The following is a 40,430-nucleotide window of genomic DNA, read 5'->3' on the forward strand; positions in this document are numbered from 1 at the left end:
GGCGGCAACAGGCGGCGGAAAGCCAGCGCCTCGGCCACGGCCACGATCGCTTGCAACGCGAGCAGCGCCACGAGGGGATCGGCGAAGCGGCCCGCGTGCAGCGCGCCGACGATTGCCGCCACCTGCAGTGCCGTTGCGGCGACGAGCGCGGCCGCCGTGATCGCCGTGGAGCGGACGTCACGCATGAGCATCCGCCCGATGCACGAGCCCGGCGAGGTTCGCGCCGGTCGAGGTGCCGCTGACGTGCAAGGTATGCACCGCGATGCCGGCACGTTCGAAATCGATGTCGAATTGACTTTGCAGGTTCGTCTCGATTCGCGTGACGTAGCCGTCGATACCGGCGGAATCGGTGAGCGGCATCAAGTTGATCAACACCGATCGGCGCTCGGTTTGCAGCGGCCAGGCGAGATCGAGCGAGCGGCCGCGCCGCAGGACGTGTTCGAACAGCGAATCGTGCGCTTCGTCGCGCGGGAACGATAGCGCGACGACCGACGAATCGATGCCGCTGGTCCGTTGCAGTCGCGCGAGCCGCGCGTATTCGAGCGCGAATTCGAGCGGGCAGCCGGGCACGGCATCGAGCACGTCGCTCACGACGCGCGAATGTTCGACCCCATCGCCGTAATAGCCGAGCAGCACGAGCATCATCTGCAGGTTGTCGTAGTTCAGCGACAAGAACGGCATCCGTTCGACGACCAAGAGCGCGAGCAGCGTGTCGTCGGCCGAGAGCAACGGCGCGCACACCAAATACCGGCTTTCCTGCTCGCCCGGATGCTCGGATTTCAAGTGCGCGAGCTTGCCGCTTTCGAGTGCAAGCCGCACGAGCGGATCGCTCGGGACGAGCGCCGAGGCAGCGCCCACGGTCGCGAGCGGCGTGCGGCCCGGCTTGCTGGCGCGCGCGGGGTACAGCGCGGCAACTTCGATCTGACACACGCGGGCGACATACTCGAGCAGCCTCGCCGCGCCGGGCAGCGCGGTACGGTCGGCGCTCGCGCGCGCGAGCGAGAGTTGACGCAGTTCCGTGATCGAGTCGCGTAACGTGGTGGGCCGCGTCAGCAGATCTTTCTCGAGCCGCTCGTGCGACAACCGCAGCAGGTAGTGATTGTTCGTCAGCGCGGTGAGCCGGTCGTTCAGATAGTGATTGGTCGAATTGGCACGCGTCGCGCGCGCGGCCCACGTATCGCCGAAATGACCGGTGACGATGACCTGTATCAGCCCGCCCGCAAAGTAGGCGCCCGGCCACGCGGCGCCGGCCGGATAGAGCAGCAGCCAGGCGCCGGCCAGCACAAGCCCCGAAGCGGCGCCAAGGAACACGCCGTAGCGCAGCGCAATGATCGTGGGCACGAGCCATAGCCACGGAAAATTGCCGTGCAGCAACAGCGGGTCCGCATGATCGAGCGCCCAAGCGAACGCCAGCACCGCGACGGTGAAGGCCGCGCTTTCGAGGATCGCGAACGGACGCTGCGCCGCGGGTGCGAGCAAGCGCCGCAGCCGGCCGAGATTGCCGTACGGCTCGGAGCGGCGCAGGCTGCGCGCGGCTGCCGCCGACTGGCCGGCGCCGGAGGGTTGCGCGGGGGCGGTTGCTGCGCCGCGTGGCTGGGCAGCCGGAGTCTTCGCGTCCATGATGGTTCCGATGATGCGCTGCTTACCGGCGAGCCGCCAGCGGGGCAAGCAGCTTGCCGATCAAGCTTTGTGCCACGCCGCCGAGCGAGGAGCGGCTCCAGCCGCTGCGGCTGCCGGTGCTGCTCCAGACGATTTTGCCCGAGGCGACATCGCGCAACTCGAAGGTCATGCCCACCGCCGGCTCGCCGTCCACGCCCACCTTATAGCGCCATTCTTCGACGGCGCCGGACAGCGAATAGCGGGCGTGGTGTGCGCGAGCCCAGGCCAACGCCTTGTCCCGATCCGGATGGCTCGTGGCATCGAACTGATCGTCGCTTGCGTTGGCCGGTACGGTTTCGACCGTGGCCAGGCCCAGGTGACGCAGCGCGTTGGCCGCCATCGCCTGTGCCGCGTCGCCGGCATCGGGCGTCTCGGTGTAGTTCGCGATCGGCAGCACGGCGACCGTATCGGCGGCATGAAGGGTCGGCGCCGGCGTCGTGTCGATCGACGAGCAGGCGCTCGCCGCCAGCACGACGGCCACGGCCATCGCCGATCCAGCAGCCTTACGGATAGCGTCGAAAGGTTTCATGTCGTTTTCCTGTTGGGTGGTCATTCGATAGTTCAAAGCGGTGAGCGCGAGCGGCCGATCGTGCCAGGCTCAATAGAGCCAGCGGTAACGCACGCCGATCAAGGTTAAGGAGGTGCCGGCCGCGGCGACCCGCTCGTGTTGGAAGTACACCGCCGCGTGGTCCCCGCCGAATACAGAGCCCGCGATCCCCACGTCGGTCTCGACCCCCCAGCCCTGGTTCGTGTCGTGCACCATGCCGACATCCAGATAGGGGCGCCATGCGTGCGTGTAGCGATCGGCCAGATCGTTGCCGAAGCCGATGAACGCGCCGAACTGCGTGAAGCTGTTCGGCATGAAGTTGGCGGCGCTGAACGGTCCGAGCGCGGCTGGCACCAGATGCTCGAGCAGCGCGTCGGGCTGGCCGCTGTTGTTGTAAGCACCGTGCTCGCCCGTGAACCGCAATGTGTAGTCCGGGTACTCGGTCCTGATCTTGTAGTCGAGTTCGGCTTGCTGCAGCACGCCGCTGCCGACGAACGTGCGCGCTTGGCTGTAGAAGCGATCGGCTTCGATGCTGGCGCTGAACGACCAGCGCGGCGTCGGCTGCCAGGTCACGCCGCCGCTGACGTCGTCCTTGACGCCGCCCACCGTCAGCGTCTGCTGCTCGGTCACTTCGCCGCTGCGCTGAACGGAGGCGGTGAACGAGAGGGGGGAGTTGCGTCCGAACGTGGCGTCGGCGCGGGCCGTATAAAACGCATCGGCGGCGTAACGCCGGCCGACGTCGAGCGTGATTTGCGTATCGTGCGTGAGACGGCGCGCGTAGAGATCGGCCGAGCGGTCGACCGACGGCAGGTTCACGAGCTGTGTCGTGTCGGCCGTGCGTTGCATGCGTTGCTGCGTGTGCAGCCCGAGCATGTAGTGATCGGACAGCTTCACGTTCGCGGCGAGCGTTTGCTGGACGTAGTCGAGCGGATGTTCGACGTAGTCTTCCACCGAGGCATAGACGGACTGATTCCAGAACGTCGTGGCATCGACGAGCCGGGTGTGCAATTCCGTATCGTCCGGGGCGCCGTCCAAGCCGTCGAACGCCCGCGCCTGCGCCTCGCCTTGGCGGTCCACGCGCATCGATGCGTCGATACGGTTATAAAGCGGCAGCGCCGCGGTGCGCTCGTCCAGCAGGCGTTGGATCGTTTGAACGTCGTCGTCGGCCAGCGCGATGGCCAAGCGTTCGTCTTGCGTCCCGAGCAACCGGTGCGCATAGCGGCGCGCCAGCCAGCGCTTGGCCACGCTGTAACGCTCGTCGGAGATCGCCCACGCCACGGCGACATCGCGCGCGACCGCTTCGCGCACGCGCTGGTGTTCGGCGCGGCCCGCCTCGGCGCTCGGCAAGGGCGACAACCCGCGCGTGTTGCCGAGCAAGCTGTGTTGCGACTCGTCGGAAGCATCGGAAGCATCGGACGCTCCGGACGCATCGGCGCCGGAGGTGAGCGAATCGAGCAGGCGTAGCGCCGCGTCGCCGTTGGCCAGCGTCTGGGCCAGCGCGGCACGCCGCCCCTGCAGTTGGGAGACCGATTCCCAATCGCCGCGAGCCGGCAGTTCCAACGGGGCCGCGGCCTTCGCCGCGTCGGCGGTCTCGCCGGCTGTCGTCTTCGCGGCGGTCGTCGCGCTCGCGCGGCGCTCGGTGGCGAGCAGCCCGAGCCAAACGCGCCGCCGCACCGCGCTAGCAATGCCCGGATGCCCGGCCATCTCCTGCGCATCCGCGTAGGTGAGCAGCCATAGCGGGTCGCGTTGCTTCGACACGCTCTGCAAGCGCAAGTAGCGTAGCGCGGCAACCGGCCGGTTCAAACGCATCTCGCCGGCCGCGAACGGCCCCCAGAGCGATTCGTCGGCCAGCGAGCGCGCCCGCCAGTGATCCAGCGCCGCTCGCACTTCGTCCGCGCTGCCGGCGTCCACCAACATCCAAAGATAGGCGGCGCGCGTGTCGCCGCCGACGCCGGGCAGCGCGACCGCACGCCGAAGATCGGCCAGCGCGGCATCGAGTTCGCCGCGCTGGCGTTCGAATTCCGCGCGCGTGGTCAAGAATGCGGGATCGCGCTCGGCGTCTTGCCGCTGCGTGGGCGTTAAGCGCCGCAGGAGCGCGCCCGCGCGGGCGAGCGAATGGGCCGACAGATAGGCGTCGATCGCCTCGCGCAACGCGGCCACGTCATGACCCTTGTCGTATTGCAGCTCGGCGACGCGCGCGGCATCCAGCGGCTGACGTTCGTAGAAGAACGTCATGCCCGACAGATCCTCGGGCGTCGCTTCGCCGCCGGCGAGCAGGTGGCGAAAGGCCAGGTTGCTGTCCGCGTCGTTTTGCAGCAAGCGCGCGAGCTGCCCGTATGTGCGCCAATACAGCGTGTCTCGATCCGTCGCGTGCGCGCGTACAGCCTTGAGCGCGTCCAGCGCACCGCGGTAGTCGCCTGTGCGGTACAGCAGGTTTGCGCTGTGCACGGCGTACTCGACCTTCTCCGGGTGCGCGTGCTGTAGCGTCTGCCAGGTGTCGAGCGCCTGGCGCATATATCCGGCGCGTTCCGACAACAGCGCGTAGCGGCTCGCCATCGGCTCTTGCTGCGCGCCGTGCATGCGGGCTTTGAGGAAGGCGAGGGCGTCGTCGGGTCGGCCGAGCCGCTCGTCGGCGGCAATGACACCATCGACGAGCTGCAGGTTGTCGGGCGCGGCGTCGGCCGCGTGGGTCAGGGCTTGGACGTACGACGCATCGTCGTCGAGCATCGGTGCGATCCGCTGCACGTTCGACCAGCCGGCGGGATCGTCGGTCTGGCGAGCGTAGGCGAGCCATGCCTGCAGCGCCGCGGCCGGCTGATTGCGCCATTCGTCGACTTGCGCGAGTCGCTTGCGCCATTCGGGCCGGTCGGGATGGCGGGCGACTTGATCGCCGGCAATTTTCGCGGCGTTCTCGAGATCGTTCGATTCGAGGAACGATTGATAGAGCGTCGTTGCGAGGTCGGCCGGCGCGGACGCCGGCGCCTTCGCAGCCGATGCCGATGCCGATGCCGATGCGGGCGAGCGTGCGGCGGCAACCTCGCTGGCGCGTGCGCTGGCGGCGGCCTGCACTTCGGCCTTCGCGCCCGCGGCCTGGCTGGCCGCGATTGCAGCCGCCGCGCGGGTATCGCTCCATGCGCCCACGGGCACCTTCTCCGCAATACGCAGCAGGCCTACGCTGCGCGAGCCGTTCCAAACCGCGGGCATGGCGTGTTCGTGCGAGCCGATGCGCGGCGTGCCGGCGAAGCGTTCGGCCGGCCTGCCGTCTTGCGGCATCGCGAGCGTCAGCCAGACGCCGCCGGGCGGCGTGCCGGCGAGGGCGGCGAGGCGCAAGCGTTCGGCATGCGAGCGCTCGTTCGTGCGCGAATCGACGAACTTCATGAGGGCGCGCGCATAGCGATCGACGAGATCGGGGCGTTGCGCGGCGCGGGCCAACTGCAGCAGCACTTCCAGGGTGCGCCGATCGTCGGCAAGACCGTCTACGTGCGCCTGAGCCTGCGCCAGCGCTTCGTCGAGCAAATTGCCCGCTTGCAGGGCCCGCACGCCCGCGATGAAGGCGTCGCGCGCTTCGTCGATATTAGCGGCGCTCGCTTGCGCCGCGAAATACGCTGCTGCGGCGCGACGGTACTCGCCGCTGGCGAGCCATTGATGCGCCGCTTGGCGCTGCCAGTACACGCGGCGGCCCGAATCGGTCTGCGCGAGCCGCTGCTGGTAACGCGCGGCGACGGTTGGCGCGCCCACCGACAATGCCTGCTTGCTGAGCGATTCGAGTTGAGGAACGTCCCAATCCAGTTGGGCCGCGGCGTCCAGACGCGCGATGACGCGTGCCAACAACGCGGCGCGGCGCGGCGAATCGGCCGGGGCGGCGAAGGCGCGCTGCTCGTCGCAGCGCAGTTCGATCTGGATCGCTTGGCGGCGGGACTGCTGCACGCCAAGGGCGGACAGACGGCTCGCCGTCGCTTGTGCCTGGTCGCAGCGGCCGAGCGCGAGATACTGATTCGCGAGCGCGGAGAGGTAGTCCGGGTCGGTCGGCGCGCCCCGCAGCCAGGCCTCGAGATAGGCCACGGTCAACTCGCTCGGGGCCGAGTCGTGCACGATGCGCGTGCGCAGTCCGCCCGCCACATAGGTGGCGGCGAGCGCGCAAACGACGGCGCAAGCGGCGCCGGCGAGCATGAAAGGGGCAGCGATGCGCGGACGGTCAACCGCCACAGTCGACCTCGATCGGCTGATAAACGACATGCTGTCCGGCGACGCCCGGGATCCGCACGCGTAGCGTGTTGCCGTCGCGCTGCGCCTCGAGCGGTTTGCCGGCGCTCGACGCCCGGCACTGCGCCGCGTTGGCGACATCGAAAAACGGCTTGTAGTAGCCGCCGAACTCGAAACGCAGCCCGTGGCCCACGCGTTCGAAGTGCCGTACGAAACCGCTCGCCTGTGCGAGGTAGGGCAGGGCGTTGCGCGTGCCGGCCGGTGCGAGCGCGAAGCGCGCGCTGCCTCCGTCGAAGTGGATGTACGTGCCGTCGGGACCGGCGAAGTAGCCGGTTACGCCGTTCGCATCGTCCAGTCGGGGCACGTCGGCGCCGCTCCAGTGCAGCTCGCGCACGGCACCGTCACCGCGGACGAGCCATCCGTCTGCCTCGCGCGCCACCGCGAACGTACGCCAGTCGAGTACCTTGCGGATGTAGTCGGATACATGCACGGGCAGCACCGGCTGCGCGAGCACGCTCTGGTAAATCTGGTCGAGCGCGCGCAGCGAGGCCATCTTCGTGCCGCTATACATGTGGTAGTAGATGTCGATCGGCTTGAACCGCAGCGGCCGGTCGGTCATGTCGAACGTCTGCAGCACTTGCGTGAAGCCGTAGAAGGGCCCCTGCCAGTCGTTCGTATAGACGTTTTCGTCCTGGTTCGGCGCGAACACCTGGTAGGCGTTCGGCCCCTTGTCGATCCCGATCGGCGCAATGTTCAGCCAGCTGTTGTCGGCCTTCGTGATCGTCGTGTCGCCGCCGTTGAAGTTATAGACGCCGGCTTCGCTGACTGCTCGCACGGCGACAGCGGGCGGCATGCAGTCGCCCGACCATTGCAGGACGACGACATGCTTGTCCGCGGGTGCGAGCCTGCTGTCGATATAGCGGATCGAGCCCGAAATTTCGCGGTCGAGATTGAACGTGTAGCCGGGGATATTGAGCGAGAACGCCGCGTCGCTGCCGCCGCGGTCCGTGTGCGCGCCCGTCTTCGCATCGACGTTCTCCCACGTGAACGGGTGTGAGTACGTATGCGTGCCGATTTCGACGTACGGCAACGCAAACATCTGTCGCGCGATCTGCTCGAGGCGGGGCGAGACCTTCGGATAGAGCCCGTCGGGGCCAACCTCGCCTTCGATCACCGACAACGTCGTCGGGATCGGATATCGGGTCCAGATCTGGTCGTAGAGCGCTTGTCCCGCATAATCGGGGCCCGGGAACTCGGCGCGCGAAGCGAAACCGTCGCCGTCGACGTGTGCCATCAGCAGACGCCTGCCGTTTTCCGTCGTGACGTTCGGCGCGGGCAACGCGGGCAAGCGCAGCGCGGCGCGCAGAAACGAGATCGGCTGAATGGCCCAGCGTTGCTGCTCGATGCTGTCGAGCGACACCACGTTGTACTGGTTCAGCGCGAAACCGCCCCACGGCATGATGCCGGCCGCATCCACGCGCGTTCCGGCGGCGTCGATGCCGAGCAGCGACTGGCCGCCGCCGACGATACGGATCGCCGGAAGATCGCGCGGATCGGGCGTGGGCATCGTTTCGAAACCGATCATCGGCGCTTTCTCGACGATCTTCAAAGGCCCGTGCAGCGTGGCGGCGATGGGTTGCAGGCCAAGCGCGCCGCCTTGCCCGCCAACGGCGAATCCCAAGTGGCCGAAGAACGCGACCGGCACATGCGCGTCGATCGCGCGCTGGACCCACGCCCGCCACTTGTTCGGGTTCGGCGCGCTATCGTGCGCGATCCAGGCGACGACACCGGCGTAGCGGTCGGGTGTGACGTCGGACGGAAGCGGGGCGCCGAGCTGCGCGTATTGAACGTCGTAACCCAGATAGTTGAGCGGGGTCGCCACCGCGGTGACGCCGGGGCTCAGATCGAGCTGTTGATCGGGCTGAAGGTCTTGCACGACCAGCACCTTGCGCGGCATGACCTCGATGCGGCCGATGCCCACCACGTCGTGTGCCGGATCGGTCACGTAGCTGTCGAGCCCCGCGGCGAGCGCTTGTTGCGCCGTGCGTCGCGCGCACGAACGATCGGCCCCATCGCAATAGTCGACGGCGACCACCGGCGTACCCGTTGTGCGTTCGACATCCTGAGCGGCGGCTAGTGTGGCAGCACGCGCGTCGGCGGCGACCGGCATCGTGTCGCCCGCATCCGAAGACGCGCGAAACAACCCCTCGACGAGCACCGCGTAAATTTTTCCCGGATGCGCGCGAGCGACGTCCAGCGCGCGCGCGCCGCCGACGACGATCTTCGCGTCCGGGTGCGCGGTACGAATCGCGTCGATGGCGGCGTAGCCGGCCGGCGTGTCGAGCAGCACGCCGCGATAGCCGCGTTGCCACAGCGGCTCGAGCTCTTGCGCGACGAAGGCGTCGACGCTTGCGTCGGACGACGCGCCGATATGGGCAATATAAGCCGTGTGCGCAAGCGGATGCGTACTAGGATCGAACGATGATGCCGGGTCGAGAATCAATGCATCGAAGGCTTGCAGCAGCGCGATCGGCGGATTTTCGCCCTCGTAAAGCGCAATATTGACGTGATGCATCGGCGCGGGGAGCGTCTGCGCGATCGCTGGCCGGCACGTACCGAGTGCAAGGCCGATCGACGCCATTGCAATGGATGCCAGGCCGAGCGCAATGCCCGGCAGGGTTCGACGGTGCGAACCGTGCTGTCTAGAAAAGCGGATTTTCAACGTGCTCCCCGGTATGGGCGGTATGCCGACCCATTTATGTACGTATGCGCTTCTACGGCCGTTCGGTAGGCCCTGACGTGTTCGTCTGCCGAATAGACCTAGATGCCGGCTGTTTTCGCCGATTCCTGCGCCGCGCAAAAATACCATAACTCGTAGGGTTATTAAAAGTCATAAGTAGGGGCTGCGTTCGAAGCGGAATGAGGGCCGGTGCGGCTTTTCGATCGTTTTGATGCGCCGCAAACGTTTGAATGTCTCGCGCGGTCGTTTGCGCGAGCGTGGCTGACCGAATCTAAACTTTTATGGCCGGATAGGCGCGAGCGCATGCGGATGCCGCCGCAGCAGAAAATGTGCCCGCCAACGCGTTCGATGTCGATCTCGATTTCGGCGAGCGCGCGTTCGTGGTCGAACTCGCAGGTACAGGTGCGTCCGTGTACGGAAGATCAACCGCCGTCGTGAGCCAGGACGAATTGCACGATCGCATCGTCCAGCATCTCGCCCGCATCCCGATGAGGCGAATGCCCACCGAAGGGTAGCTTGCACAGGTGTGCATGTTCGACCGCTTGTCCGATCGCATCGAGTTGCGCCATTGTCCCGTAATGATCATCGTGCGCTTGCACGGCCAGCAACGGGCGTTCTATCGTCGCCAATGGCTCGACGATATTCCACGCGCGGAACGCGGGGGCGAGCCATATGTCGCTCCAGCCATAAAAGGCCGAGTCGACGTCGGCGTGATAACGGCTCAGCTTCTCGCGCAGATCGGTTTGCTCGTAGGCCCGCTTCGTCTCTTCGATTCCCTGCACCGAGACGTCCTCGACGAACACGTGGGGAGCGACCACGACGGCACCGGCGAGTTGCCCTGGAAAGGCCGCCGCATACAAGAGCGCGATCGAGGCGCCGTCGCTGTGCCCGATCAGCCACATCCGTTGCCGCTGCGTTTCGTCGATGCCGAGGGCGTCGAGCAGGGCGGGTAGCACATCGCGCGCTTGCCGCGAAAGATAATCGACCGGCCACTTCTCCTCGTGCGCGCGCGGCGTCGACCGTCCATAACCGGGGCGCGAATAAACAAGCCCGCGCATGCCGAGCCGATCGCAAAGCTGCCGTGGCCAGCGGCGCCACATCGCGATCGAGCCGAGCCCTTCATGGAGGAACAGCGCAACGGGCGCCTCGGTACGGTCGGGATGAATCCATTGGCACTCGATCGACAAAGGTCCTCGGTCTCCACACGCGGGGAGACCGACGAAGCGGATATCGCCGGGCGCGGGTGCGGCGGGAGTCGTATTCATGTCATCGGTTGAGCGTCTTGGTGCGTCCGTTCGTGCCGGCGCACAAAGCGCGAGGCTGGAAACGAAAAGTGCAACGTGCGACAGGTTGGCTTGGTTCGACACGCATTGTCCACTAACCTTGTGCATGGCGTGGCGGCGCAGCGCGCGCGAGCGCGCCGGCGACGGCCGCGATATAGGCCGCCCATGAGCCGTGTGCGCGATATACATGCCTCGAAATAGTCTTACTCTGTAGGGCTTTCAATTTTCAGACGATATCGGCCCGCATGCCGAGGGCACGGTTCCTTACGGTAGTCTTGCTGTGTTTTACACGCGCTGTTTCGAAACAAGCGGAAATGCGTTTCATGCGGATGAACCTTCTGTCGACGAAGGCTTCAAATAGTCCGACTAGTTAAGGGTATCTATGGATTAAGGTCGCCAAGCCGGTGAGCTAGCATGGCATGCGTTTATGCATTGGCCACCGCGCAGCTCGTTATCTCGCGAGCGAGCGGGGCACGCCGGGGGCGAAGTGCGGCGCAGGCAGAGCAAGGCTTGCGCCGTTTCGCAAGAAGCATTCAGCCAACGAAAACGAAGGAGGATGTGATGACGAGCGAGCGAGACGATGCGCAGGATCAGTTGCAAGCGGCGGCCGATGAAGGTATGAACCGGACGCGGCGAGGGTTGTTGCAGGGCGCCGGCCTAGGCGCGGCACTGGCGATGATGGGCGGCATGATCTCGCCCGCTCAGGCGGCCGAGGCGCCGTTTCCGTCGCACAAGCGCTGGAAGATCGTTTTCGTCAATCACGTCACCACGAACCCCTTCTTCGTTCCGACGCAATACGGCATCCAAGATGCCTGTGCGATTCTGAACATGGATTACCAGTGGACCGGCTCGGCCAATGCGGACGTCGGCGAAATGGTCAACGCGATGAATGCCGCGATCGCCGCGAAGGCCGATGCGATCGCCGTGCCGATCGTCGATCCGAAAGCGTTCAACGCGCCGATTCAGAAGGCGCTCGACGCCGGTATTCCCGTGTTCTCGTATAACGCCGACGCGCCGCGCGGCAGCTCGAACCCGCGCCTCGCCTATATCGGCCAGGACCTGTACCAGTCGGGCTATCAGATGGGCGAGCGCATCGTGAATCTCGTCGATAGCGGGCTGGTGGCGCTGTTCATCGCCACGCCGGGGCAGCTCAACATTCAGCCGCGGCTCGACGGCGCCTCCGATGCGATCAAGAAGTCCGGCAAGAAGATCGAGATTCAAACGATCGCGACGGGTGCGACAGTCAACGAGGAACTGTCGAAGATCAAGTCGTTCTACCTCGGTCACCAAGATCTGAAGGGCATGTTCGCGGTGGACGCGGGCAGCACGCAAGGCGTCGCGCAAGTCATGAAGGAATCGAACTTGCCGGCCAAGGGCGTGCACGGCGGCGGGTTCGACCTCTTGCCGACCACAGTCCAATTGATTCACGACGGCTTCCTCGATTTCACCATCGACCAACAACCCTACGTGCAAGGGTTCTATACAGTCGTCGAAGCCTTCACCTACTTGGCTTCGGGCGGGCTCGTGGGGCCGGCGGACGTCAATAGCGGTTTGAAGTTCGTGACGAAGTCGACCGTCGATCCGTACCTGAACACGTCCACCCGCTACGAAGGCAAGAGCACGAAGGCGCAGATCGTACCGCGCTCGGGCGCGATCAAGTCATAGAGATGAGCGAACGATCGAATGAGCGATAGTGTGAACGAAGCGCATGGACGTTCCGCCGCCTCGCGCCCCCGCGCGAGGTTCGGCGGCTTCGCGTGGTCGGCCGAGCTGCGGATTTTGCTCGTGGCCGTGGCGGTGGGCGCGTATTTCGAAACCGCCAACCACGATTTCCTGCTGACGAGCGCGAGCCTGCAAAATCTCTCGCAGTTCGTCGCGCCGGCCGCGATCATCGCATTCGGCGAGATCATGTTGATGATCGGCGGGGAAATCGATCTATCGGCGGGCATGGTGTTCGCGTTCGCGCCGTTCATCATGGCGTTCGCGCAAGATGCCGGCGCGCCGATGTGGCTCGCCGTGGCAGCCGGGTTGGCCGCGGCGGGGCTGGTGGGATTCGTCAACGGCGCGGTTACCGTCTTTCTCCGTTTGCCTTCGTTCGTCACCACGCTCGGCACGCTGTTCTTGATCAACGGCGTCACGCTGACGATCTCGCGCGGCACGCCCGTCTCGACGCCTGGGGGGCCGGTGTTCACGGCCGTCATGGGCGGCTGGGGCTACAGCGAGATTTGCTGGGCTGTCGTCATCGCGCTCATGATGCACGCGATGCTCAAGCACACGCGTTGGGGGCTGCATACGGTCGCGAGCGGCGCCAATCCGCTGGGCGCGTCGGAGGCCGGCATTCACGTGAACCGGCTCAAGCTCGGCAATTTCATCTTGGCGGCGGTACTCGCGGGGCTCACGGGCATTCTCGAGGGCGTGCGGATCACGTCGATCGACCCGCAGGCCGGCGGCAATCAGATCATGTTCCTCGCGGTCGCGGCAGCCGTCATCGGCGGCACGCCGCTCACGGGCGGCTCGGGCACGATCATCGGCGGGCTGATCGGCGCCGCCGTGCTCGGCATGTTGAACGACGGCTTTACGCTGATCGGCATCAACGCCTTCACGTTCAACATTATTCTCGGCGCCGCGATTCTCGCCGCGATGATCTTCAATATTCACGTGTCGCGGCTCGGCCGGCGCGGGAGGTCGTAATGGCCACGAACGAAGCGCCGCTCGCGTTGCAGGCGCAAAACATCGTCAAACGTTTCGGTGCGGTCACGGCGCTCGACGGCGTCTCGCTGCACCTCGCCGAAGGCGAAATTCTCGGGATTCTCGGCGACAACGGTGCCGGCAAATCGACGTTGATCAAGATCCTGACAGGTTTTCATCAGCAGACCGAAGGCGAGCTGTTTATCCACGGCGAGCAGACGTTGTTGCGCTCGGTCGATCATGCGCGCGCGCTCGGCATCGAATGCGTCTATCAAGACCTTGCGCTCGCCAATTCGCTGAGCATCTACCACAACATGTTCTTGAACCGGGAGATCGTCTACCCGGGGCCGATCCGCTTTCTGAACCACCGCGCGATGCGCGAGCGCGCGGCGCAGTGCTTGGAAGATATCGGCGTGCATGTGCCGTCGGTGACGATGCCCGTCGAGCGTTTGTCGGGCGGACAACGGCAGGCCATCGCGGTGGCGCGCGCGGTCAATTCCAACGCGCGCATCTTGCTGCTCGACGAGCCGCTGGCGGCGATGGGCGCGCGCGAAGCGGGGCTCATCATCGATTTGATTCTTCGGCTCAAAGACAAGGGCGGACTGTCGATCGTCATGATCATGCACAACTACGCCCAAACGCTCGATATCGCCGATCGCATCATGCTCATGCAGCGCGGCCGCGTGACGTACGAGCAGCACAGCGCGAAGACCTCGGTGCCCGAACTCATGGAAATTGTGCGGCGCGAGTATCGCGCGATGCGCGAGGCCACGAACGGCGCGCGCGCCTAACTAAAAGCCAAGCCTGACGATCCGATCCGCCGCCCGGGTGCGGGCGGCGGATCGCCTGTTCGTCAGTCCGTCTTCGCGGCCGCGGCCAGCTTGTCGGCCGCTTCCTGCGCGGTTTCGTCCTTGCTGACCCAGTAGTTGCCGAGCACGTCGTAAAACGCGCCTTCCACGGCGGGGGAAACGAGCATGTCGTGCGCCCAGGAGGGCACGAGGCCTCCCGTTGTCCCCGCGGCCTTGAAATCGGCGGACGATTGCTTGGCGCAATCGTCGAACTTCGCGAGGCTCAGATCCTGGCGCACGGGAATCGAGCCCTTGTTCAGGTTGAAGGCTTCTTGGAACGCTGGGCTCATGAGCAGGCCCGCCATATCCTTTTGTCCCTTCTCGACGCCGGGCGTCTTGACCTTGAAGAAGACGAAGCTATCGACGTTGAACGTGAAGTCCTTCTGCGATCCGGGTGCCGCCACGCACAGGTAGTCCTTGCCGGGCACCTTGCCCGCTACCGTGAACTCGCCCTTTGCCCAATCGCCCATGAATTGCATGGCGGCACGGCCGTTGATCACCATGGCGGTGGCCATGTTCCAGTCGCGCCCGACTTGGCCTTCGTCCGTATAGGCCTTGATCCGTTTGAATGTTTCCAACGCTTTGACCATCGTCGGGCCTTTCAGCGTGGCCTGATCGAGCTGGACGAATGCCTTCTTGTAGAAATCGGCACCGCCGACGCCGAGCGCGACGGATTCGAATGTTTCCGCTTCCTGCCAGGGCTGTCCGCCGATCGCCACCGGGGTGATGCCGGCTTTCTTCAGGGCATCGGCCACTTTGAAGAACGCGTCCCATGTCGCCGGCGGTTGCGCGCCGACTTTCTTGAGCGCTTGCGCGTTGATCCAGAGCCAGTTCACGCGATGCACGTTCACAGGGGCGCCCACATATTGGCCCTTGTATTTCATGATGCTTGCGATCTCGGGGGGCAACAGGCGATCCCAATTGCCGGCACGGGCCACATCGTCGATCGGTAAGAGCACGCCCTGATCGGCCCATTCCTGAATTGCGGGACCCTTGATCTGGGCGGCCGCGGGCGGATTGCCCGCCACGACGCGCGTTTTTAGCGCGGTCATCGCGTTGCCGCCGCCGCCGCCCGCCACCGCGAAGTCGACCCAGGTATCGCCCTTTTGCTCGAGCATCTGCTTGAGCAATTGCGCCGATTTCGCTTCGCCGCCCGACGTCCAATAGTGCAATACCTCGACCGAGGCGGCCTGTGCCGGGCTTGCGGCGAATGCGTAGGCCCATGCGGCCGCCGCACAGGCGGTCAGACTGACGAAGGAACGGCGCGCTCGTGCGCGCGCTTGCTGAGTCGATCGCATTGAGGATTCTCCGATTGCCGGCCGAAGTCGGACAGGGGTTGGCGAATGGTCTGGCGAATGATGGTAGCGCTATCTTGAGGTTGTCTTCACTAGGAGGAACCCTGTCGAATCGGGGGGGCGGCGTTTCAACGCGGCGAATGTAAGCGTCGCTGCAAGAGGTCCTTGCTCGCTTTGACGAGGGGCCCCTTGCGCACTTCCTCGACAACGTATTCGACGAACGCGGCCACGCGCGGCGGCAAATGCTTTCGCGCGGCGTAATAGATGCAAATCGGGCTGCGCTGCGCCGCGTATTGGGGCAGTACGAGACGCAGTGTGCCGGCGGCGATTGCCGGGGCGGCGTGGTGGGCACCGAGCAAAGCGATACCGCACCCGGCCACGGCCAGCTCCGTCACCGCTTCCGCATCGGTGACGGCCAGCTGCTCGCTCGGCTCGAACACGATTTCCTTGTTTCGCATCCGTAGCTTCCAACTCGCGACGCGTCCCGTGCGCGGCGAGCGAAAGACGACATGCCGATGGCGCGCGAGATCGTCGATCGATTCGGGCGTGCCCGCGCGCGCGAGGTACTGGGGCGCTGCGCACAGCACGAGCGTCAACGGCAACAGCGTGCGCGCGACCAGGCTCGAATCGCCGTCGTGCATTTGCCCGATGGCGCAGTCGTAACCCTCCGAGATCAGATCCACGGCGCGGTTTTCGAAGCGCAGATCGAGGGCGATGCGCGGATAGCGCTCGGCGAAGCCTTGGAGAGTCGGCAGAATCGCCGCGCGGCTGAATGCCATCGGCAGCGACACTTTGACGGTGCCCGCCAGTTGCGTTTCATCGGAGGACAGCGCTGCGATTGCATCGTCGATCTGCCGCGCGGGCTCGCGCACCATCGCGTACAAACGCCGCCCTTCGTCGGTGACGGACAGGCGGCGCGTGGTGCGCTGAAACAGCCGGCAGCCGAGAAACGATTCGAGCATGCCGATCTGCTTGCTGACGGCGCCGGGCGTCACGCCCAATTCGCGGCCCGCCGTCGAAAAGTTCGTCGATTCGACCGTTTGCGCGAACGTGCGCAGCGCCTTGAGCAGATCGATGGAGCTATTGCCGTCCGGTTTCATTTATTACTCGTGCTCATAACTGTTTTTCTACCGACGATTATAGACCGGCGGCTATGCCATACCCAGAATGGCTGACATCGCTGATACTTGAGAAGGAGACGAACGTGAGGATCGGAATCATAGGCGCGGGCAACGTCGGCATCGGCATCGCGAAGCGGCTGATCGCCAAAGGGCATTGCGCGATGCTCAGCTTTAGCTTGGACATGCAACGGCTATCGACGACAGCGGCCAGCCTGCGTGCGCGGGTGGGTACGGTGTCGGAGGCGGTGGAGTTCGGCGACGTCATCGTGCTTGCCGTGCCTTGGAGCGTGGTGGACGAGGCGCTGTCTCAAGCCGGCAGTGCTCCGCCGCAGCGCATCCTGTGGGACTGTACGAACGCGCTGAAGCCCGACCTGAGCGGGCTGGCGATCGGTACCGACACGTCGGGCGGCGAAGAGGTGGCGCGGCTGGCGCCCTGGGCGACGGTGGTCAAGGCGATTCCGCCGTTTGCGCAGATGTTGCATTCGTCCAGCATGCGGATCGGCGATCAGCGAACCGATGTGTTCGTCTGCGGCGACGACGACCCTGCGCGCGCCGTGGTCTGCCGGCTCGTGCGGGAGATCGATGCGCAGCCGGTCGATGCGGGGCCGCTATCGTTGGCGCGCTATGCGGAACCGGCTGCGATGCTGCTCGTGCAACTGGCCTATAGCCGCCACTGGGGGCCGAGAATCGGTATGTCCGTGCTCCGAGGCGATCCGGCAGAAGGACCGCGACACGGCGTCTGAACGGACGGCTCGACGGCGCGGGGCTGGCAACGCACGATCTTGACGTGCATCGAGTCAAGATCCCTGTTGCCGGCAGCGGTGCCGATCGCGCGCGAATGTCGGTGTATGCGGCGCGCGAGCGGCGACGCTGATACTATTGTCGTCCGATTCAGGTTTGCGGTGACAGGACAGAGCATGGGTTTCGAGCAACTGGCTGCGCTCAAGGCGCAGCTGACGAAAGAAGCGAAGTTGAAGAAGCAGCAAGAGCGCGCGGCGGATACGCCCGCGCCGGCGGCAAAGCCGGCGGGCAAGGGCGCGCCGAAGACGGATAGGCCTGCGCGGCCCGCACGGCCCGCGCGAGCCGGCGCTCCCGTGCGCACGGGCGAGAAGACGCCGCCGGTCGATCCCGTCGTGCGCGTCATCGGAACGCTGCAAAAGCGCTTCCCGGCTGCCTTCCCGAAGAATCCGGCCCCGAAAGTACCGCTCAAGGTCGGTATCCTGGCCGATTTGCTGGCGCAGGCCGCCGAGCTGCAACTGAGCGAGGCGCAGATTCGAGATGCTGTCAGTACGTGGTGCCGCGGCAGCCGTTATTGGGCGTGCCTGACCGACGGCGCGGCGCGCGTCGATTTGTCCGGCGCCCCGGCCGGTACGGTGACGGCGCGCGATGCGGCCTTCGCACGCAACCAGGCGAAGGGCGGCCCGGGCGGGCGCCGCAAAGCGCAAGGCAAGCCGAACGCGGCCGCTCCGGCCGCTGCCGGCGAATCGCAACCGAGCCAACCGAGTTCGGAGGGCGCCAGCGCCGAGCCTGCACAGGCGGACGCGAACGCAGCGCAAGCACAGGGCGCGCAGCCGCAGAGCAATGAAACGGGTAGCGATGCATCTCCGGAGTGAGCCTTGGCTCGCCTGCCTGCCTACGGGCTTGCGTAGGGCATCGCCGTAACGCGTCGAATCGGCGGTAGGATCGAGGCCAATGCCCGATCGCTACCGCCGCTTAGCACATCGAGCCGCGCCGGCTCAGCCTTCTTTTTTCCCCAACAGGCCTTCCACGAGCGAACCCAGTCCACCGGCTTGCCCGATGGAGGCGAGGATGTTCGCGGTATCGAGTTGTCCGCTCGCCGGCACTTCGCCGTTCGGCGTCCCATGGTCGACGACGTGCGGCAGCACTTGCGCGAGCACGCTCGAAGCTTGCTCGGGCGACACGCCGAGCTTGCCGGCCAACTCGCCCAGGGCACCCGAGCCGACGACGTTTTGAACCGTATCGGGCGAGACGGCTTGGTTGGCGCCGCCGCCGATCCACGACTGAACGAGACCGCCCGCGCCCTGCGTTTCGAATTGTTGAATCAGCCCTTGCAACCCGCCCGGCTGGTTGTTGACGAACTCCGTCACGGTTGTCAGTACGTTCTGTTGTTGGCCACCCGCGTTCGCGTTGCCCAGAAAAGAACCCACTACATCGAGTAGACCCATGATGACGCTCCTGTTGAAGCGGCGCAGCCCGGTGTCGTGCGGCGCCGAAGAAAAATGCGCCCTACGGCGCGGGAATGACCGGATGCGGCGCGCTCAAGTACCCGATGCCGCCGAGCCGGCCTTTGTTTTATCTTTCTTTTTCTTTTTCGATTGAGTGGCTTGCGCGTTCGATGCCGCGCTTGCGGAGGACGACGAAGCCGCCTGTGAGGGGAGGGCGCGCAGGCCCCATTTCCTTCGAGGTTCGCTGGCCGCCAGCGCCGGCGCCATCGCCGCAGGCGCCTTCTCTTGCTTGGCGCCGGCACCGGCACCGGCACCGGTCGGCGGGGCGGAGGAGCCGCCGATCGTCAGCCCCTCGGCTTCGAGTTTCGTGACGGATTTCATGCCCAGCCCGGTCACGCGCCGCGCCAAATCGTCGGCATTCTTGAACGGACCGTGCGCGGTCCGCTCGTCGACGATCGCTTTCGATTTGACTGGGCCAATTCCTTTGAGGGTTTGCAGCGTCGCTTGGTCCGCGGTGTTGACGTCCACGGGGCCGGCGAACGCGGTGGACATCGTGACGAATAGGGCGGCGAGCAGCAAAACGAGCTTTCTAAGCATGGCGAATACTCTCGATCGACGAATGAACCGGCAGGTGGAAAGCGCGGAGCGCACCATTGCGTGCACCGCGCTCCGCTCTTAATTCAATCAACAACTTACGCTGTTAATCTGCAGCTTGTCCACAGCATTGCCAACAGAAAATGGGGATAACTGACGCAATGCGCGACCCACGCGAGGGCGCATGGCGGATATTACCCACTATCTGGCCGGTAGAGCCTTAAAAAAGGTGCACCCGGCCTATGCGGTCACGCGGCTATGCGGATCGCAAAGCCCCAGGGTATTGCGCCATGGTTCGATGTCCGCCGGATGACGCGGCGAATGCCGCGAACGGCATTGTCCCGGCAAGCCGCTTTTGCCGGCGCATAGGCGGGCCCACGTAGCGAGCCTCGTTTCGGCGCGTAGTGTGCCGACTATGCAAAACGAATCGAGTGCTTGCTGATTTAGCGCGCGCAATGCGCCGCGCATTGTTCAATCGATTAGGCATCCTAACGATATTCGGTCCAGCGATACGAACTCATCGTTTCGCATTCCGATCGACAGCGTTGGCGTTTTCGCGTGCACGCAACGGATCGAGCAATGGACGCAAGCCGTTGTGATCGAGTTCCTGCATGAGCGCGAGCAGGCGGCCGATTTCTCCCGGCGGAAACCCCTCGCGTGCGAACCAATTGAGGTAATGGCCGGGCAAATCCGCGATGAGTCGGCCTTGGTATTTGCCGAACGGCATGGCGAGCGTCACGAGGCGTTCGAGGTCGTGCGTATCCATAAACGCATAAACGTAAGAGAGGGGCTGGCACCCGTCGACATCGGAACGGGGCCGATCGGCGCGCTACGGATGATACGCCTATGCGATGTCACGATATGAAAACGGGGGGACGTATGCGCGTTTTCGAAGAAAAAAAGCCCCTTCGCGCCGAACTCTTTCGACGTTCGCATGGTCAGAGTGGCCGACCTCGCAAGGGTCGTACCTACTCATTTGCTACTCGATCATGGAGGCATTACGTGATGATGAAGAGACGTCGATTCCTGGGCAACGTGGCCGCTCTCGCGGGCGGGCACGTGCTCGTTGCATTCGGTGGCCTGGGAGCCGGCGAAGCTATCGCCGCGAGCAATGTCGCGAGCACATCCTCGGTAACAGGTGCCGCACTTTCAGTGTCTACCGACGGTACGGTCATTCCTTCCGCGACCGCGATCGTCGACCGCCTACACAATGTATGGACCGTCAGCAACGGATTTATTTACAAGAACGGCGTAAAAGATAAGGACTCCTACAACGTGAGTCTCCTGCTCTGGTACGGCGGCATGGTCTATCAGCGCGGCACGGGCGGCCAGTTTTACGTGATGACGTGGGCCGACCGCTGGCTGCCGTGTAGCGACCCGCGCATCGCACTCGCCGTACCGTCGGGCGGCTTCTACGGAATCAACGGTCACTTCGATTATCCGTTCACGCCGCAGCAGATCGTCGCGACCTTGCAATCGCTCGGTTGCACGAGCTATCGCGTGGGCTGCGATGGGTCGTCCAAGCAAGTGAATGCGCTGATCGGACTGGCCGATGCATTCCGTTCGGTGGGATTCACGCTGTTGCCGATGCTGAACTTCGGCTTGCGCGACGGCAACGGCAACTTGTACCCGAGCGAGAGCGCCGCCTATTTCGCGACTCGTGCCGGCGCGGCTACCGTGGCCCGAGCACTGGGCCCGCATGGCATCGCGCTGTACGAATGCGGCAACGAACTCACGCGCGATCGCGCGATCATTCTGAACGCCACTCAGGCCGGGACGGGGCCGCGCGATTTCAACAACGCGAACTGGCCCATCCTCCGGGGCGCCATTCAAGGCATGATCGACGGCGTCAAATCCGTGCAGCCGAATGCGAAGTGCGGCGTGAATTTCACGGTGGCCGATATCGGTGCGTCGGATCTTCTTTGGGACGGCGAGCAGCCGGACGGGTCCGGCGGCTACCGCAAGATGCGTTGGGACGTTACGACGTGGCACAACTACCAGCCGTACGGCGACATCTTCGACATCGGCATCGACGGCGCGGGCCCGGGCTTCAATCTGCCCGCGTACTGCAAGGCGCGCTACGGGGTGCCGTTCATGATTACGGAGTGGAACGCGGCGCCCGAGGAAAACGAGCAATTCCGGGCGAACTACGTACAACAAAAGCTTCAGCGCTTTTACGCGGCGCGCAAGCAAGAAGGGATTCAGGCGGTGATGTACTACGACTTGATCAGCGGCGACCAAACGTTCGGGATCGTCATGAACGATCTCGCGCCGATCGAGCCGACCCACACGGCGTTCAGCGCGTTCACCGCGTCGAACGCCGATCTGTAGCGATCTAGCCCAACGGTTCCGAATCCTCGCACTCGCTTTCGTTGCGCAACAGATCGGTGATGCGCTCGAACGGCATCGGTCTGCCTGTCAGATAGCCTTGCACGATATCGCAGCCCGCGTCGGTGAGCCATGCCAGTTGCGCCGCGTCTTCCACGCCTTCGGCGACGACGCCGATACCGAAGCTGTGGGCCATGGAGATGATGGCCGTCACGATCGGCTGTCCGGCTTGCGGCAACGGTTTCACGAATGCGCGATCGATCTTCAGGTTATTGACGGGGAACGACTGCAAGTACGATAGCGAGGAGTAACCCGTGCCGAAATCGTCGAGCGAGAGGCGGATGCCCGCTTCGCGCAGTTGGCGCATCGCCTCGACCCCGGCGGTCATGTTCGCCATCAGTTGGCTCTCCGTGAGTTCGAGTTCGAGCAGATGCGGAGAAAGACCACTATCGGCGAGGATCGCCATCACGTCTTGACTGTAGTCGGCCTCGCGCAACTGGCGTGCCGAGACATTCACCGCCACGTGCAGTTCGACACCGGGCTCCGCGTTCCAGCGCGCGGCGTCGCGACAAGCGCGCCGCAGCACCCATCGCCCCAGCGCCACGATCAGTTCGCTGTCTTCCGCCACGGGGACGAATTCGATCGGCGAGATCTCCCCGTCCACCGGGTGAATCCAACGGGCCAGTGCCTCGACCCCGATCATGCGCCCGGTCTCGCAGGAGAACTGCGGCTGATAGACGAGGCTCAGGGCGTCTTCCTCGATCGCCTTGCGCAACTGCGCTTCGAGCCGCGTGCGGCGGCGCGCCTCGACGGTCATATTCGGATGGAATTCGACCGCTGCATTCTTGCCCGTGCTTTTGGCGGCGTACAGCGCGATATCGGCGCTGCTCACGAGCGCCGCGATATCGGCTGCGTCGTCGGGATAAACGCTCACGCCGACACTGGCGCTCGCCACGATGCTTGCGCGCGGGAGATCGAACGGGCGGGCGAGGGCGCGTGCGATCCGCTCGGCGGTGCGAATACCTTCGGCCTTTTCTTTCGCGATCGCGACGAGCACGGCGAATTCGTCGCCGCCGATCCGGCTGACGAGATCCGCCACCCGTACGCTTTGCCGCAACGCGTCGGCGACATGCTTGAGCAATTCGTCGCCGGCGCCGTGCCCGAGCGTGTCGTTCACATTCTTGAAATCGTCGAGATCGACCAGAATCAACGCAGCCCGCGAGCATCCAGGGGCGCCGCGCTGCAAGCGCTCGGTCAACGCATCGTAGAACGCACGGCGATTCGGCAAGCCCGTGAGCGGATCGGTGGAAGCCAAGTATTCGAGCTTCTCTTCCGCCTGCGCGATCCGAGCGCTCATCCGCGACGTGATGACGAACGCGATCCATAGCGCACATAGCGATGCCGCAAGGATGAACAGCGCGAAATGCAGCAATTCGGCCGCCATTTGCTTCGTCGTGGCGACGACGACGACCGTCCCGAGCGTCTTCCCGTTTTGCGTGATGGTCGACGCGACGAAGACATCGTCGAACAACAAGCGCCGGCTCGTGCGCTCGACGTCGAGCGGGTTGGCTTCGAGGCGCTCGTGAGGAGAAAGCCCTGGTTTCGCATAGGCGGCGAAGCGTTTGCCGTCCGCGGTGTAGATGCCGGCGCTGGCGACATAAGGGACGTTGCGCAGCGAATGCAGCGTTTCCTGCGCCGAGCGTAGATCGTCGAACAAGACCGAGGCCGACACATTGTCGGCAATCATGTCGGCTTGTACGGTGGCGTCGGCCATCAAGGTCGAGCGCAACGCAATGGCTTGATAGGCGAGCAGCACGAGGCCCGAGATCAACAAGGCGACGCCGAAACCGGCGAGCTTGACGCGTGCCATCTCTTTCATGGGGCTCGGCGCAGGGTTCTCGCTATGTTTCATGTCACGTTCCTTGCGAGGCGGAGCAGTTTCGAGCTGAGCCCGAGATGGCGATGCACCGCTTCCGTGTTGTCGATGTCGAACCGAAGCCGGTCGCCTTCGCGAAACAGCGTGATGACGGAGCGGCTGTCGCCGCCCTCCGAGTCGGCGGTTCGCACCACCAAGATCGGCAGGGCGAGCGCGGCTTTCGCGAGGGTGTTCGAAGCGGGGTCGTCGACGATGAGGACATTGCACGCGGGCAGCGCCGCGTTATCGGTAATGGGCCTCGCGCTCCATGCTCGGCCCGCCACCGCACGCCCGTCGAGCTTGGCCAGCGTCGCACCCAGCGGCGAATGCGCGCTGACGCAGACCGTGAGGCTGGTACCGCCGGCAGGTGCGGCCGGCCACTCGGTGAACTCCGTGAAGTTGTAGATGTAGGCGGCTTCGAGGGAATAGAGATCCGCTTGCGCGTAGGCGCACATTCGCGCGCAAGCGGATGCAGCCAGCAAGCAAAGCGCGATGCGACGAAGGACGGGTCTCGCGGTTCGCATGTCAGAAACCGTAGACGAGCTTGAGCACGAAGGTCCGGCTTTGCTGCGGGATCGTGTTTTGCGTGAAATTCGGGCCGGCCGGGTCAGCGTAGACTCTGTTCGTCACGTTGTAGATGGAGAACGACACGTCCGCGTGCGGCACCAAGCGCGCGCTGCCGATCGTCACGTTGCCGAGGCAGTACCCGCTAGCGGCACCGGCCTGCGCCAAGCGGGCGGATTCGCAGCGCAGCTCCGCGCCGAGACGTGCGCCGTGCCGAAAGAGCGGTACGGTCACGTTGAGTTTTCCAAGCTGGCGCGGAGAGTTCTGCAGCACGGCGCCCGTGTCGGTATCGCGGGCGAGCTGCCAAGCGTAGCTCGCGCGGATTTTCGCGACCGAACCCACGTTTTGCTCGTAGGCGAGTTCGACGCCGTGCGCGCGCGCGTGGTCGGTGTTCTCGAACATGTAGAGCCCCGACGGCTCCAGCGTTTCGGTGATGAGATCGCGCACGTCGTATTGGAACAACGATACGGTGGCGTGCGCGTTTTCGCCGAATGCACGGTCGTAGACGAATTCCGTCGTCGTGATGTGCTCGGCCTTGAGCGCCGGATTGCCGTCCTGGCCGCCCGCGCCGGGAATCGTGTAATAGAGTTCGTACGCGTTCGGCGCACGATAGGCATGCCCATAAATGAGCTTGAACGTATCGGCGCTCGTCGGCTTGTAATTCAGTGCGAAGCGTGGGCTGACGTTCGTGCCCGAGATCGTTTCCCGGTCCACGCGCAACCCGGCGGTCAGCGTGAAACGCCATGGCAACCGGATCTCGTCTTCCGCATAGACGCCGATGGAATGGCTGCTTCGACGATCGTCCAGGATCGACTGATACGGATCGGCATTGTAGTTGTACTGGTTGCGACTGGCGTCGCGCGTGAGACTCACGCCCGCGACGAGCTTGTTGCGCGGGATCGTGGTAAGGGTAGCGTGCACGTCGGCGCCGTACCAAATCGCTTTGTCGCCGTCGATGTTCTCGAGCGCGGGTGTACCGTACAACCCGTCGCTGCGATAGTCGTAACGCTCCCAGTAGACCTCCGACGCCAGTTCGAGTCCGCTCGTCACCGCATGGCTGTACTTGGCATCGATGAAGCTGTGCGTATCGCTCGTGCTTTCCGGCGTATCGAAGATTGCCTGATAGGGCGCGGTGGGCACGCCCTTCGTGCGGTTGCCGTAGCCGGCGCTGAGCTTGAAATCCCGGTACGCGAATTTGGCGAACAGGTACTGTGCGCGGTCGTAGTCGAGATGCTGCGCCACGCCGTTGTTCTGATCGGGCGTGTCGAATTCGGGGTAGTAAAGATCCTGCCCGCTGCGCACGAAGCTCGTGGCCGACAAGACGAGGTCGGCGCCGTTCTCGCCATGCCAGCCGTAGGTGGCCCGCGCGCGCTTTTCGCCGAAGCTGCCGACCGACGCGGCGGCTTCGGCGCCGTGGATGTCGCTGCCCTTCTTGGTGACGACGTTGATCACGCCGAACAGCGCGTTCGAGCCGTAGACGGCGGAGCCGGGGCCGGGTACGTATTCGATGCGCTCGACCAGATCCATGTCGAGCGGAAAATCGTCCCCGATCGGCGCTTGATCGTAGACCGAATCGTTCACGCGCATGCCGTCGATCAACAGCAAGAAGCGGCTGTTGTAGTCGCCGGGCCGCTGAAAGCCGCCGCCGCCGAGGTACGAATAGGTTCGGTCGTACGTCGTGTAGAGCCCGGGCAGCGAAGCCAGGGCGTCGGCCAGCGTGCGCCAGCCGAAGGCTTGGATGTCCTTGGCCGTGAGCACGACGACGGCCGCCGGTGCATCGGCCACCGGCTGGCTGAATAAGGTAGCAGTCCTAACCTTTACCTGCATCAGCGCTTCGAGCGGCATCGAAGCGAGATCGCTCGCCGAGCCGGCCGTATCGGCCGGTGCGGCGGCGACGCGGCTCGCGGCTACGAGCATCGAGAGCACGAGCGCAAGGCGGCACAGCGGGTGCGGGTTGTGCCCGCGAGGGGAGCGTTCCGAAAGCATGGAGCAAAGAAGGACGACAGCGTTCGATCATCTAATGTGTGCCTGCTTCTTTAACGGCTCGGGAATGTAAAGCTTGAGGGGCGCTCGTCCCAGCTTGACGAACGGCTGGCCTTGATTTAAGGGGCTGCCGGCGTGCCGCGGCCGCACACGTTTGCGTGAGCGGAGCGGCCGGGATGAAGTCGGGGATGAAGTAATAGTTACTTGAATAGCGCGTGAGGAGCGCTCGCCGCCCACGAAGGCTCAAGACACGTCGCACCGAACGGCGGCGTCGCGCGTTCGACGGCGGCTCACGCGCAGGTAGAGCAGCGCGCAGGCGCTCATCGCGAGCGGCCACAGCAAAAACCACCCCGTTGCCAAGCAGAGCGCGACGACGCACGCAAGCGCGCACTGGGCGCAGCGATGGGCGGCCGTCCCGCGGGGCAATAGCCGTAATGCCGCTGCACAGCCGAGCGCGTAGACGGTCACGAACGATCCGGTCGTCAGCAAGACGAGCGGTTTGGGACCCACGCCCGCTAACTCGACCGCAAGGGTGCCGATTGCCGCTAGGGCGCAAATGACGGCGAGACTACGGCGAGGCACGTCCCCCGCGAGGCTGCCGGCGGCGAACCAGGCCGGCAGGGCGCCGTCGCGCCCCAACGCCGCCCCGAGCTTGGCGGCGCCGGCAAAGTAGGCGTTCATCGTGCCGAGGGTTAGCAGCAGCGCCGCGCCGGCGGCCAGCAGCCGGATATTGCCGCCGATACCGCGCACGAGCAACTCGGCGAGCGGCGCGCTTAAGCGGCCGGCCGAGGGGCCGAGCACGAGCACGCTGGCAAGCGCGACGGCCAGATACAGCACCCCTACGACCACCACGGCGATCGCCGAGGCGCGCGGCAGATCGCGCGCGGGATGCTTGAATTCCCCGGCGAGATGCGTAATGGCCTCCCAACCGGCGAAGCTCCAGACGAGCAAGGCGGCAGCGGGCACGACGGCCAGCCATCCATGAGGGGCGAACGGATGAAGGTTGCCGGCCCGCGCATGCGGGGCGGACGCGGCGACGGCCGTGACCAGCAGCGCGACGAGCAGCGAGGACAGGATAAGCTGCATGCGCCCGGAGATCGTGACGCCGAATGCGTTCGCGGCCGTGACGACGATGAGTAAGGCCGCGCTCGTCGCCAGCACCGTCTGTTCGCCGCCGCCGACCGCGGCAGCCACATAGGCGCCCGCGAAGATCGCGGCGGCCGGCGCGCCGGCGGGTACGGCGAAGTAGAAGCACCAGCCGACGATCGCCGAGGCGCGCGGGCCGAATGCTTGGCGAGCGTACGTGGCGACACCGCCCGCATCGGGATAGCGCGCGCCGAGCGCGGCGAACGTCGCGGCGAGCGGAGCCGACAGCACCACGAGCGCGAGCCAAGCCACCAGCGAGGCCGGCCCGGCCACCTCGGCCGCCAAGGCGGGCAGGGCGATGACGCCGGTGCCGAGCACGGCGCCGACGTAAAGCGCCGCGCCTTGAAGCACGGTCAGGCTGCCGTGCGATGGCCCGGGTTGGCGCCCGGGAGGGGAAGAAGCGTTCGTCGACGGGCTCATCTCGTGTGCGTATCCTCGTGGCTTCGCGCGCAGGCGGGGCGCCGCGGCTTTATCGTGTCCGAGTGCCGCGCGAGGCGATGCGCGTGCGGCCGCGGATGGGGCGGTTATAGTCCCCAATAGATGACAAGGAATGTCATGTATTGCGCCGGCGCCGCCGCAGCGAGCCGAAAAACCGCCGCGATTCGTCATGGTAATCCCGTATATCTGCGCCTATGCTGTGAAAGGCTCGGGAAGGATTGCCCCACCTAGAATCGCTCCATCGATGCAACCCGGCGCAACACCGCGCCGACATAAATGAGGAGACACTCGCATGCACCCGACGCCGCGGAAAATCCGCACTTTCGCTCTCGCTTCCGCCTTGCTGTTCGGCCTGGCTTCCCATGGCGCCATGGCCGCCGACAGCGGCAAGATCACGATCATGGTCGGGGGGATCACAAAGCTCATTTATTTGCCGGCGAAGCTAACCGAGCAACTGGGCTATTTCAAGGATGAAGGACTCGATGTCGAGCTGCTGTCGCAGCCGGCCGGCGTCGATGCCGAAAACGAATTGCTCGCGGGCGCGGTGCAAGCCGTGGTCGGCTTCTACGATCACACGATCGATCTGCAGACGAAGGGTAAGGATGTCGAGGCGATCGTCGTGTTCGGCCACGTGCCCGGCGAGGTCGAAATGGTCTCGACGAAGGCTGCCGATACCATCAAATCGATGGCCGACGTCAAAGGCAAGACGCTCGGCGTGACGGGTCTGGGCTCGTCGACGAGCTTCCTCACGCAATATCTGGCCGGCCAGCACGGCATCGCGTCGTCGCAATACACGATGCTGCCGGTCGGCGCCGATGCGAGCTTCATCGCTGCGATCAAGCAGTCGCGCATCGACGCGGGTATGACGACGGAGCCGACGGTTTCGAAGCTGCTCGCGACGGGCGATGCCAAGGTGCTCGTCGACATGCGTTCGCTCGACGGCACCAAGGCGGCGCTCGGCGGCACCTATCCGGCCTCGAGCTTGTACGTGCAATCGGCCTGGGTCAACGCGCACAAGGATGAAGCGGCGAAGCTCGCGCATGCGTTCGTGCGCACGATGCAGTTCATCCACACGCACAGCGCCGAGGAAATTGCCGCCAAGATGCCGGCCGATTACCAGAAGGACAAAGCGCTGTATCTCTCCGCTTTGAAGGCGTCGCTGCCGATGTACACGGCGGACGGCAAGATGCCGGCCGACGGCCCGACGACGGTGCTCAAGGTCCTGTCGGGCTTTAACCCGGCGATCAAGGGCAAGCACGTCGATCTGTCGAAGACTTATACGAACGAGTTCGTTGCCGCGAAGTAAGCATTAACCGGCCTGCCGAGCCGCGATGCGCGAGCGCGCGGTTCGATGGGCCTAACACGGTCTCCCCCTGTCGTACCCCGGGCGCCGCCGTTCGGGCGCCCACCCAAATTGCTTGGATTGCTCTGATGAACCACGCTGCTTCCAATAACACACCCGTCATCGAGTTCGACTCGGTGTCATGCCGGTTTATTTCGCCCGACGGCAAAGCGACGATCGCGCTGCGCGACTTCAGCATGTCGGTGGCCAAGGGCGAATTCATCGCCATCGTCGGCCCGACCGGCTGCGGCAAGTCGACGACGCTCAGCATGATCACGGGCCTGCTTCAGCCGACGACCGGCAGCGTGCGCGTCATGGGCAATCCCGTTACGGGCATCGATCCGCGCATCGGCTTCGTATTCCAGGCCGACGCCGTGTTCCCGTGGCGCTCGGTGCTCGACAACGTCGCCGCAGGCCCGTTGTTCCGCGGCCGCTCGAAGGCCGCCGCCTACGACGAGGCGAAGGACTGGCTGCGCCGCGTCGGCCTCGAGAAATTCGGCAATCATTACCCGCATCAACTCTCGGGCGGCATGCGCAAACGCGTCGCGCTGGCCCAGACTTTCATCAACAAGCCCGAAATCTTGCTGATGGACGAACCGTTTTCGGCGCTCGACATGCAAACGCGGACGCTCATGCAAGACGAGTTGCTTCAGTTGTGGTCGGCGAACAAGGGCTCGGTCGTCTTCGTGACGCACGATCTCGAAGAAGCCATCGCGCTGGCCGATCGCGTGTTCGTGCTGACGGCGCGCCCCGCGACCCTGAAAAAGGTCTATGAAATCGACCTGCCGCGCCCGCGCATTACTTCGGAGATTCGCTATGAACAGCGTTTCATCGAACTCTCGCGCGACATTTGGCACGACCTGCGCGAAGAAGTGCAGATTGCTTGACTTTGAATACCGGAAAGACTGAGATGTCTACTATGGCTACTACCTTCGAACAACCCAAAGCGAGCCCGATAGAAGCGTCGCTCGCCGAAGTGGAAAAGGCGGCGCAGCGGCGGTTGCGCCAGCGTCGCGCATTGATTATCGGCCTGCGCCTGCTCGTACTCGTGGTCTGGCTCGGCGGCTGGGAACTCGCCGGCCGGCTGAAATGGATCGATCCGTTCTTCTTCTCGATGCCCTCGCTGATCTTCGCGCAAATTCTCGATTGGTTCGCCAACGGCACCTCGCAAGGGCCGCTGCTCACGCAAGTGTGGGTGACGCTCGAGGAGACGGCGATCGGTTTTGCGATCGGCTCGGTGGCCGGCGTCATCTGCGGCGTCGTGCTCGGGCGCAATAAGTTGCTGTCGGACGTATTCAGCATCTATATCCAGGTTGCCAACTCGATCCCCCGCGTCGTGCTCGGTTCGGTGTTCGTGATCGCGCTCGGTTTGGGCATGGCATCGAAGGTGGCACTCGCGGTGGTCATGGTGTTCTTCGTCGTCTTCGGCAATGCGTTCCAAGGCGTGCGCGAGGCCGACCGTTATATGATCGCGAATGCGCAGATTCTGGGCGCGTCGAAGCGGCAATTGACGACGGCGGTCGTCATTCCGTCGGCGCTGTCGTGGATCTTGGCGAGCTTGCACGTGAGCTTCGGCTTTGCGCTCGTCGGTGCGGTCGTCGGCGAATTCCTCGGCTCGAAGCAAGGGATCGGCTTGTTGATCTCCACGGCGCAAGGCGCGTTCAATGCGAGCGGCGTGTTCGCGGCGATGATCGTGTTGGCCGTCGTGGCGCTGGCTTGCGACTACTTGCTGACCCGGCTGGAAAAGCGTCTGCTGAAATGGAGACCCGCTGCATTCTGATTCCGACGGATCGCGCCGGTCGGGCGCGATCGAGGCGGCAGGCTCATGCCGCGCCGACGCCGCGTGCGTCGACGCGGCATGAGCCACAGTTCATTCATAGGGCGTCGGTCGATGATGCATAGTTTGCGCGCCCGCCTGCTGTGGTGGGTGTTGTTGCCGTTGGCGGCGTTCATGGTCGTGGCCGGTGTGATGGCTTACGATGCCGCTCGACAAACAGCCGATCTGCTGCAGGACAACGCGCTGCTCGCTTCGGCGCGCACGATCGGCGAGGACGTCGAATGGAGCAACGGCGAGTTGCTCGCGAACGTTCCGCCCGCCGCGTTGGAAATATTCGAATCGCCTTACCAGGATCACGTGTTTTACCGGATCGTCGCCGACGGCGATCGGCTGTTGGGCGGCACACCCGAACTCGCATTGCCGAGCGAGCATGCGGCCTATCCGGTGTTCTACGATACGACGCTCGACGATCAAGCGATTCGCGCAGTGGCTTACCAACGTCAGCTCTACAATGCCGGCGAGGCGCTGTCGGTGGTGGTCGTGGTAGGCAAGACGCAGGCGTCGCGCGCGGGGATGCTGGCGCAACTGTGGCATCCGCAATTGATCCGGCAGGGCTTGATGCTCGTGCTGGCCGTCGTGTTGGTCCTGATCGGCCTGACGAGCGAGCTGCGCCCGCTCATGAAGTTGAAGGACGACGTGGCCGATCGCGATCCGATGCAACTCGAGCCCGTGCGCGTCGATCACTTGCCGACCGAGCTGCGTCCGATCGTCGATGCGATCAACCAGTGCATCGCGCGTCTAAAGCTGCATACGAGTACGCAGCGGCAGTTCATTGCCGATGCCGCGCATCAATTGCGCACGCCGCTAACGTTGCTCGATACGCAGGTGCAGTGTGCGCGCCAATGCGTGGCCGACGAGCCCGCACTTTCCGATGCGCTAACGGGCATTCATCGCACCAGCCGCAAGATGACGGAGATTACGAATCAGTTGCTGCTGCTCGCGCGTGCGGAATCGGCGCCGTCGCCTGCGCCGAACGTGTCGGTCGATATGACCCAGGTCGTGTCGTCGGTGCTCGAGGAATCGCTCCTGGCTGCGCAGCGGCGCGACATCGATCTCGGCGCGGACCTGGAAGGCGATCTGCGGGTGGCGGGCAGCGAGCAACTGTTGACCGCGCTTGTGTCTAACCTCGTCGACAACGCGATCCGATATACGCAGGCGGGCGGCGCGGTGACCGCGCGTTGCCGACTCGCGGGAGAGGAGGTCGTTCTTGAAGTTGTCGATAATGGGCCCGGCATTCCGGCCGAAATGCGTGCGCACGTCTTCGAGCGCTTCTATCGCGGGATGACGGACGTGGAGGGAACGGGCCTCGGCCTCGCTATCGTGCAGCGCATTGCGCAGACGCATGGCGGAAGTGTCGGGGTCGCGCCGGGCAAGGGGCGGGTGGGGCTCGTGGCCACCGTGCGCCTGCCGGCATGGAAGGATTGAAACGATGAAGCTGCTGCTCGTGGAAGACAATGCCGAGTTGTCGCATTGGATCGTGAACTTGCTGCAAGGCGAGAATTTCGCCGTCGATAGCGTGCCGGACGGCGAAACGGCCGATGCGGTTCTGCTCACCGAGCGCTACGACGTGATCCTGCTCGATATGAGGCTGCCGCGCATGAGCGGCAAGGACGTGCTCGCGCGTTTGCGGCGGCGTGGCGACAATGCGCCCGTGCTCATGCTCACGGCGCATGGCTCGATCGACGATAAGGTGGATTGCTTCAGTGCGGGGGCCGACGATTACGTCGTCAAGCCATTCGATGCGAGAGAACTCATTGCGCGGATCAAAGCGCTGATTCGGCGGCAGGCGGGCGGGAAGTCGGTTTCGATGGTCTGTGGCGACCTGCACTACAACACGAATACACGCGAATTTAGCCATCAAGACGTGCCGCTCGCGCTACGCCGGCGCGAGCATGCGATTCTCGAGGCGCTGATGCTCAAGCAAGGCAAGACGGTATCGAAGACGGCGCTGATGGATAGCGTCTACAGCTTGGAGGACGAGCCCAGCGCCGACGCCATCGACATCTACATTCATCGGTTGCGCAAGCATCTAACTCATTCGACTGCACAAATCATGACGTTGCGCGGGCTCGGTTATGTGCTGAAGGCGAAGGACGGATCCTAAGGATCGGCTTAATTCGTCCCGTGGGATTCGAACGTGCGATCGGGGAGAAAGATTTAAGTGAAAGTACTTAGTTGTACTAAAGATACGCGAAAGGAGCGTGAAGGATAGCGGCGAATACGATGGTCTCCATTGCGGCGATGAAGAGCGATGCTCCGAATGCGGGGCGTGCTGACGCAAGAACAAAATTTCAACGCAGTAAAGAGGAGACGATCTTGAAAAAGACGTATCGCACATTGGCGCTGACGGCAGGCGCTCTGGTAGCAACGGGCGCGCATGCGCAATCGAGCGTGCAGCTCTACGGTCTCATCGATTTGAGCGCCGTCACCTATACGACGAATGCGAACGCAGCGGGCAATCATTTGATCGCGATGGGGCATCCGGGCGACGCGGGCGGCGAACCGTGGTTCAGCGGTAGCCGTTGGGGCTTGCGCGGCGCCGAGGATATCGGCGGCGGCAACAAGATTATCTTCACGTTGGAAAGCGAGTTCGTTCCCACGAACGGCAACATGGAAGATAGCGGTCAGCTATTCGACCGCGATTCGTGGGTCGGTCTCGTGAATCCCACGCTCGGCCAGGTCACGGTCGGCTTCCAGGATACGGTCTCCAAGGACTTTTCTGGCCTGTACGGCGACCCGTACGTGAGCTCGACGTTCTCGACGAAGGAAGGCGCGTACACGAACTCGAACAACTTCAAGCAACTGGTGTTCTACGCGGCTGGCCCGACCGGTACGCGCTCCGAAAACAGCATCGCGTGGAAGAAGTTGTTCAGCAACGGCATCTATGCGGCCGCCGACTACCAGTTCAGCAACTCGACGCAATTCGCGACGGGTTCGGGCTACCAGGCGGCGCTCGGGTACAACGGCCCGAACTTTTCGTTGGGTGGCTTTTACAACCACGTGAACAATGGCGGCTTCGTCGACCAGACCGAATCGATCGGCGGCGACTTCCGTTTCGGTATCGGCCGTATCAATGCCGGCTACTTCCACTACACGGGTAAGCAGGGCTCGTTGCCGGATCGCGTGGACAACGCATGGACGGTGTCGATGAAGATCGCTCCGCACGGCCCGCTCGACTATGAGGTCGGCTATCAGCAAATGCACGTGAAGAACGCGGCTTACACGGCTGCGGATGCGGACGGCAACGGCGGCGGCCTGATTCCGAACGCCAACTCCTCGTCCAATTTCGACATGGCGGGCGGCGTTCACAGCGGCTACAAGGAAACGGTCTACGCCTCGACCTTCTATCACCTCTCGAAGCGCACGGAATTGTATTTGGCCGCCGATTACATGAAGCTCCATGGCGGCTACACGGTCGGCGGAACGCACGGCCACAGCAACCAGATCGAAGTCGCCACGGGTATCCGCACGCGCTTCTGATTTTTCTGACCTCCTCCAAGACGTTGCCGGTTGCAGTCGGCAATTGATAGGCGGCGGCGAGCCACTCGCTTGCCGCCTTTTTTTTGCGAGCCGGCCGGAGTGGTTGCACTCCGTTCTCATGCAGAGCGAGGAAGACAGCATGATAAGGACGACTAACATTCGTGCCGCGTTGACCTTCACCGTCCTGGGCTACACAGGGGCGCTTCTGTTCGTCATCGCCGCATCGATCGCCGTGCTGCAATCGGCCAACGTGGCATTCGAGAAGATGTATCACGGCGAGACCGCCGCTTTGACGGCGTTGGCCGACAGTACGGACAACCTGTCCCAAGCGCGGATCGACCTGGGCGGCTACGAGACGCTCATGGCGCAGGGCAAGCCCACGGCGCCGACGCTCGAGCGCGTGCATGCGGCGCTAGCGGCCAGCGATCGCGCACTGGCGACGTTCGGCGCGCTGCCCCTGGCGGGCGATACCGAGGCGTCGCTCGCAGCGGCATTGCGCGCGGCGCGCGGCAAGCTCATCAAGGAAGTGATCGCCCCGGAGGTGTCGGCACTCGACCAAGACGACTTCGCGTCGTTTCGCATGATCGAACGGCAGGCGCCCGAAGCGATTTTTACGGATTACAAGCAAGCGGCGCGGCAATTGATGGATTTCCAGGTGCAGGCGCAAAGCCGGCACTTTTCGGCCGTGCACGATCGCTTTCGCGGCTTGCTGGGGCTGTTTTCGATCGTCGGTTTCGCAGCGGTTGCGTTTGCCGTGCTCGCGCGCACGTTCTTGCGCGCCGCCATCGTGACGCCGATCGCCAAGGCCATCGATCATTTCGAGCGCATCGCCAAGGGCGATCTGACGGCAACGATCGAGACAGCGGGCGGAGGCGATATGGGCCGGCTGATGTCGGCACTCGCGCGCATGCAGCAGAGCCTGGCGGCGGCCGTCACGCGCGTGCGCGAGGGAACGGCTGAAATCCGCCATGGCGTGCACGATATGGCGAGCGGCAATGCGGATTTGTCCGCGCGAACCGAGCGCCAAGCCGCGGTGCTCGAGGAAACCGCCGCGAGTGTCGAAGCGCTCACGGCCGCCGTGGCACAAAATGCGCGTCATGCGCGCGAAGCGCGCGCCGTGGCCGAGACGGCGTCTTCCACGGCGCAGCGCGGCGGCCAGGCGGTGGGCGAGATCGTCGATGCGGTTGCCGATATGTCGGCCGACTCCGAGCATATCGTCGACATCATCCGCGCGATCGAGGGCATTGCCTTTCAAACCAACATCCTCGCGCTCAATGCGGCGGTCGAGGCGGCGCGTGCGGGCGAGCAGGGGAGGGGATTCGCCGTGGTTGCGGGCGAAGTGCGCGCGCTGGCTCAGCGTTCCGCCGTCGCAGCCAAGGAAATTCGCGAATTGATGACGGCTTCCGTCGCGAAGGTGAAAGACGGAACGCAACTGGCCGAGCGTGCCCGCGCAACGATGGCGGACGTGGTCGGCGCCGCACGCGAAGTCACGCAGATCGTCGCGGAAATCAGCGCGGCATCGGAGCGTCAATCGTCGGGCATCGACGAAATCAACGTCGCGATCTCGCAGATGGACCGCGCAACTCAGCAAAATGCCGCGCTCGTCGAGCAGGCGGCCGGCGCTAGCGCGTCGCTCGAGGAGCAAGCCCGCATGCTCGACGAGACGGTGGCGACCTTTCGTCTGCACGCGGGCGAAGGCCTAGCTGCGATGGCGCCGACACCCATGCCGCTCGCGCATGGCACGCGACAGACACACTCGTTCACCCCCGCATGACGACCACCTTAGAACATCGACCGCATCCGAGCTTGATCCGACACCGAATCACGCATCGGATCGTCGGCACGACCGAAGGCGGCCAGCCGTTTCGCCCGGGCGACTGGGCCGAGCGGCTGGCCGGCGTGATTACCCTGTTCGTCAAAGAGCGGCGACCGGGCTGCAGCGTCGCATCGACCTGGCTAGCGGTGCCGCTCGTCGAAGACGGCGTCAGGTGCTTGAACGTCTCGGGAGAGCTTGCCGAGATCTGTCCCGAGGCCTTCGAGTTCGTGATGCGCTTCGCCAAGGACAACGCGCTGCCGGTGCGCATCGGCGAGTGATCGATCGAGGTCGGTCGAGGTCGATCGTTCCGGCCGACGACGCGCAGCCGGGGAGCACGCTCGCTCAGGTGGCCGGCCTGCAGTGCACGATCGGCGCGGTATAAGGCGACGGATAGGGCGAATAGGGGCCGCTCAGCACACGCAGCCTCTGAGTGGCGAGCACTTCGGCCTGACGCTCCTGCGTCACGCTCAGGCCGTTTTCCGGCGGTGCCGGCGTGCTATCGACCGGCGACTCGTTGACGTCGCAATTCACGATCGTTCCGTCGTGCAAGCGGACCGTCGTCGAATAGGCGTAGTCGGACGAGATAGGTGCGCAGGCCGTGCTCGCCAACAGCGCGGCGGCGCAGGCAGCGAGTCGAGAGAACGTCTTGGCCATGATCGGTCGCTCCGCATCGAAACCCCGTGTTGTGTTCGACCCGCCCGGGCGGGGCGATGTTGCACGCTGCGCTTTCATCTTGAAATCGATCGTATCGGCTGCCTCGTGCCCGTGAGCTTCTTCGTACACATCGCCTTCTTTTTCTGCCAATCCGCGCGTCCCTGCTTGCGGGTTGGCTGCGTGGGACGGCAAACTGGCGGCTGCTGCACGCGGTACCTTGTCCCTATCACACGTAAAGTGAGGCATCGATGCAACTGATCGGCATGATGGATTCTCCGTTTGTCCGTCGCGTGGCCGTTTCGATGGCCGTGCTCGGCATCGCGTTCGAGCACCGCTCCGTCTCTGTTTTTCGTCACTTCGATGAGTTTCGGCAAATCAATCCGACGGTTAAGGCGCCGACGTTCATCGACGACGACGGCACACAGTTGATCGACTCCACGCTGATTCTCGACTACCTGGACCTGCGCGTCGCCCCGGAATCCCGATTGATGCCGCCGGCGCTGGCGGAACGCCGGCGCGCATTGCACCTGATCGGGTTCGCGCTCGCGGCTTGCGAAAAGACGGTGCAGATCGTCTACGAGCAGAACCTGCGCCCACAGGAAAAACAGCACGCGCCGTGGCTCGAGCGCCTCCAAACGCAGTTGGCGGCTGCTTACGACACGTTGGAGCGCGATGTGGCCATGCTGGGCACCGGCGCGTGGCTGTGCGGCGACCGTCTCATGCAGCCCGACATCACCGTCGCCGTGGCCTGGCGCTTTACGCAATATGCGATCGCGGGTGCGGTCGAACCCGGCCGCTATCCTGGGTTGGCGGCGCTCTCGCAGCGTGCGGAAGCGTTGCCGGCGTTCGTCGGCGCACCGCTCGAATAGCGCGCTCGGGCGACGCCGAAGCACGCGCTGCGATTGTTCGCTTCTCGCGACTTGTGACTTTCGATTTAGCGCATTTATCGGCTTCGCGCGCGTCCCTACAATGGCGATCAAGGTTGCATGACGGGGCATAGGCTGCCCCGCAGGCAAGCCAGGAGAATCGCCATGAAAAAGCTTATCGAACAACGGCTGTACAGCCCGACCGTCGTGTTGCCGATGGTCGAACTCATGGAATTGATGGTGTCGCTCGATTTCAATCTCGGGCAGGTCGGCGCCGTGATGGCGACGCGCGGTGCACGCGCGGCATTGCATCGCTCGCGCGGGTTGCTCGGTCATCGTCAAGGCGCGGCTGCCGCTGCTTGAACTCGAGCGAGCCCGCGCAGGCGATATAGCGACGGAAGCGAGTAAGGGCGGGGCGGGGCGGGGAAGAGGGAACAACGAACGAAAACAAGCGGACGGCGCACCGGCACTAGATTTGCGACAAGCCAGCGGCCGTCAGATTAGGCGCGATCGGAGATCGCGCCGGCCGCTTGTCAGCCTTGCGTCGGCGGCACATATCCGGCCGCTTGATCGGCGCCTTCGCCGAAGAAAAACTTTTCCGTTTGCTTCATCAGATACTGACGGGCGCGCGGGTCGGCCATATTCAACCGGTTCTCGTTGATGAGCATCGTTTGCTGCTTGAGCCAGGCTTGCCAGGCTTCCTTCGAAACGCCTTCGTAAATTCGCTTGCCGAGATCGCCGGGCAACGGCGGAAAATCGAGTCCTTCGGCTTCCTTGCCGAGCTTGACGCATTGAATCATGCGGGCCATGTGAATTTCTCCTGTAGTCGATAGGGGGCGGGCAGCGACGCGTTCGCTCAAAGGTGCTTCATCAGCACGAGCGATTTGCGCTGCCAGTTATAGAGGCGGCGGCGGTCTTCAGGCAGATCGTCCACGGTGGCCTTGACGAAGCCGCGCTTCAAGAACCAGTGCTCGGTACGCGTGGTCAGCACGAAGATGCGCGTGAGACCGCGCGCGCGGGCGCGCTGCTCGATGCGCTTGAGCAGCCGCTCGCCGTCACCGACGCCTTGCGCGTCGGGCGCGACGGTCAGGCAGGCCATTTCGCCGATCCGCTCTTGCGGGTAGGCGTAAAGCGCCGCGCAGCCGAACAGCACGCCATCGTGCTCGATGACCGAGAAGTGATCGATGTCGCGCTCGATCTGATGGCGGCCGCGCTTGACGAGCGTGCCGTCCGATTCGAGCGGCTCGATCAGCGTGAGAAGGCCGCCGACGTCGTCCGGCGTGGCTTCGCGCAAGCTTTCGAGGTTCTCGTACGAGATCATCGTGCCGACGCCGTCGTGCAGGAACAATTCGAGCAGCAGGCTGCCGTCGAGCGAGTGCGGGATGATGTGCGCCCGCGCCACGCCGCCGCGGCAAGCACGCACGGCGTGCTTCAAGTAGAACGCGGAATCGCCCTTGACTTCGCCGCTGTCGAGCAGCTTGTAGGCATCGTCGAGCGAGAGTTCTTGCGTAAGTTCGCCCGCGTCGTTCATGAGCCCCGGCGTTTCGGTCAGGAAGATGATCTTGTCCGCGCGCAGCGCGATCGCGGCCGCCGAAGCGACATCCTCCATCGACAAGTTGAACGCCTCGCCCGTCGGCGAAAAGCCTAGCGGCGAGAGCAGCACGAGCTTGCGGCTGGCGAGCGAATGCTTGATCGATTCGGCGTCGACCTTGCGCACGATGCCCGTGTGCTGGAAATCGACCCCATCGAGAATGCCCACCGGCCGCGCCGTGACGAAATTGCCCGAGACGACGCTGATGTGCGCGTGCGCCATCGGCGTATTCGGCAAACCTTGGCTGATCGCGGCCTCGATGTCGAGCCGCACTTCGCCCGCGGCTTCCTTCGCCGATTCGAGCGCGCGCGCATCGGTAATGCGCATCCCGTGCGAGAACTCCGACTGCACGCCATGCAGATTCATCTGCTCTTCGACCTGCGGGCGCGATCCGTGCACGAGCACGATCTGGATCCCCATGGCTTGCAGCAGCGCGATATCGGATACGAGCGCGCTGAGTAACCCTTCATGGACCACTTCCCCGCCGAACCCGACGACGAACGTCTTATTGCGGAACGCATGGATATACGGGGCGACCGATCGCATCCAGTCCACGAACTGGGCGTGCGAGACGGCTTCGGATTCGGGCGCTGCGGGGCGGGCCGGGGCGCTCTCTGGCATGGGGGCGAGGTCGGTTTGAGAATTCATGCCGGGATTATAATGCGCCCCCATGTCGAACGTATCCAAAAGTCCGGCCGCGAGCGAGGTCCGAGCACCGCGCGCGCCGCGCGCCAACAGCGAACAACCCGGCGCCGCCCCGGCCCATGCCGAGCGTCGCCGTCGTCCCGCCGTCCAGCCCAATCCCATTCCCCCGATCGAATTTCCGGCGGCGCTGCCTGTCTCCGGGCGGCGCGAGGAAATCGCGCGCACGATTCGCGACAATCAGGTCGTGATCGTCTCGGGCGAAACCGGTTCGGGAAAGACCACTCAGCTCCCGAAAATCTGCTTGTCGCTCGGCCGCGGGCTCGGTGCCGGCGGCACGGGCCTTATCGGCCATACGCAGCCGCGCCGAATCGCCGCGTCGGCGACGGGTCGGCGCATCGCCGAGGAACTCGGCACGCCGTTCGGCGAAGTGGTCGGCTACAAGGTGCGATTCACCGACAACCTCGCGCCGGGCGCGTCCGTCAAACTGATGACCGACGGCATCCTGCTCGCGGAAACCCAGACCGATCCGCTGCTCGAGGCCTACGACACGATCATCATCGACGAGGCGCACGAGCGCAGCCTCAACATCGATTTCCTGCTCGGCTACCTGGCGCGGGTCCTGCCGAAGCGGCCCGACCTGAAGGTCATCATCACGAGCGCC

Annotated in this window: 34 protein-coding genes and 1 pseudogene (1 of these 35 running past the window's edge); 17 read left to right on the plus strand and 18 right to left on the minus strand. The window is 64.5% G+C overall.

Annotated elements, in window-relative coordinates; translation table 11 throughout:
• The 6 genes from ACTHN9_RS07755 to ACTHN9_RS07780 all read right to left on the minus strand — a co-directional run.
• A protein-coding gene (locus tag ACTHN9_RS07755; protein WP_440536173.1) for a hypothetical protein crosses the window boundary here: on the minus strand, positions 1 to 185 show its 5' portion. Its footprint begins 835 nt before the window's first position; the window shows 185 of its 1,020 coding nt (coding positions 1-185); its start codon is at positions 183 to 185; the stop codon falls past the left edge of the window.
• Positions 178 to 1,620 carry a PelD GGDEF domain-containing protein gene (locus tag ACTHN9_RS07760; protein ID WP_440536174.1) on the minus strand — a complete coding sequence of 481 codons (1,443 nt, stop codon included), beginning with the start codon at positions 1,618 to 1,620 and terminating at the stop codon, positions 178 to 180. Before ACTHN9_RS07760 ends, ACTHN9_RS07755 begins: the two co-directional genes overlap by 8 nt.
• Positions 1,621 to 1,642: 22 nt before the next feature.
• The gene (locus ACTHN9_RS07765; protein WP_440536175.1) at positions 1,643 to 2,188 is read right to left on the minus strand and encodes a penicillin-binding protein activator LpoB; all 546 of its coding nucleotides are present in this window, start codon (positions 2,186 to 2,188) and stop codon (positions 1,643 to 1,645) included.
• Between the two features lie 69 nt (positions 2,189 to 2,257).
• Entirely contained in the window at positions 2,258 to 6,412 is a 4,155-nt protein-coding gene (locus ACTHN9_RS07770; protein ID WP_440536176.1) for a tetratricopeptide repeat protein, read from the minus strand.
• Positions 6,402 to 9,050 carry a sugar ABC transporter gene (locus tag ACTHN9_RS07775; protein WP_440536177.1) on the minus strand — a complete coding sequence of 883 codons (2,649 nt, stop codon included), beginning with the start codon at positions 9,048 to 9,050 and terminating at the stop codon, positions 6,402 to 6,404. The genes ACTHN9_RS07770 and ACTHN9_RS07775 overlap by 11 nt, the downstream gene beginning before the upstream one ends.
• A 521-nt stretch (positions 9,051 to 9,571) precedes the next feature.
• The gene (locus tag ACTHN9_RS07780; protein ID WP_440536178.1) at positions 9,572 to 10,414 is read right to left on the minus strand and encodes an alpha/beta fold hydrolase; all 843 of its coding nucleotides are present in this window, start codon (positions 10,412 to 10,414) and stop codon (positions 9,572 to 9,574) included.
• Between the two features lie 579 nt (positions 10,415 to 10,993).
• On the opposite strand from ACTHN9_RS07780, the gene ACTHN9_RS07785 reads away from it, so the two are divergent.
• The 3 genes from ACTHN9_RS07785 to ACTHN9_RS07795 are packed head-to-tail and all read left to right on the plus strand — an operon-like array spanning position 10,994 to position 13,911.
• On the plus strand, positions 10,994 to 12,097 hold the full coding sequence (locus ACTHN9_RS07785) for a sugar ABC transporter substrate-binding protein (RefSeq protein ID WP_440536179.1): 1,104 nt from the start codon (positions 10,994 to 10,996) through the stop codon (positions 12,095 to 12,097).
• An 18-nt stretch (positions 12,098 to 12,115) separates the two neighbouring features.
• The gene (locus ACTHN9_RS07790) at positions 12,116 to 13,123 is read left to right on the plus strand and encodes an ABC transporter permease (protein WP_440536180.1); all 1,008 of its coding nucleotides are present in this window, start codon (positions 12,116 to 12,118) and stop codon (positions 13,121 to 13,123) included.
• Positions 13,123 to 13,911: an ATP-binding cassette domain-containing protein gene (locus tag ACTHN9_RS07795; RefSeq protein WP_440536181.1), complete on the plus strand. Its 789-nt coding sequence runs from the start codon at positions 13,123 to 13,125 to the stop codon at positions 13,909 to 13,911. Before ACTHN9_RS07790 ends, ACTHN9_RS07795 begins: the two co-directional genes overlap by 1 nt.
• Positions 13,912 to 13,973: 62 nt before the next feature.
• Here ACTHN9_RS07795 and ACTHN9_RS07800 read toward each other — a convergent pair whose 3' ends face one another.
• Positions 13,974 to 15,266: an ABC transporter substrate-binding protein gene (locus ACTHN9_RS07800; protein WP_440536182.1), complete on the minus strand. Its 1,293-nt coding sequence runs from the start codon at positions 15,264 to 15,266 to the stop codon at positions 13,974 to 13,976.
• A 125-nt stretch (positions 15,267 to 15,391) separates the two neighbouring features.
• Entirely contained in the window at positions 15,392 to 16,363 is a 972-nt protein-coding gene (locus ACTHN9_RS07805; RefSeq protein WP_440536183.1) for a LysR family transcriptional regulator, read from the minus strand.
• A 104-nt stretch (positions 16,364 to 16,467) separates the two neighbouring features.
• Between ACTHN9_RS07805 and ACTHN9_RS07810 the strand changes: the two genes are divergently transcribed.
• Positions 16,468 to 17,127 (plus strand): NADPH-dependent F420 reductase, encoded by a 660-nt coding sequence (locus tag ACTHN9_RS07810; RefSeq protein ID WP_440536184.1) that lies wholly within the window; start codon positions 16,468 to 16,470, stop codon positions 17,125 to 17,127.
• Positions 17,128 to 17,301: 174 nt separating this feature from the next.
• Complete coding sequence (locus ACTHN9_RS07815) at positions 17,302 to 17,997, plus strand: ProQ/FinO family protein (RefSeq protein ID WP_440536185.1); 696 nt, start codon at positions 17,302 to 17,304, stop codon at positions 17,995 to 17,997.
• 123 nt (positions 17,998 to 18,120) lie between these two features.
• Here the strand turns inward: ACTHN9_RS07815 and ACTHN9_RS07820 are convergent, their stop codons facing one another.
• The 3 genes from ACTHN9_RS07820 to ACTHN9_RS07830 form a co-directional block, all read right to left on the minus strand.
• The gene (locus ACTHN9_RS07820; RefSeq protein ID WP_440536186.1) at positions 18,121 to 18,570 is read right to left on the minus strand and encodes a YidB family protein; all 450 of its coding nucleotides are present in this window, start codon (positions 18,568 to 18,570) and stop codon (positions 18,121 to 18,123) included.
• A gap of 93 nt (positions 18,571 to 18,663) precedes the next feature.
• Positions 18,664 to 19,167, minus strand: a complete 504-nt coding sequence (locus ACTHN9_RS07825) for a ComEA family DNA-binding protein (RefSeq protein WP_440536187.1) — start codon at positions 19,165 to 19,167, stop codon at positions 18,664 to 18,666.
• 514 nt (positions 19,168 to 19,681) lie between these two features.
• Positions 19,682 to 19,930, minus strand: a complete 249-nt coding sequence (locus ACTHN9_RS07830) for a DUF3820 family protein (RefSeq protein ID WP_440536188.1) — start codon at positions 19,928 to 19,930, stop codon at positions 19,682 to 19,684.
• Between the two features lie 239 nt (positions 19,931 to 20,169).
• Here ACTHN9_RS07830 and ACTHN9_RS07835 point away from each other — a divergent pair, with 239 nt between their 5' ends.
• Positions 20,170 to 21,495, plus strand: a complete 1,326-nt coding sequence (locus ACTHN9_RS07835) for a hypothetical protein (RefSeq protein WP_440536189.1) — start codon at positions 20,170 to 20,172, stop codon at positions 21,493 to 21,495.
• A 4-nt stretch (positions 21,496 to 21,499) separates the two neighbouring features.
• On the opposite strand, the gene ACTHN9_RS07840 is transcribed toward ACTHN9_RS07835, so the two are convergent.
• From ACTHN9_RS07840 to ACTHN9_RS07855, 4 genes are all read right to left on the minus strand, one after another.
• A complete protein-coding gene (locus ACTHN9_RS07840) occupies positions 21,500 to 23,404 on the minus strand; it encodes a putative bifunctional diguanylate cyclase/phosphodiesterase (RefSeq protein ID WP_440536190.1) in 1,905 nt (634 codons plus the stop codon).
• The gene (locus ACTHN9_RS07845) at positions 23,401 to 23,931 is read right to left on the minus strand and encodes a YfiR family protein (RefSeq protein WP_440536191.1); all 531 of its coding nucleotides are present in this window, start codon (positions 23,929 to 23,931) and stop codon (positions 23,401 to 23,403) included. Before ACTHN9_RS07845 ends, ACTHN9_RS07840 begins: the two co-directional genes overlap by 4 nt.
• A 1-nt stretch (position 23,932) precedes the next feature.
• The gene (locus ACTHN9_RS07850) at positions 23,933 to 25,957 is read right to left on the minus strand and encodes a TonB-dependent receptor plug domain-containing protein (protein ID WP_440536192.1); all 2,025 of its coding nucleotides are present in this window, start codon (positions 25,955 to 25,957) and stop codon (positions 23,933 to 23,935) included.
• Between the two features lie 240 nt (positions 25,958 to 26,197).
• Positions 26,198 to 27,520, minus strand: coding sequence for an APC family permease (locus tag ACTHN9_RS07855; protein WP_440536193.1), 1,323 nt, complete (start codon positions 27,518 to 27,520; stop codon positions 26,198 to 26,200).
• Positions 27,521 to 27,830: 310 nt separating this feature from the next.
• Here ACTHN9_RS07855 and ACTHN9_RS07860 point away from each other — a divergent pair, with 310 nt between their 5' ends.
• From ACTHN9_RS07860 to ACTHN9_RS07895, 8 genes are all read left to right on the plus strand, one after another.
• Complete coding sequence (locus ACTHN9_RS07860; RefSeq protein WP_440536194.1) at positions 27,831 to 28,844, plus strand: ABC transporter substrate-binding protein; 1,014 nt, start codon at positions 27,831 to 27,833, stop codon at positions 28,842 to 28,844.
• Between the two features lie 125 nt (positions 28,845 to 28,969).
• Positions 28,970 to 29,767 (plus strand): ABC transporter ATP-binding protein, encoded by a 798-nt coding sequence (locus ACTHN9_RS07865; protein ID WP_440536195.1) that lies wholly within the window; start codon positions 28,970 to 28,972, stop codon positions 29,765 to 29,767.
• 32 nt (positions 29,768 to 29,799) lie between these two features.
• The gene (locus ACTHN9_RS07870; RefSeq protein ID WP_440536196.1) at positions 29,800 to 30,660 is read left to right on the plus strand and encodes an ABC transporter permease; all 861 of its coding nucleotides are present in this window, start codon (positions 29,800 to 29,802) and stop codon (positions 30,658 to 30,660) included.
• A gap of 111 nt (positions 30,661 to 30,771) precedes the next feature.
• Positions 30,772 to 32,142 carry a sensor histidine kinase N-terminal domain-containing protein gene (locus ACTHN9_RS07875; RefSeq protein ID WP_440536197.1) on the plus strand — a complete coding sequence of 457 codons (1,371 nt, stop codon included), beginning with the start codon at positions 30,772 to 30,774 and terminating at the stop codon, positions 32,140 to 32,142.
• A gap of 4 nt (positions 32,143 to 32,146) precedes the next feature.
• The gene (locus tag ACTHN9_RS07880) at positions 32,147 to 32,821 is read left to right on the plus strand and encodes a response regulator (protein ID WP_440536198.1); all 675 of its coding nucleotides are present in this window, start codon (positions 32,147 to 32,149) and stop codon (positions 32,819 to 32,821) included.
• A gap of 137 nt (positions 32,822 to 32,958) precedes the next feature.
• Positions 32,959 to 34,197, plus strand: a complete 1,239-nt coding sequence (locus ACTHN9_RS07885; RefSeq protein ID WP_440536207.1) for a porin — start codon at positions 32,959 to 32,961, stop codon at positions 34,195 to 34,197.
• Between the two features lie 139 nt (positions 34,198 to 34,336).
• Positions 34,337 to 35,971: a methyl-accepting chemotaxis protein gene (locus ACTHN9_RS07890; RefSeq protein ID WP_440536199.1), complete on the plus strand. Its 1,635-nt coding sequence runs from the start codon at positions 34,337 to 34,339 to the stop codon at positions 35,969 to 35,971.
• The gene (locus ACTHN9_RS07895) at positions 35,968 to 36,291 is read left to right on the plus strand and encodes a DUF3579 domain-containing protein (protein ID WP_440536200.1); all 324 of its coding nucleotides are present in this window, start codon (positions 35,968 to 35,970) and stop codon (positions 36,289 to 36,291) included. Before ACTHN9_RS07890 ends, ACTHN9_RS07895 begins: the two co-directional genes overlap by 4 nt.
• 64 nt (positions 36,292 to 36,355) lie before the next feature.
• Here ACTHN9_RS07895 and ACTHN9_RS07900 read toward each other — a convergent pair whose 3' ends face one another.
• On the minus strand, positions 36,356 to 36,667 hold the full coding sequence (locus tag ACTHN9_RS07900) for a hypothetical protein (RefSeq protein WP_440536201.1): 312 nt from the start codon (positions 36,665 to 36,667) through the stop codon (positions 36,356 to 36,358).
• A gap of 248 nt (positions 36,668 to 36,915) precedes the next feature.
• Between ACTHN9_RS07900 and ACTHN9_RS07905 the strand changes: the two genes are divergently transcribed.
• A complete protein-coding gene (locus ACTHN9_RS07905; protein ID WP_440536202.1) occupies positions 36,916 to 37,536 on the plus strand; it encodes a glutathione S-transferase family protein in 621 nt (206 codons plus the stop codon).
• A 162-nt stretch (positions 37,537 to 37,698) separates the two neighbouring features.
• Positions 37,699 to 37,896 carry a hypothetical protein gene (locus ACTHN9_RS07910; protein WP_115534469.1) on the plus strand — a complete coding sequence of 66 codons (198 nt, stop codon included), beginning with the start codon at positions 37,699 to 37,701 and terminating at the stop codon, positions 37,894 to 37,896.
• Between the two features lie 170 nt (positions 37,897 to 38,066).
• Here ACTHN9_RS07910 and ACTHN9_RS07915 read toward each other — a convergent pair whose 3' ends face one another.
• Complete coding sequence (locus ACTHN9_RS07915; protein WP_440536203.1) at positions 38,067 to 38,342, minus strand: oxidative damage protection protein; 276 nt, start codon at positions 38,340 to 38,342, stop codon at positions 38,067 to 38,069.
• Between the two features lie 47 nt (positions 38,343 to 38,389).
• The gene (gene argA, locus ACTHN9_RS07920) at positions 38,390 to 39,772 is read right to left on the minus strand and encodes an amino-acid N-acetyltransferase (RefSeq protein WP_440536204.1); all 1,383 of its coding nucleotides are present in this window, start codon (positions 39,770 to 39,772) and stop codon (positions 38,390 to 38,392) included.
• Positions 39,773 to 39,794: 22 nt separating this feature from the next.
• Between argA and ACTHN9_RS07925 the strand changes: the two are divergent.
• Positions 39,795 to 40,430, plus strand: a pseudogene (locus ACTHN9_RS07925) (ATP-dependent RNA helicase HrpA); the annotation flags it as partial.

The organism is Trinickia sp. (genome assembly GCF_051953405.1).
Lineage (GTDB): Bacteria > Pseudomonadota > Gammaproteobacteria > Burkholderiales > Burkholderiaceae > Trinickia.

What these genes read in the sequence shown, in the direction of transcription:
- ACTHN9_RS07760 (WP_440536174.1), bottom strand. Translation starts at nt 1,620, where the DNA reads ATGGACGCGAAGACTCCGGCTGCCCAGCCACGCGGCGCAGCAACCGCC.
- ACTHN9_RS07765 (WP_440536175.1), bottom strand. Translation starts at nt 2,188, where the DNA reads ATGAAACCTTTCGACGCTATCCGTAAGGCTGCTGGATCGGCGATGGCC.
- ACTHN9_RS07775 (WP_440536177.1), bottom strand. Translation starts at nt 9,050, where the DNA reads ATGGCGTCGATCGGCCTTGCACTCGGTACGTGCCGGCCAGCGATCGCG.
- ACTHN9_RS07780 (WP_440536178.1), bottom strand. Translation starts at nt 10,414, where the DNA reads ATGAATACGACTCCCGCCGCACCCGCGCCCGGCGATATCCGCTTCGTC.
- ACTHN9_RS07785 (WP_440536179.1), top strand. Translation starts at nt 10,994, where the DNA reads ATGACGAGCGAGCGAGACGATGCGCAGGATCAGTTGCAAGCGGCGGCC.
- ACTHN9_RS07790 (WP_440536180.1), top strand. Translation starts at nt 12,116, where the DNA reads ATGAGCGATAGTGTGAACGAAGCGCATGGACGTTCCGCCGCCTCGCGC.
- ACTHN9_RS07795 (WP_440536181.1), top strand. Translation starts at nt 13,123, where the DNA reads ATGGCCACGAACGAAGCGCCGCTCGCGTTGCAGGCGCAAAACATCGTC.
- ACTHN9_RS07800 (WP_440536182.1), bottom strand. Translation starts at nt 15,266, where the DNA reads ATGCGATCGACTCAGCAAGCGCGCGCACGAGCGCGCCGTTCCTTCGTC.
- ACTHN9_RS07805 (WP_440536183.1), bottom strand. Translation starts at nt 16,363, where the DNA reads ATGAAACCGGACGGCAATAGCTCCATCGATCTGCTCAAGGCGCTGCGC.
- ACTHN9_RS07815 (WP_440536185.1), top strand. Translation starts at nt 17,302, where the DNA reads ATGGGTTTCGAGCAACTGGCTGCGCTCAAGGCGCAGCTGACGAAAGAA.
- ACTHN9_RS07820 (WP_440536186.1), bottom strand. Translation starts at nt 18,570, where the DNA reads ATGGGTCTACTCGATGTAGTGGGTTCTTTTCTGGGCAACGCGAACGCG.
- ACTHN9_RS07825 (WP_440536187.1), bottom strand. Translation starts at nt 19,167, where the DNA reads ATGCTTAGAAAGCTCGTTTTGCTGCTCGCCGCCCTATTCGTCACGATG.
- ACTHN9_RS07830 (WP_440536188.1), bottom strand. Translation starts at nt 19,930, where the DNA reads ATGGATACGCACGACCTCGAACGCCTCGTGACGCTCGCCATGCCGTTC.
- ACTHN9_RS07835 (WP_440536189.1), top strand. Translation starts at nt 20,170, where the DNA reads ATGATGAAGAGACGTCGATTCCTGGGCAACGTGGCCGCTCTCGCGGGC.
- ACTHN9_RS07840 (WP_440536190.1), bottom strand. Translation starts at nt 23,404, where the DNA reads ATGAAACATAGCGAGAACCCTGCGCCGAGCCCCATGAAAGAGATGGCA.
- ACTHN9_RS07845 (WP_440536191.1), bottom strand. Translation starts at nt 23,931, where the DNA reads ATGCGAACCGCGAGACCCGTCCTTCGTCGCATCGCGCTTTGCTTGCTG.
- ACTHN9_RS07850 (WP_440536192.1), bottom strand. Translation starts at nt 25,957, where the DNA reads ATGCTTTCGGAACGCTCCCCTCGCGGGCACAACCCGCACCCGCTGTGC.
- ACTHN9_RS07855 (WP_440536193.1), bottom strand. Translation starts at nt 27,520, where the DNA reads ATGAGCCCGTCGACGAACGCTTCTTCCCCTCCCGGGCGCCAACCCGGG.
- ACTHN9_RS07860 (WP_440536194.1), top strand. Translation starts at nt 27,831, where the DNA reads ATGCACCCGACGCCGCGGAAAATCCGCACTTTCGCTCTCGCTTCCGCC.
- ACTHN9_RS07865 (WP_440536195.1), top strand. Translation starts at nt 28,970, where the DNA reads ATGAACCACGCTGCTTCCAATAACACACCCGTCATCGAGTTCGACTCG.
- ACTHN9_RS07870 (WP_440536196.1), top strand. Translation starts at nt 29,800, where the DNA reads ATGGCTACTACCTTCGAACAACCCAAAGCGAGCCCGATAGAAGCGTCG.
- ACTHN9_RS07875 (WP_440536197.1), top strand. Translation starts at nt 30,772, where the DNA reads ATGATGCATAGTTTGCGCGCCCGCCTGCTGTGGTGGGTGTTGTTGCCG.
- ACTHN9_RS07880 (WP_440536198.1), top strand. Translation starts at nt 32,147, where the DNA reads ATGAAGCTGCTGCTCGTGGAAGACAATGCCGAGTTGTCGCATTGGATC.
- ACTHN9_RS07885 (WP_440536207.1), top strand. Translation starts at nt 32,959, where the DNA reads ATGAAGAGCGATGCTCCGAATGCGGGGCGTGCTGACGCAAGAACAAAA.
- ACTHN9_RS07890 (WP_440536199.1), top strand. Translation starts at nt 34,337, where the DNA reads ATGATAAGGACGACTAACATTCGTGCCGCGTTGACCTTCACCGTCCTG.
- ACTHN9_RS07895 (WP_440536200.1), top strand. Translation starts at nt 35,968, where the DNA reads ATGACGACCACCTTAGAACATCGACCGCATCCGAGCTTGATCCGACAC.
- ACTHN9_RS07900 (WP_440536201.1), bottom strand. Translation starts at nt 36,667, where the DNA reads ATGGCCAAGACGTTCTCTCGACTCGCTGCCTGCGCCGCCGCGCTGTTG.
- ACTHN9_RS07905 (WP_440536202.1), top strand. Translation starts at nt 36,916, where the DNA reads ATGCAACTGATCGGCATGATGGATTCTCCGTTTGTCCGTCGCGTGGCC.
- ACTHN9_RS07910 (WP_115534469.1), top strand. Translation starts at nt 37,699, where the DNA reads ATGAAAAAGCTTATCGAACAACGGCTGTACAGCCCGACCGTCGTGTTG.
- ACTHN9_RS07915 (WP_440536203.1), bottom strand. Translation starts at nt 38,342, where the DNA reads ATGGCCCGCATGATTCAATGCGTCAAGCTCGGCAAGGAAGCCGAAGGA.
- argA (WP_440536204.1), bottom strand. Translation starts at nt 39,772, where the DNA reads ATGAATTCTCAAACCGACCTCGCCCCCATGCCAGAGAGCGCCCCGGCC.